Genomic DNA, 57,671 nt, shown 5'->3' on the forward strand with positions numbered 1-57,671 from the left:
TAAGTGTCAACCTATTTCAGGACGGGACTGTAAAAACGTTCGAAATAAGACGGACAGGCATTTATGATTTTATTTCAGCGTAGAGTGTTGCTAAGCTTTCTGAAAAATTAGATGTTAGCAATTATCAAGGCTCTTTTATCAGTAGTTTGAAGGCACATAACGCTAAGCTATTAAATGCAGCAATCCTATGGTTTGAGCAAAACAAATTTGTTCTTACAAAAAATGTAACGCATTATGCTGCCAAGCGATTATTACCTAGGTTTAAACAAGGACACTAAATGACTAAACCGACTGAGATATTAGAACCATCTAAACGTAAAACGTACAGCGCACCAGCACTTGAAAAAGGATTGGATATTTTGGAGCTACTGGCAAATCAAGCTGAAGGCATGAACATTAGTGAGATCACCAAAACGTTAAATAGATCAGTTGGTGAATTATTTAGAATGTTAGTTGTGTTGGAACAACGTGGTTATGTATCTCTTCAACTTGGCAGTGATAGGTACAGGTTAACGTTAAAAATGTTTGGATTGGCCCATCGTTTTCCTCCGATTAAACGTTTGACTAGTGTTTCAGCCCCTGTTTTACAACGTTTATCCTACGCCATAGAGCAGTCATGTCATTTGGTTATTTATTATGAAGGTAAAGGACATGTGGTTGTGCAACAGGACTCTCCTTCAGAAAGAGTATTTAGTGTTCGATTAGGCGCTGAAGCACCATTGATGAATACCTGCTCTGGTCATCTGTTGTTGGCATTTGCAGACCAAAGTACCCGCAGCCAAATGTTAAGTCGTATTCCAGCACATCACCCTAATGAAAACGGATTTAATATTGATAAGATGGTGAGGAAGGTACTGGGTCAGGGTTACGAAAGCATCCATAGTGCGCAAGCTCAGGGTATACAAGACATTGGATACCCTATTTTTGACTACCAGGATCAAGCGGTGGCAGCCTTAATTGTGCCCTTCTTTGAATACCTCGATGCATCACGTCAAACGAGTGCGGCCGACGCTCATCAATTAATTCAACAAGCAGCCCAGGAAATATCCATTGCTTTAGGGTTTGACGCTAGCTAGTTGAAATGAATGTCTACTGCGAACGGCCCAGAAGCACAACCTGAACACCACAAGAGATAGTTATTTAGACTGACTAAACGACTACATCTTGCAGTATCCATCTTGTACCTCTGGAACGCTCTTGCTACGACCCCATTCCAGGATGAACACTAGCTAAATCTTCAAGCACCGCTTAGTTACCCGAATCTTCTTAACGATATGCAAAGGACTTCTACATCGCTATTTTGTATGTAAAATTAATTTCTATATATAAAATTTATTGTACTTGTTATTGTTTTGTGAGAACATTTAGCTGATTTTGTAAATGCACGCGTTTGTTTTTTTGTTTACAACTATAGGTATCTTGGGTTGTTAGCAAAGCGGTCATTTGCATCACCGTTATTTATGTATTTTAGAGGCAACGCCATCACGGGCCGCCATTTAAATTAACTGGGTTGGGATTCAAATGACAATGCAAGTAGAAGCAAGTAATACACAACAAGAATCAGAACAGACCAGTAAATCTCATCATGCTTTAATTGGTCAGGGTATGTTGTTGCCATTTTTGTTTGTTGCGCTGCTATTCCCACTGTGGGGATTTGCCAACGACGTGACTAATCCACTTGTTAAAGCATTTAAAGATATTTTTTTAATTACCAATGCACAAAGTAGCATGGTGCAATTTTCCTTTTATTTGGGTTACGGGGTTATGGCCATCCCAGCGGCGATATTTATCCGCAAATATTCTTACAAATCCGGAATTTTGTTGGGTCTAGCCTTATATGCGGTGGGGGCACTGTTGTTTATTCCCGCCAGCGTGCAGCAAGAATTTAATTTCTTTTTAGCGGCGCTGTGTATTCTGACCTGTGGTTTAGCCTTACTCGAAACAACCGCAAACCCCTATATTTTGTCCATGGGTGATCCCGAAACGGCAACTCGTAGGCTTAATCTGGCCCAGGCATTTAACCCCATAGGTTCTATTACGGGAATGTTTGTGGCTTCCACGGTAATCTTAAACAAACTTCAGGTTGAGGAGTTTAGGGCGGCCGAACGTGCAGTTCACCCGGAGTATGCAGAAATGTTACCGAGTGTTGTCGATGGCAAATTGACAGCTGCCTTAAGTGAATTTGCCCAGAGTCAGCCAGCGGCACATCAAGCCATGCAATCCGCTGATTTAATAACAATCCGAGGTCCCTATATCGCTATTGCAGCGGTGGTTGTGGTGCTGTTTTTGGTCTTTTTGTTTAGTAAATTACCACGTACGATTTCACACGATCACCCATTAACCTTACACGAGCTGAAGGCGACCTTTAAACGATTGCTGATTAATCGATGTTACATTGAAGGGGTTGTGGCACAAGCATTTTATGTGGGTGCACAAATCATGTGTTGGACCTTCATCATCCACTATGGCATGACCTCGGTCGGCCTGACCGCAGCACAAGCTCAGGGTTACAATATAGTCGCGATGTCGTTATTTTTAGTCAGTCGTTTTGTGTGTACGTTTTTACTGGGTTTTATACGCCCGGGCCCGTTGTTGATGTTGTTGGCCTTAGGCGGCATCATTTTGTCCTTGGGCACCATATTTTTGGGTGGTATGTTAGGACTGTACTGCTTGGTCGGCATTTCGGTGTGTATGTCTTTAATGTTCCCTACAATCTACGGCATCGCTTTAAAAGACTTAGGGGATGATGCGAGTTTAGGCTCGGCGGGTTTAGTGATGGCAATAGTGGGGGGCGCACTGATGCCGCCACTACAGGCATCGATGATCGATGGCGCTTCTTTTATCGGCAATATCCCATCAGTACAAAGCTCATTTTTATTGCCGTTAATGTGTTTCGTGGTCATCAGTATTTACGGATATCGGGTGCAGCATGTCTACAAAGTTTGAGCAATCATGCCAAAAACAAGTTGGAGTCAGTGTGAATGCTTAAAACTCATTGTTTGACCCTTGAACTAAACGACGATGACGAATTAATTGCCTTGTATGAACAATATCATCAGCCAGGCTCAGTGTGGCCCGAGGTCTTAGTCAGTATTGCAGGTTCGGGTATCGAACACATGCAAATATACCGTCTTGGTACGCTATTGGTGATGGTGTTGCAGGTGAATGAAACGTTTAGTTTTGAGGCCAAAGCACTTAACGATAAAAATAACCCTAAAGTTCAGGAATGGGAACGACTGATGGAACGTTTTCAGAAAGTAGCCAGTCAGGATGGTGAAACAAGCAAATGGCAAGTAATGAAACCAATATTTGATCTTCAAAACCATTAGTGCATGAATATCTGGCTGAACAGTTGGGCATTTAGTTAGCCGGGAACTTTATCTACACAGCTGTTAAAGTAGTGCGCAATTTGTAACAATATAAAACATTTGTTTAAAGCGTTTTTACACACATCAAAGATGTCTGAAATTCTGCAATCAATGTCCATTTTTGAAGGGTTAAAATACTGATCTTCCCCTAAATTTGTAGACACTTTTTACTAAGAAACCGAAGTAAGGTAAAAAGTGTTATGAATAAAAAATATCCCGATGAATTTAAACAAGAAGCCGTTCGCCAAGTGGTTGAAAAAGGCTATTCCGTACCTGATGTTTCTAAGCGTTTAGGTATATCCGATAAGTCTCTCTATTACTGGATGAGTAAGGCGAAAGTACCTGCTAGTCAATCCGCAGAGCAAGCAGAAATACGCCAGCTTAAGGCAGAGGTCAAACGCCTGACAGAAGAGCGTAACATCCTAAAGGAGGCCGCCATGTACTTTGCAAGCGAGTCAAAGAAAAGTACACGTTCATAAAATCACGACTCCATGTTTACCGCGTTAACACCATGTGCAAGGTGTTAAATGTCCACCGCAGCGGTTTTTACGCTTGGTTGAAAGAGCCTCAATCTGATGCAGAAAAAGACAATGTACGATTGCTTGAACAGATTAAAGCCAGTTATGTTCAAAGTGGCGGTGTGTATGGCAGTCCACGCATCACACATGAGCTGCGCCGTTTGGGTGAAACATGCGGTGAAAACCGCGTTGCTAAGTTGATGAAGCAAGCCAAACTCAGAGCTAATATTGGCTATAAACGGCGCTACTTTAAGCCTTCTACGCCTCATATTGCAGCAGATAACCATCTACAGCAGCAATTTGTTGTGTGTGAGCCTGATACCGCTTGGGTTGGAGATATTACTTACATCAAGACTTATGAGGGATGGTTGTATCTGGCTGTCGTATTGGACTTGTTCTCACGCAAAGTAATTGGTTGGTCAATGCAGCCGACTATGACATCGGATATTGTGATTAAAGCGCTGCTCATGGCAGTATGGCAACGGCCCAAAGCAACACAGGTGATTGTTCACAGCGATCAAGGAAGCCAATATGCTAGCGGTGACTATCGAGACTTCCTGAAAGCGCATAATCTGACTCCGAGTATGAGTAGACGAGGACATTGTCTGGATAATGCTGTTGCAGAAAGTTTTTTCCACTCGCTCAAGACTGAACGTGTAAAGCGAAAAGTGTACGCAACCCGAAGTGAAGCCAAAGCAGATTTGTTTGATTACATAGAAGTGTTTTACAATCGAACGCGACTGCATAGCCATCTTGGACATGTGTCTCCAGATGAATATGAAATCATGTATTCACAGGCAAGCTAAGTGTCTACAAAACTGGGGGAAGATCATTATCAACACTTTCAACAAACAAACTTAGCTGCCCAGGCACGTTAACTTCTTCTGGCTTACCCTCAAACCTAGTAGGTATATACTTCATTATTTGCCCAAGTCGTTTATTTTCGCCATTTGTACAACAAAAATACAGTTCATTTGTCGCCCAATGTATGCCTTCGCCTCTTGCAAACAGTGCGGCACCTTTTGCATAGCCTTGCTTTCTCAAATCATCGTCTGGGCTTTGTGCATCAGTTAAGTTAATCCACTTTGTCTCATAACTTTACCCATTTGCATCGTGACAGTGTCCCAATTATGAGTATCAAACTTTGCATCTTGAATTATCGCAAGGGCTTGCAAATGGCCACCTGCATACGAGTCATTCGGTGTTTTCGGAATAAATCGATAGAGCAAACTGTCATTACGGTCCTCAGTTAGGTAGATGATATTAGTGTGCGGATCAACAGCCGCTGCCTCATGGTTGAATCGCCCCATTTCTAAAATAGGCTTTGCTTTTACTAAAGATGCTGTATTCGCCGGAACTTCAAAAACATAGCCGTGATTCCGTCCGATCTCGTCTGAAGCCTTTAACACAGATTCCTCACAAGTTAACCAGCTATTCCATGGAGTAATTCCACCCGGGCAGTTTCTGATGGTGCCAATTAGTGACATAAATTACCGCTCTAAGCGCTCTGTTTTTAAGTTATAAATAAGATGACTAGTACCACCTGGTAATGGCTGTTGATGGCGATTAATATCATAAGCCAAATCCAGGGTTACTTATTTGCATGGGCCAGGTTTTCTGGTGGGGATTCCGTTGGGGAAAGTTCATGATTGCAAACTAAAAAAAACTTTTTTCTTTTTAAAAAAAAAAGCCCATCCATCGGTTTGGTCGGGAAGTGTAACACGTTTTAAATAATTTCACCCAAACTTGAATTCCTCTATATGAAAACCCGGAAGGCAATCAAGTATAACTTGTGGTTTTTGAACACTTGCCGAACACCCAATGTTTTTGAAAGTAGTTGGTTAGAAAGACCCGTATTTTTAGCTAAAATATGTCGTGAAAGTCCAGAAAAAGCTAAAGCATCTAAACCTTGATTAAACGTTCTTCTTGAAACCATTTCCTTCTTCGTTTTATTAATTTGTTCGTTAAATCTAGGCACAACCTGCACATTATTCTTATTACATTATGTTTGTTAATGCTGTAACCGTTTGTTTTTGTATGCCTAATTTTTCAATACCCAGCTGAATGTTATCACCCGCATTCAGATAAACTGGCGGTTTTTGACCTAAACCCACCCCCGGTGGTGTGCCGGTTGAAATCACGTCACCCGGTTGTAGACTCATAAACTGACTTAAGTAACTCACAATAAAAGCGGGCTTAAATACCATAGTACGGCTGCTACCATTTTGATAACGTTTGCCATTGACTTCAAGCCACATATCTAAATTGGTTGGGTCGCCTACTTCATCGCTAGTGACTAACCATGGGCCGATAGGTCCAAAGGTATCGCAACCTTTGCCCTTGTCCCATTGACTGCCGCGCTCCAGCTGAAAACTGCGCTCAGATACGTCATTACATACACAATAACCTGCTATATATGCCGGAGCCTCTTGCTCTGTGACATAGCTGGCCTCTTTACCTATGACTAAGGCCAGTTCAACTTCCCAGTCCATCTTAGTGCTATTTTTAGGTTTGATGATATTGTCATCTGGCCCACATATGGCGCTGGTGGCCTTGGTAAATACTTCGGGCTCATCCGGTAGCGTCATACCTGATTCGGCGGCGTGATCGCTGTAATTAAGCCCTATACAAATGAACTTACCTACGCTGCCAATACAAGGCCCTATTCGAGTACCTTTTGGTGCCAAGGGCAGGGTGCTTAAATCTAATGCTTTTATTTTTTCTAAACTGGAGACATCAAGCATATCCCCAGCAATGTCATGCACAACACCTTCAAGACTGCGGATATCGCCGTTGTCGTCTAGTATCCCCGGTTTTTCATAGCCACTTTCGCCAAAACGTAATAATTTCATTGTTTAGTCCTGTAATGTGAATTTTAAATTTTTGAGCTAAAAGCTATACAGTGACTCCCAATGGATAAAGTCTTTATTCTTTTAAATCTCGTAGCTCGAAGGTATAAACTAGCAGCTTCCACTTTATTAGTTATTTAAGGTGACAAAGCCGCCATCAATTGGGAAGTTACTACCTGTTATAAACGCTGCCTCATCCGAGCATAGATAGGCAATCAAGGCTGCAATTTCGTCGGCGTGTCCCATGCGTCCCATTGGTTGGCTCTTTGACAGTTTTTCAAACATCTCAACGCGATTATCGGGATAATTTTTATCTAAAAAGTTGTCTACAAATGGGGTGTGTACTCGACCCGGAGCGATACAATTGCAGCGAATACCATCTTTTACATAATCTTTGGCAATGGAATAGGTCATGGTTAATACCGCTCCTTTACTCATTGAGTAGGCAAAACGATCTGCAATACCAACTGAAGAGGCAACCGAAGCAAGGTTTATAATCACGCCGTTTTTACGTTCTTTCATGGCTTTGATACAAGCTAATGTTGTGTTGTACACACCCTTAACATTGACATTGTATAGACGATCAAAATCCGCCTCGCTTGTCTGCTCAATATTGCCAATATGCGCGATACCCGCGTTGTTAATGAGCATATCTATGCAATGGGTATGCTGAATTTCAGCCAACACCTCATTAACCTGAGCATGGTTAGACACATCACAGGCATAGGTGCTGACAGTATCGCCATTGGCTAAAATTTTGTCGGCGGTCTGTTGTGCTGCCTCTAAAGTCAAATCCAAGGCAATAATATGCGCACCTTCTTGGGCCAAACGCAGGCAGACACTTTGGCCTATACCACTGCCTCCGCCAGTGACCAGTGCGGTTTTATTTCTTAATCTTAGACCCATAACTTACCTTTAAGTATTACGTTGCCCAATTGAGTTAAGTGGACAATTGATAAAAGTTGATCGCAGTTTTAGACCAAATTTGTGTTTGTTGTACTGAGCAAATAGAACACAAAAATGCTTCGGTTAAACTGACCCACTGTGAATAATCTGTGGCCAAATTTAATACTGGCCAATCGCTGCCCCACATCAAGCGAGATGCTGTAAAAGTAGTCAACAAATGCTGCATATATGGGATTAAACAATCGAAATCAGGATTATGTCCCGCTTCAGTCACTAAGCCTGATAACTTGCAATACACATTGTTAAGTTGAGCGAGGGCTTCAATATCTGCAGCCCATTGTTCAAATTGCTGTCCTGCAATATCAGGTTTTGCGGCATGATCTATGACTATTTTGAGCGTTGGATACCTTTGCGCCAATGTGAAAAGCGCTTTTAAATGTCTAGGTTTGACCAACGCATCGAAGCATAAGCCCAATTGCATCAGAGTAAAAAATGCCGTACTTAATTCTTCTTTAAGCATCCAATCATCATCATTAATATCTTGGATCATTGGACGGATCCCTTTGAAGTAAGGACTCCTCGACAGATTTGCTAAGTGATAGGGGGCTTCAATGCTTTGCATATCAACCCAGCCGACCACACCCGCTATAAAATCCGTAGTTTCCGCTAGCGATAGCATATATTTAGTTTCCGCTATATCTGGCGCCGCTTGCACTAATACGGTTCTGTCTATGCTTGATTTTTTCAGTAAAGGACGAAGGTCGTCCGCTGAAAAGTCTTTATATATTGCTCCCATATCTTCAGTGAGCCAATTGTAATAACCGAGATCACGTTTCCAGAAATGCTGATGGCTGTCAATTCGCATGTAGAACGTCACTCGCTTTTACTGCAGTTGGCGCAGGTGCGTCTTTATCCAGCAAGTCTGCGGCTTTGAGGCTTTGCCAAAAGTCATTGGGTATAGCTTGGTGAAATAAGTCGATGGTGTTTTGTATTCTGGAGATATTGCCTAATCCAGGTATGACAGATGCAACGCTTGGATGGGCAAGTGGAAATTGCAGAGCGGCAGCGGCCAATGTGACATGGTACTCATCACAGATCATCTCAATTTTAGCGACGCGGTCAATTATTTCAGCTGAAGCCGGCGCATAGTTATAATTCGCTGTGCCTTTGCCCCTTACTCCTGTCGCCAAAATACCTGAATTGTAGGGGCCTCCTATAATAATCGAACAATTGCGTGCTTGGCACTTCGGCAGAAACGTCTGCAAAGACTCTTGCTCAAGCAAGCTATAGCGCCCCGCTAGTAAGAAACAATCCCAGTCACCATAATCCATAGCTTGTTCGCAGACTTGATATTCATTAACGCCCAACCCTATGGCTTTTACTAAACCTTGACTGCGCAGCTCATTCATTGCCTTATAGCCACCCTTCATAGCAATAGGGAAGTGTTTGTCATTTTCTGAACCGTGGGTATCACTACCAATATCATGCATATACAGAATATCAATTCTATCTAAACCCAAACGCTGAAGACTGTCTTCAAAGGAGCGCATAATGCCGTCATAACTGTAGTCATACTGAATATCAAATGGCATAGGTGAGGCAAAACCGTGTCGCTCTTTGGCGTATCCTGCTGGTTTGAGTAACCGTCCAACTTTAGTTGAGAGTATGTAATCCTTGCCTTGCAGCGAACGTAATAAATCGCCAGTACGCCTTTCGCTCAAACCTTGGCCGTAATGAGGTGCGGTATCAAAGTGACGAAAGCCAGCTTGCCAAGCTGCATCTAACACTGCTGTTGATTCTTGATCACTGATACTGTAATACAGGTTGCCAAGAGGTGCACAGCCAAAACCTAAAGTATCGACTTCTAGTCCGGTACTGCCGATCTGTTTTTTACTTATCTTCTTGTCTATTAATGGGGGATTTTGCATCTGATTAATCCTTCACTAGAAACTGGGGTAAATCTGAAACAGTCGCGCAGCCTAATTGATTCATCACTTGTTCAAGTTGCATTTTTAAGCAATTGATAGTGTGCACGCCACCTTTATCACCTAATGCGCCTACACCATAAACAAAAGGACGGCCTAAAAACGTAAAGTCAGCACCACAAGCGAGTGCTGACGCTATATTGGTGCCTGAGCGTAAACCGCTGTCCATAAATATCTTAATATCTTTGGCATATTTAACGACCGCTTTTTGTAAAGGAGCAACCGGAGATTCACCTACATCCAGTTGCCGCGCTCCGTGATTCGACATCACCACCGCATCGGCACCTAGAGAGATAGCCGCAGCCACATCTTCTTGGTTAATTAGGCCTTTTATAATTAGAGGTCCTTGCCAAAAGTCGCGAATTGGTTTGAGTCCGTCGATATCCACACGGCCCATCACTGTTTTGTTCATAAAAGCGGCGAGTTGGTCTGTCGGCATGCCCTTAGGCATATAGGGTTTAAGCGTTTGCATTTCTGGTTTACCGGCGAGGGCAGTTTCGTATAACCAACGTGGACAGCCCAGCATTTGTAAAATATTAGTCAAGGTCATTTTAGGCGGCATCGCCAAACCATTTTTCATGTCTCTGGGTCTGTAACCAAAAGTCGGCACATCCACTGTGACCACTAATACTTTGTAACCAGCCTCTTTGATCCGCCTTAATAAATCTTCACGAATAACTGAATCGGTAGGATTATAAAGTTGATACCAGGCCTTACCTTCCGATATTTCTGCAATGGTTTCTAGACTGGTAGATGATACTGTACTGAGTACATAAGGAATGTTTAATTCGGCCGCTGCTTTGGCCAGAATCTCTGGTGCTTTAGGCCACATCAATCCTTGCAAACCTATAGGTGCAATACCAAAAGGCGCATCGTATCTATGCCCAAACAACTCCACTGACATATCTGATTTATCAAAAGGCTTTAACAACTGACTGCGCAGCTGTACCGCTTGAATATCATTAAGATTTCGCGCCAGACCAATTTCGTCATGACACCCTCCTTCAAGATAATCAAAAGCAAAACTTGGTATACGCTGGCGTGCGCGCTTTTTCAAAGAAACCGTGTCAGGAAACTTTGGGTCAAAATAATCATTCATTAAGAAGCTAGCTTATCTGTTTGTTTAAGACGTTCTTGCCATTCACTTCCGGTTGGATAAGTGAAGGCGGCGACACTTTTTTCGAACATTTCAATGCTGTAGCCAGGCTTGCTAGGGGCTACATAGGCTCCATCTTTAATCACACATGGATCAGTGAAATGCTCATGTAAATGGTCAACAAACTCTACCACGCGATCAGTTAAGTCGGCGGAAATATGCACATAATCAATCATCGATAGATGCTGCACATATTCACACAAACCCACACCACCGGCATGGGGGCAGACTGGTTTCCCATATTTAGCCGCCATCAAGTAAACTGCCAGTATTTCATTCAAACTAGCTAGTCTACAAGAATCTATCTGTACTATATCAATTGCATCGTTGGCGATAAATTGCTTAAACATTATTCTATTATGACAATGCTCACCTGTTGCGACCTTGATATCGCCAATATTCTGTTTAATTTTTTTATGCCCAAATATATCATCGGGGCTGGTGGGTTCTTCAATAAACCATGGTTTGACATGAGCAAGTTGGTTGGTCCACTCAATTGCTTCGTCCACCTCCCAGATTTGGTTGGCATCAATCATTAATTTCGTATCATTACCAATCACTTTTCTGGCAATTTCACAACGCCTTATGTCACTCTCTAAATCTTGGCCTACTTTTAATTTTACATGTTTGAAGCCTTGTTCAAGAGCCTCTTCACATAATTTAGCGAGTTTCTCATCGCTATAACCTAACCAGCCGGCCGACGTGGTATACGACGGGTAGCCATTGTGTTCTAAATATTGAATACGCTCTTGTTTGGTTTCATGATTCTTGGTGACCATCTCCAAGGCTTCTTGTTTTGTCAGTGCGTCGCTTAAATATCTAAAGTCGATACAGTTAACAAATTGCTCTGGGCTCATATCGGCTAATAGTCGCCACAGTGGTTTACCCTCGCTGCGAGCCCACATATCCCATACGGCATTGACCACGGCACCAATAGCCATATGAATCACTCCCTTTTCTGGGCCTAACCACCGAAGTTGACTGTCTGAACGCAAGCTATCATAAAAATTATTAATGTCTTTGGTGATATCGTTAAAGTCTTTACCTATAACCAAATGTTTAAGGGCTTCAATAGCTACGCAGCAAATGTCGTTGCCTCTGCCTATGGTAAAGACTAAACCGAAACCTTCGTTACCTTTTTCCGTTTCTAAACATAAATAAGCAGCTGAATAATCAGGATCTTTATTTGTGGCATCTGACCCATCTAATGATTTTGAAGTAGGAAAACGAATGTCGTGAGTTTCCAGTGAAATGATTTTGTTTGTTTTACTCATAACCGCTCTTATTTATATATAAAATTTAAACTCGCATATAAAATTAGCTGTTTGTTGTTAAAATGTCAACAGTTTACTGAGAAGTGTTTAATGGAATATGTAGGATGTTTTTATCTTGTAGCAGCCACTTGTTCTCTTTATGAATGTAACGCAGTATTATAGTCTTAAAGGTGCCCCTCATTTACATTCTTAGCATAAAAGGAGTTATTGATGACAAAACAGTTTGATAAAGAAGAACTGGGAAAACGTAAAACATACAGTGCCCCAGCTTTAGAAAAAGGCATGGATATCATGGAGTTATTAGCTGTTGAAGCTGAAGGTTTAAATATCGGCGAGATTACCAAAAAGCTCAATAAATCGGTATGAGAGCTATTCAGAATGTTAGTGGTGCTGCAGCAGCGGAGATATGTATCACTAGAGCAGGGCAGTGATAGGTACACCCTCACTCTAAAAATGTTTGGTTTAGCACATCGTTTCCCACCAGTAAAAAGGCTGACTAGTGAATCTGCCCCTGTGCTGCGTAGGTTGTCTTATGATATCGAACAATCCTGCCATCTTGTTATTTATTATGAAGGGAAAGGGCATGTAGTAGTCCAACAAAACTCGCCTTCTGAACGGGTATTTAGCGTGCGATTGGGTGCAGAAGCGCCTTTAATGAATACTTGCTCAGGGCATTTGTTATTGGCGTTTGCTGATGAATATACTCGTCAACAAATGTTAAGTCGTATCCCTGTACATCACCTTAATGAAGATGTTTTAGATATGGATAAAATGGTACGGAAGGTGTTGAGCCAGGGTTATGAAAGTATTCATAGTGCCCAAGCACAGGGCATTCAGGATATTGGCTATCCAGTTTTTGATTATCAAGACCAAGCGGTAGCTGCTTTGATTGTGCCTTACTTTAAATATTTAGATGGATCTCACCAAACAGTCGTGGAAGATTCCCATAGTATAATTAAACAAGCTGCTAGAGATATTTCTGTCGCATTAGGATACGACCCTGATTAAAATCCCATCATTATGTTTGTTCCTTATAAATCATTTAAAGTTTACCCATCATAATCCCATTCATATTTTTAATATCAATTGTTAATCATGTGTTTCTAGAAGTGTGGCGCAAGTCCATTTCGGAGTCCGTAATTTTTTTATGTGACGTATATAAAATATGATTCCATATGTGAAATATAGTTGCGATTGTAAAATAAATGTGAGATTCTTTAGTTGGTTTTGTAAATGTAAATATTTTTTTTGCTGGTGAAATATAATTTACCCGCTGATAATTGACATAACTAAGTGGATATAAACACATGAAACTAACAACTAGTACAAACCGCTATAATAAAAATAAAATTACTAAAGTTATTAATACAACAATCTCAACTGCGACACTCACAACCATGCTTTTTGCTAATGTAGGTTTCGCACAGGATCAAGAAGGTAAGGTTGAAATTATAAACGTTTCTGGCATCCGCATCCTTAAAGCTCAAGATTTGAAACGAGGCGCTGAGTTAGTCGTAGACGCCATTTCTGCGGATGATCTAGGTAAATTTTCAGATGCTGCAATTTCTGACGCAGTACAACGAATACCTGGTGTGCAAATTGAACGTAATGATGGAGGACAAGAGGGTGATAGAGTTTCAATTCGAGGGTTGGGCCCAACCTACGTCACTACTACCGTTAATGGCAAAACCGCGCTGTCTTCAGGTACCGAAGGTTTATCCAATTTACGCTCATTTAATCTAGAAGTTATTCCTACTAATATCATATCAAGCATTGTTGTAAAGAAAACCCCTACGGCAAGTGACCCAGAGTCAGGGCTTGCAGGCACTGTAGAGTTGATAACGAGAAAGCCTTTAGATGGAAGTCAGTATCGTGACAATAAAAACTATTTTGGCTCTTTAACTTTTTCAAGGTGATAAAGGCTCTATAGGTGATGAGGTTGGTAATCGTATTAGTGCTATATTCGGTGCAAAGTCTGCTGATGATACATTAGGGTTTTATTTCTATTACCTAGATTCGGAATCATTTCCTGGGCGGGATCAATTATTTCCTACTGTTATTTCTTCAGATATTCAAATAGACAATTCAGGGAATGGAATTGCAGATGAAACTGTTGAAGATGTATTCATCATTAATGCTATAGATTTCGAACCCATTCGTGAAAAACAATTTTGTGAGTCTTTGTCATTTGCGGTTCAATGGAAAGTTACTGACGACTTTACTATTAGTGCCGACACTATTTATACATCTTTTGATAATTCCTCTATTAGAAATCGTGTTGCGCCTATTTTTGGTCCTGCAATCACCAACTCAGTGTTTGACCCTAGTGACATTGTTATTGATGAAAATAATACTTTGCAATCAGTTGCTACTTGTGGTTCTTCAGATGATCAAAATATTAAAGTACAATTTATTCCGTTCCTTTTCGGGAACAAAACAGAGTCATCTGTTAGTGGCCTAAATTTTGATTATCAGGCATCACCTAATTTCAACGTTGTTGTAGATATCCACTACTCGGATGTGGATTACTTTCAATATTTAGACCTTCCGATACTGGTACAAGATATTCCTGCAAATCAGGTCAGTTTTAATTCAGATAATGGCTTATTCAGTGCCGATTTAGGTTCGATTGACAATGTTAATTATGTGCTACCACCGGGTCTTTCATTAGTCCGAGATTTTTTCATGGGCGGCAAACAGTGGGGAGGAAAAGCAGACTTTGAATGGATAATAGATGATGGCTTTTTTGAATCGGTCGAATTTGGTTTTAGATATTCCAAAGACGATATCGTCTCAACCCGTACAAGAATTTTAGATGTTGCAGGTGATTTAACAGCCGACGAGTTATTAAATATTAGGCAAGCAGGCATTGGTGCTAGCAACGTGGATTATAACTTTTATCCAGATGACAATGTTTTTAGTAGCTTCCCTTATGGTAATCTAGTTACTTTTTATGACAAGATTCCAGCTTTAGGTGAAAGCAACTTTCTGGGCGTTGCTCCAGCGGCGTCATTTGCATTTAAAGAAGATGTATTCGCTGCATATACTGAAGGTAACTTTTTTGGGAAGCTGTTTGGTTTGGAGTATTCTGCCAATGCAGGTTTACAGATAGTTAATGTGAAGTTTGAGGGGCAAGGTGCACGTGTGAACCCAGATAACTCAATAACCCCAACAACAACGGACAACAATTACTGGGAGTTTTTACCTAGTGGTAATATAAATTTTGATTTAAATGACGATTTTGCTCTTCGTTTGGGTGCAGCAAAGGTGATGTCTCAACCTAATCCTTCAGATTTAGTACCAAGGGAAGCTGCAAATGAGCCAAATAATCCTGGAGACATACCCAGTGGACAACGGGGTAATGCTGAATTAACCCCTACCATTTCATATATCTTCGATACGACCTTAGAATATTATAATGAGATGGAAGGCGCTTATGTAGTAAGTGTGTTCTATAAAGATGTAAATGATTTTATCTTTCCGATTACAACTCGGGAAACATTGCCTGGACAGGGTGATACTATTTTTGATGTTAGAACCCCTGCGAACTTTTCAGATGGAAATGTCATAGGGTTTGAGCTTGGTTTTAGTCAACCGTTCCTGTTTCTACCTGCACCATTTGATGGATTTGGTCTTCAAGCAAATTACACATATTCAGATAGTGAGTTTAACAAAGATGTAGGTGATAACGGTTTTGGTTTTCCTGGCTCCTCAAAAAATAACTTTAATTCTATTTTATATTTTGAAAAAAATAATTTTGGTGTTCGTTTAAGTTATATATACCGTGACGATTACTTTAGGAACTTGCCTGGTCAAGGTGCTCAAGCAGAAAATTCTAGCGCTGTATTCAATGAGGCCGACGAACGTTTGAATATGAATGTAAGTTACAATTTGACGGAGAATATCTCGATTTTTGTTGACGTGAATAATATTACAGAAGAAGGGCGTCGTGATTTCTTGTTAAATAAATCTACTTTTAATGGTGCATTTAATCGAGAGCGGACCCTTACTTTTGGCATAACTGGTCGTCTATAATTTTTTAATAGTCAATCGAATACCGTAACTTAGCATTGGTTACGGTATTTTTTTTGAAAATAATAGTCATTATTGACTATTTTAAATAAATTCGTATCTATGTAAAAGGTCATTTATGCCACAGTTATTGCCGCAATATTCTTCTCAAGATAAATCGATCCCATTATTGTCGACCAATATGCTCGTTCCTTTTATTTTGGTCGCAATGCTTTTCCCCTTGTGGGGGTTCGCCAATGATGTAACCAACCCACTAGTCAAAGCATTTAAAGATATTTTTCTTATCTCAAATGCACAAAGCAGTATGGTGCAATTTGCATTTTATTTAGGCTATGGAATTATGGCTATTCCTGCTAGCGTGCAACAGGAATTCAACTTTTTTTTAGCTGCCCTATGTATTTTAACCTGTGGATTAGCGTTATTAGAAACCACTGCCAATCCTTATATTTTATCTATGGGCGACCCAGCAACTGCAACCCGCCGTTTGAATTTGGCGCAGGCCTTTAATCCGATAGGTTCTTTAACAGGTATGTTTGTTGCCTCAACGCTAATTTTAAATAAGTTACAGGTAGAAGAGTTTCGAACTGCAGAACGTGTGGCTCATCCAGAGTACGCAGCTATGCTGCCGAGTACGGTAGACGACAAATTAACTACTGCGTTAAGTGAATTTTCCATTAGCGATCCAGTTGCGCACCAAGCTATGCAGGCTGCGGATTTGATAACCGTTCGTGGCCTTTATATTGCGATTGCTGTTGTTGTTGCTATTCTATTTTGTCTGTTTTTATTCGTTAAATTACCGCGCACTATCTCTCATGACAACCCACTGACATTAAGTGAATTAGGCGCAACTTTTAAACGTTTATTTAAAAATGGTCGCTGCATTGAAGGTGTTATCACTCAGGCTTTTTATGTGGGTGCACAAATTATGTGCTGGACCTTTGTTATTCATTACGGCATGACCTCTGTTGGTCTCACCGCGTCAGAATCCCAAGGTTATAACATGGTTGCTATGTCAATTTTCTTAGCGAGTCGCTTTATCTGTACCTTTTTGTTGGGCTTTTTCCGCCTCGGCCAGCTGCTAATGTTATTAGCATTGGGCGGCATTGCATTTTCTCTTGGTACTATATTTATTGGCGGCATGCTGGGACTGTATTGCTTAATTGCTATTTCGGCGTGTATGTCATTAATGTTTCCTACTATTTATGGTATAGCCTTAAAAGATTTGGGAGATGACGCAAGTTTAGGTTCCGCGGGTCTAGTTATGGCTATTGTAGGAGGGGCGTTGATGCCTCCTATGCAAGCGACTATGATTGATAATGAGTCGTTTTTTTATTCTATTCCTTCGGTGCAAACATCATTTTTGCTTCCCTTAATCTGTTTTGTTGTGATCAGCATTTATGGCTATCGTGCACACAAGATCTATCGCGCTTAGTTTGAATTGATAAGCTAATTGGAATTGAAGACTATATCTACGCAACGACATGTTTTAACCCTTGAATTAATTGATGACCAAGAGTTGATTCGCTTGTATGAGCAATACCATCAACCAGGAGGAGTCTGGCCAGAAGTGTTTGAAAGTATTCGCGATTCAGGTATTGAGAATATGCAGATTTATCGTCTTGGTACCCTGTTGGTGATGGTTCTAGACGTTCACGCCAGTTTTACTTTTGAGGTTAAAAGTAAAAATGATAAGGCTAACCCAAAAGTGCAAGAATGGGAGCTGTTAATGGAGAGTTTTCAAAGCGTCGAAGTGACCCCAGAAAAGTCTGGAAAGTCATGGATCAGATTTTTCATCTCCTTGATCATTGAATCTTGCTTGAAACATAAGTCCAATCTGAATGATGAGATTGAAATCTGACTAACGAATCTAAGATCTGAATAAATTACGGCCATTTAATAGCTCAAGGTCTTAGGATGTTAAGTTTAAATTAGGCTCCTTTTGGACATAGTGACTATCTGAGAGAAAATAATTATTAAACTATTCTGATGGTTACTAAGCAAACAACGGAATTTGATATTTTCCGCCTATTTAATTTCAGGCGAAAGCCGCGGTAAAAATGTTTGAAGTTCGTAAGAAGTAAATTTTTCAGTGTTACCTTTTGAAAGGTTTTTAGCTTGTGAAGGAGTTACGCTAAATGCTTGTACAATTGTTTTAATCGGTACATTTCTTAAATCCAACATTCTATGAATCTTTATCATTAGGTCTGAACGCTTCTCATCAAGCGACGCGTGTTCTGGTGATTTTGATACAGCATTGAGAATATTGTCATATCTTAAGGTCATTGGTGGATAGGTAATTCTATTGATGTTACATCGCCCTTCATTATAACAAAACGCTTCTAAAATTCACCCCAAGCAGGAATTTTGATAATTGCTGTTCAGCGAGAGAGCATTCTGGGGTTCTGCTTTTTCTGTTGAACGCAGTGACAAAGTATCGTAAAAATAACTGAGAAGTGACACAGTGTTCACGGCGTCTTCTGATGTCGGAATGCAATAAATAAAAGACTTAAACTAGACAATGAAGTTTGAAACTGTGGCATTAAAGTTAAAAACTATCGAGTTACGGCTTACGACCAGTTTGTGCCATAGCCGTCATTGCTGCTGTTTGTAATAACTTCAGCTTCACGCCCGAAGCAGACATGTCATCGGATGACCCCGCAGGTTCCTAGGTCATACTAAGTTGAAATATTTATTAAGTCTTTACTGTTAAAAGACCTTTATTGCTAAAATAGAATAAGTTTTTTCAGCTACGTAATGTTTTAGGCCGTTAAAACGACAAAACCCACGCCGAAGCATGGGTCTTGTCTTTATCTTGTGTCTCTGGTGGGCTGCTAATAAAGCAGTGATATGCCAAAGCCCTCAAGATTTAAATTAGTCATTGTTGACAATGGCGTCAACGTAAATGCTAAAAAAAGGAATTTAAATGCTACATGTTGCAATTGAAAGAAACCTCTCCACAGTAAGTCTATCTTGTTCATCTTTTGTATTCAGATGACTGAGTATCTTTTGGATCACAAATGGGTCTTCGATGCTGGCTGTAAAATTTACCGCAACACCGCATTGCTCACAAGTTTCAATGCTAAATCATCGATTTTTATACTACATATATATACAGTATAGAAATCCTAGCGCCAAATTACCTTTGCTAAGATCTTTATATGTATCGCGGCATTGTTGAATAAATAAAAATTTGAACTGTTTTATCAATAATAACCTGAACTGTTATCATAGCCATCCGAAAATTAGCCAATATCCATTAATATGCAATACATACATCAATAAATAGAGTTGTTGCAAAAAACGCAACAACTGGAAAATCATTGTTAGCACAGCATTGAACTTTCCCTAATCCTGTAAATGTTTTTTACTTAGAAAACGCTTAAAGGGTTTGACGTTTCTATGTTTCCTTCATGCTAGAAGCTCGTATTCGCTGAAGGCCTTCTGACTGAAGGCAATGAGCGTGATACAGACATATTGGAAATTGTCTGATAATCTGGATTAAGGTCAGTTTTCGCTCAATATCGTCTTTCAATCTTGAAAAGGAGCATAATGTTTCTGTTCAAGGTCATGTGCTAGCTGTATACGAATAACTCGCTCACAACATACTTAAATGTTTTCCGGTTTGCTTTCGATGCATCTAGCACGCCCAAGCTTCAAAACGAATACTCAGGACTTGCTCCAATGATTGCTAGCTATATTGCTTTCGAAAAGCTTAGGCATACATGCTGAACCTAAAGCTTAGGAGAGAGAAATGACTAGTAAACAAGGTTATGAGTTAAATATTGGTATTGATTGGGCAACCAATAAGCATGATGTATGTATTGAATTTCCCGACGGAAAGCGCAGTTTTGATATCATCAAGGCGTCTCCCGAATACATTGACGAATGGATAACGTCGCTCCACCAGAAATATCATGGCCAAATAGCCGTTGCGGTAGAGTTATGTAAAGGGCCAATTGTTTATGCTCTTCAAAAGTATGATTTTGTCACTATATTTTCTATCAATCCGGCGATGTTAGCGAGATATAGAACAGCATTTTCAACAAGCGGAGCAAAGGATGATCCTACCGATGCTGAACTTGCGTTGGACATCATGCTGCGTTATCCAGAAAACATTAAACCCTTACACACTCAAAGTGTCGAGATCCGAAAACTCGCATTTTTAGTGGAGCAACGAAGGCGGCTTGTTGACGATAAAAAACGCTACAGCAACCGTATTATAAATACGTTGAAACAACACTAACCTCAGGTGCTAGAGTGGTTTTCACACAGAGATACACAGTTGTTTTCTGACTTTCACATTCGCTGGCCGAGCCTGACTAAAATAAAAAGAACAAAAGAATCAACAGTAAGGGCGTTCTTTAATCAGAGAGGGGGAAACGCGGTATCGCTATTAGAACAACGTATATTGTCAATCAACAATGCTATCCCCTTGACTGAAGATGAGGCCGTCGTGCAGTCACATGAGCTCTTAATTACGGTTTTAGCTCAACAGTTTCAAACAGTCATTGTGGCGATTAAATCATTTGATAGCGCCATTTATGAGCTTTTTAACACTATGAGCGATGCTCCTATTTTTAAGTCACTACCAGCAACCTAGGACACCTTGTCTTGGTCCTAGGTTGCTGGTAGCGATGGGGGAGAATAGAGACCGATTTGAAAGTGCGGCTGAAGTACAAACCTATTCAGGGGTTGCGCCCGTCACTGAGCGCAGTGGCAAAAAATCATGGGTACATTGGCGGTGGCAGTGCTCAAAATTCTCACGACAATCATTCATTGAATGGTCGGAACAAGTCTGTCAGCCAGTCCTTCTGGGCTAGCTTGTATTACAATCAGCAGCGTGCAAAAGGAAAGTCTCATAATGCCGCAGTTAGTGCGCTCGCGTTTAAATGGTTCAGGATATTGTTTAAATGCTGTAAGAGCCATAAACCGTTCTGCGAGAGTACATATCTACTCACATTAAAAGAGAGAAAATCTCCTCTATTGATGACAAATTAGTTGACGCCCTGCCTCATGGCGTGAACCGGACCATCCCAGAATTTCATGTTTTCAGTTTTCCGCCACCCCACTCAGAATGAAAACCGTCCGAGGCACTCCACATGCTGAAGTGGGGTAACTGTTGTGGAAAATCCACTTAGAATGCCCAGAGCGGTACTGTCAAGTTAATAAGCTGGCTCAGAAACATACGATAATTTGGGCATGCAAAATACCAATATTTATCCCGGATATCGCTATCCACCCCAAATAATCAGTCACGCTGTGTGGCTTTATCACAGATTTACACTTAGCTTGTGTGACATCGAAAAATTGCTGTCAGCAAGAGGCATTACAGTCAGTTACGAAACTGGCCGCAAACTGGTGTGATAAATTCAGGCGAAGGTATTGCAGTCAAATCAGGAAAAACCGAGGGAAATTAGGTGACACCTAGTATCTTGATGAGGCATTTATCAAGAACAACGGTGTTCTGCATTGCCTTTGGAGGGCAGTTTATCAGGATGGTGATGAAGTTGACATTCTGGTTCACAAAAGTAAAGACAAAAAACGGACGAGACGATCCTTCCGAAAGCTAATCAAAGGCCAACAAGCCGCGTCAATCACGATAATCACCGATATATTGCGCCGTTATTCAGCAGCAAAGAAAGAGCTGATACCCAGTGTAGAACACTCAACCCATCAATACGAAAACAACCGATGCGAGTTATCCCATCAACCTGGTCGGCCACAGGAGAGGCAGCTCAAGAAATTTAAATCACAAGGTCAGGCTTAATGTTTTCTCTCCTGTCATGGCGTGGTTAATAATCTACTTCGGCTTGCTCGCCATTCCATGAAAGCGAGTAATTACAGAGTCTTCCGTGCCGAGCGTTCATTGAATGGGGTAGGGTGAGATGTGTCCAAAATTTGGCATAGGTAGTTAAAATTCCATTCAATTCATTCGATCTCGATAACTTGACAGTGCTGCAGACACTACTGATTGTGTAAAGTCGCTTTTTAAACAGAAACGACTACATTACAAATTAGGAAATATTTCTCCAATAGCCTATGAAGTGAAATTTATAAGGATCATATTATCAAAACAACTTCATATGACGATGGAGAGCTTCTTTAAAATGTGTAAATAATGCTTGTGCGGCGACTTCAGGCTTCCTATTTATGCACGCTTCTAAAATATCAATATGCTCCATCAAAGAAACTGTAACTAAAGTTGGAGTAAAATGGTGTTCTAGTTGTATAAGCCTAATATAATATTTTAATCGCTTAGCGGTTATTTCAACAAACTCGTTTTTCAAACTAGCAATCATAGTGCCGTGAAACTTCAACTCAAGAGCCTCAACTTCATTTAGAATGTCTGGAGTGATCCCTTTACTTTCCACTTTACCTATCAATTTCTGATGTTCTTGTAGTAATTTAGCGAAAAGTTCATCCTGTCCATATTGTGCAAAATGACGAGCAGCGGCACTTTCAATAATAGAGCGAAATTGGTATGTATTTCGAATAAACTCCAAATCAGGTTTTCTAAACTGAATGCCGGATCTGGGGTGAATAATTAACATATTTTCACTTTCGAGTACTCTAAGAGCATCACGTAATGGCTGAGTAGGGATATCCATTAATTTTGACAATTCACTTTGAGACATAAATGAACCAGGTAATAGTTTGCCTTCAAAAATCCATTGCAAAATTTTACTGTATGCTGCTTTATTTAGAGATACCGACGAGTTACCAGTATGTTTTGCCTCATCCGAATTTTTTGAAGTGTCAGGGTTACCATTCTGTTTTTTTTGCATTGTTATTTTTCCCCTCATTAAGCTTCAATTAGTCCTATTTATTCCGAGTTTTTACTAAGTTCAGTTAAACTATAGGCATCAAGTTGTGTGTTCATCAGGCCAATATTTCTTAAGTAATAGCAAGCTTTAATAGGTGGTTATACGGAATTGGAAAGACGCTTGAGAAGCACTATAAGCAACAGTGAAATATCAACAGCCCACTTAGAGGGCTATTTATATGACAGCTGAACTAAAAAGGCAAGGATTAACGTTCAATTGTACAATTAATAAGCTAAAGGATAATGTCAAAATTCCAATTATTAATAAAGTGTAAAATTTTTCTATAAGATGAGGTGATTCAACAATGAAGGATGGCATGAACTATACGCAAGTTATAATGATCTCCTTCATGATCCCAGCTGGGGAAAGGGGATCCTATTTTCGGTATGCTCTGTCACATCGAGTGCTTTGGCAATGGTGAGGAACGGTTTTGATTCGGTACCCAGGTTTGTGTCTTTTCAGTTCGGAGCAACATAAAACGTCACACCGCCATCAATTGGATTAAAAGTCCAGTGCAACGGCGGTTAGTATGATAAATATACTCTTGTTGAACATGTTTTTCGTTGTTTGCCATTTAATTAATTAATTAAATAATCCAATTCCAGCCGAGACTTCCTGGGCATGGACACTACTCGCCAAGTAATACTGGCATTAAGTGGTAGAGCTTTTTTCGCATTACTGGATGATTCAACCAGAACTTTTATCTCAGCATCAAATGCGGTGGGGTTATACAATGTGAGTGACAGTTTGCCGGCGTTACGCCTAACTTTTTCACATTCTATATTGTCAAAGAGACAGAAAAAACCACTATTGGCTGGATGTATAACCCTGGAATTTCCATGGTGGTCAGCATGAATGCCGTTTCAGGCCAACTGCTCGATCCGAAAAGAAAGCCTCCGACGCCATCGCGTCCTTCCCAGTCGCTCAAATTGACCCGCTCACACATCCAGCCAGGTTTAATATGTGAGCTCAATGGGCGGTCGGCCCGTGATAGTTACTGAGGGATACCATGGGCAATATCCTTAATCAGATCGAGAGCTACTTCATCACCAGTTAATCTCCATAACCTGAAGAGAGAATCGCCTGAAAAAGTGCAGATATCAGGTGCTCCATGTTTATTCTGAATATTGGCCTATACCGCCCCTGTACTGCGAGCATCATACTGACCAAGCGACGAGTCATCAGGAAATTCATAATCGTAGGAAACCACCCAGGTTGCGGCCTGGCGAACCGTATCCTTGGACGCATCTGCCCATGCAGGCTACCCGGTTTTTTCTAAAAGTGCCACATAGGATTCCACCAGAGCAAAAGCTGCCTCAGAATCAGGCGCAGATAAAATCTCTCCTAGACCACCGGTAGTGATGCCATGACGAACAAAGTCATTGTAATATTTTCTGGCAGAAGCCTTTGCTACCTGCAGATAGCTGTCATCATTAAAAAAATCGGCAGCAAGTACCAGTGCTCCAGGCACAATAGCGCCTGATGCTGAGCCGCCAATCAGCAGTTCACCGGTCTCAACATCGACCCATTGACCAAACTGGCCTGATTGTTCCCACAAGTGGACAAATGCATCGGCCAGATTCTTAATCGCAGCGCTCCAAGTCTGAGGGACTTCTTCGCCCTGTTTCTTGAGCAGGTCCAGTTGCTTGATGCCAAAATAAAGCAAATCGCCGCTTTTTCTTACCATGTGCAGATTATGACTGTACTGAACATCTACCCCGTCACTATAAAAGGTCTTGCCATCGTCAAGGCCCACAAAGAAACCAGAAGGAGCCTGAGTCTTTTCGAAGATCATTTTTAAGTTTTGCATTGCTCGAGATCGGGTTTCATCATCTCCCTGTGCCAGCATGGGCAACGTCATCATGCCGCCTCCTACCCAACCAATTTGCCAGAGAAAACAGAGCGGTTTGCTCGCGGTCTCAAATGTGGTGTGGAAGTTAGGGGCCAATTTATAATAACCATCTTCCTCTACCCAGTTGTCACGGTTATACTTTTCTTCGATAATCTTCCATCCTGCACTATATGGCAATTCACAATGAGACTCAGAGCGGTACAGAGAACACTTGCGAAAATCACAATAGCGGTCGAACAAAGTCTGTAACTGTGGTGTCTCAAAAACTGTTATGACAATTTTTAGGGTGATTTCGTCACCTTCAGACCAGGAAACACCTCGATCGTCACTTGGTGTTGGATATTTACAGTGTTGCTGACGGAATTCCCGCACGGACGGGGCCGTTAGGAGAAAGCGGCATGCACCCTCACCACAGAGTTCAACTGTAAGTCCATGATTGCCAAAGTGGGAGCCTTGTTCGGTAAACATGAGAAAGCCATTTTTTTAGCCGCTGAATGAAAGCCCATACAAGGAACCGAAGTATCACCGGTGGTTTGCTCTATGCGCTTGGACTCCTTGCTCAATTGTGGAACTTCAGTGGTGGTGGTTGGCATATCAAAGCGGAATTCTGACTTCTCCTTCCACATGGGTGGATAAGGGGTGTCATTGGTCTCAAAATCATTGCCATTGTAGACAGCACAAGGCAGGAGCGTGTAGTTATCATCCTGCCAGTCAGTGAATTCAAACGCAATACCTACCCCGGCAGAATCAACAGCTCCAGAACAAGTCCCATTTAGCAATGCCGCAAGACACAGGGGATTGCAAATGGGCTAAGGTTTCTTCTACAAGATGATTGTCATTGTAGCGACATATCACCGGAGTCATTTTCCCACCCAGCGTTACCAGGGCTTTCTGGAGCATAGGGTTTAACATTATTGACTTCCTTCTAGTACTGCTGGATTTTCTTTCTTGGCATCAATAGCCTGACGTATTTCTTGACAGCGCTTCTGAGTCAAGGGATATAAACAAATCGCAGCTATCGCAATAAAAAATCCCCTGGCTGAGAAAAAACTAGGGTCTTTAACCAGTAGCTGGTGGTCTCAGGAGTTTGAATATCAAGTTTGCTATCGAAACTAGATGCAATGATTAGGTAACCTTGCAATACCTAAAGCCATTTTATCTACGGTACTAAATACCGCACTGTAAAAGGCTTCTCGGCGGTGTCCAGTATTAAGTTCATCTAGGTCGCAGACATCTGCCAACATGGAGTTATTGATCATCGGCATGGTGTTGGTAAACGCACCAATCAAAATGGCGGAGATCAGGCAGGGCCACTGCATCGAAATGTCTCCCAAAAAGGGAAGATTCATGGTCAGGTAGGCGCCAGCATAATTTGTGAAGGTAAAACACAAACTTAGATAGGCGATAGTACTCACGGCCAACATTATCAAAAGGCACTTCTTTTTTCTTAAGGACTCTGATAACTTGGCGACAATGGGCATAGCCAGAGGGCAGGTCACATTAATAGCAGTGAAAATGATGGCCATATAGGCGGCGCCAAGCACCTGATCTCCCTTGCTAATGTGGTAGAGGAAAATATACATAAAGAAGATTCCGGTTATCGCCATGCAGAATTTGGATATGAAATTACTGACCACCACTAACCAGAAGGGTTTGTTGTTAAAAGTGAATTTTACCACATCAAAAAAACGTACCTTAGTTTCCTTTTTATGATCAGCCACATTTTCTTTGCAGAAGAGTACCGAGGGCAGTCCTGACAATAGAACGATAATTGCAATACAGGCACTGACTACAACCACTCCCTGCGTGCCTTTTAATGCCTGTGCCTGATCTCCTTCCAAAAGCATGCAGAATGTCAGTAGCCAGGGAGTCAGGAAACCGGCGGCTGAATAGATGATCTGTCGCCACTTAAACAGGTGGGTTCGCTCGTTATAGTCGGTTGTCATCTCATACCCCATGGTAATGTGAGGCACGTTGAACATAGTGTACCCGAGCCCATAAAGCAGGCTGACCATAACCGCTAGGTAAAAGAATACAGGCCAGATCCACTCGTCAGCATTAGGGCCAGCCGGCACGGAGGGTGCCAGACAAACATGGTCAACAAGGCAGAAATAATCAGACCAGCCAACATCCATAGTCTTCTACGGCCCCACAGCGTCCGAGTATTATCGGAGAGTTAACCTATGATAGGATCAGACACGGCATCGATGAGTCGAGGCAGTGCCACCGCCACCGCCATGCTAACCATAACAGCACTATAATGAAGACCATTGACGTAAATGACACTTATCAAGCTTACCGTTCCATAAATGATCATGTGATCGGTAAAACCTCCCATTCCCCATAAGAATCGCTGTCTGCTAGGAACCTTAGCGTGTGATTGGCTGACGCTAGCTGTATTATTATGTGACATTAATTACCTTGTAAGTATATTGCCTATCATCTGGTATCTGTTTCCAAAGGTCGGAGCGAACGAGCATGCCATCGACGCTTTCATTGAGCTTAATGTTTGTGCTCAATTCCGATTTAATCTCATCGGTATATGAGACGCTTTCAATGTCGGTGAGAGTTTCTGCCATCTAGAAATTTATTTAATCACCCTAGGTAGATATATATATCGCGCTACCCTTGAATATTCATAACCTGGGCAGGCATAAACTAAGAGGCCAAACATGTACTATCGTGAAATATCACGTTTTGATGAAATTGATTACGTCATTGCGGGCTTAATAAAAGGAATGATTAATACCTCTTATTAAGGCTTTAACTAAATTGTAATGTTACCGATTAACCAGATATTGATGGTTGAAGATCATTAATGGCTTCTTTTGATAGCGCTAACCCATGTCCGGGAAGGTCTGGTAAAGCAATATGACCTTCTTCAATCTGATAAGGTTTTTGTACAATTAAATCCCAATTCAACATTGAGTGCTCTGTGTATTCTACTTCAGGTAGGGCAGAAGCTATATGTGCACCAATTTCCATTGGCGTATTGCCAATGGAAATTGGTAGTCCCTTCTCAGCACAAAGCCAGCCAATTTTTAATGCCGCTGAAAAATCGCCATGAATATTAATAATATCTGCGGCATCGTTGGTTACCAAGCCTTTTTTACCACTTAAATCTAGGTATTCACCAGCATTAAGGAACGAGTTTTGTAATGCATCTTTTATTTCAATAAGCCCTTGCGTATCATATCGTAGAATTGGGTCTTCTACCCAATAAATAGGGAAGCCAGCATCGTTAAAGGCATTTATACGACGTATACATTCTTTAGGAGACCAAGCTTCATTCGCATCTATCATTAGTAGGCGGTCTTTACCTACAGTCTCTGAAACAATCTTTAATCGGTTAATATCTCTTGATAAATCAGGGTGTCCCACTTTCACTTTATAAGCACTGAACTGATGAACGGTTGCTGAAGAATAAAAATCAAACACTTCTTGGTCGGTCATGTGGAAACACACACCGCTACCATAAGCCTTTACTCTCTCTTTTGTTCCTCCTAAATATTTAAATAATGGCTGGTTAGAACGTTTTGCAGCTAAATCCCACAAGGCTTGATCTAATGCTTGACCTAGATGGTAGGGAAGAAAAAAAATATTACCTCCTCTGGGTCTAACAACCTGATGAATTAATGATTCAGGCGTTCTATCAATCATTGCGGGTAAGCACATATAATCCACTAAACTCTTAATAGAGCTTGCCGAAGGAAGAGGGCTGGTAAGAGACTGAAAAAAGCCTAGTCCAGACATGCCTTCACTATCAAATATTTCAAGTGCGCCTATCCATACTTTGCTTGAGGATATTTGAGAGTCGCCAATGATGCGATCCCTGGGATAGTCGAAACAATGGATTCGTATTTGCTTCACTGTTGATGTCATGCTGTTTTTCCTGTTAAATAAAGTACTCATTAAAAACCCCAAAGACCCATAGCCCGCTTTATTGACTGTTCTAAATGCTTGTCTAGTAAATTTAAGGCCAATATCTGGTCTCTGTTTTCTATTGCATTAATTAGATTGAGATGTTCTTTTATCGAACAACCTATCATTTCTGATGAAGCTAAATCGATACGGTCAAGCCGGGTAAGTCTTATCAGTTCTTCATTCGCTAAATATGTTTTTGTGATAATTTTATTGTCTAATGATTTAATAAATTTGGTATGTAGTTCAGAGTCTAACTTCCCTAACTTTTTATATAAGGCAGTATAATTTTTTAGTGTTTTTATATCGTGCAACAGCTGTTCATGTTCTGCGCGAAAGTAGCTGATTTCTTGATCAGATACCGTTCGAATATATGTTTTTATCCCTTCTCTTTCTAGAATAACTCTCAATTGATAGGTGTTTCTAGTCAGTGAAAAATCGCTATCGATTATTTGAATACCACTTCGTGGAATAACGTTAATGAACCCTTCTGACTCAAGTTTGCTAATGGCTACTCTAAGGGGACTTATTGCTAGATTCAACAGAGTTGAAATTTCACTTTGAGTATAGGTATTCCCTTTTATAATTTGACCTGAAAGAATGCCTTCTTTGAGAATATTATAGGCAGAATCGCTTAATGTAAGCTTCAACCCAGCTTCCTTTTCTTTAGTAGTCATATCAATTCCTTAAATCGTAACTGCATAAATCTTTTGCTTTTGTAAATCTAAACTACTGAAGTCATATAATTTTTCCTAGTAATATAGTTGTGCATTAAGCCTTTAAAAATATCAAAAGTCAACATTGCGATTTTAAAGAAGCCATTTGAAATATCAATTGACTATATTGATATTTTATATGATAGTATTTACCGAAGTTATAAAATGTTAACTTCGTTTGATATGTATTGGTTAGGTTTGTGTATAACGGCCGGTAATAAAATTAATCATTATATTATTTATAAAGGAAATACTGGTATGTTCTGGGGTTTAGAATCTGTTGATGTTGTAGCAATTGTTGTATATTTTGCATTTACGATTTGGATTGGTGTTCGTTCGGCAAAAAAAATCAATAATCAAGAGGATTTTTACCTTGGCGGTCGAAGTTTTGGAAAATTGGTTCAAACATTCGCCGCATTTGGGCAAGGCACCAGTTCAGAAAGCGTTGTAACAACTACTGCTGCCGCGAACAAAAGTGGTGCTGCTGGCGGATGGCTGATGACGGCCATGGGCGTGTTAGTTTTGCCGTTTTTATGGTTCATTCCTGTCATTATGCGTCGCCTGCGTCTCCTAAATATGGCTGAATTTTTTGTTGACCGATATCAATCACAGCTAATGGCTGCATTCTACTCCATCATTCAAGTGATTTTCTTTATGTTAATTGTGTCTATGGGATTTAAGGGCATGTCAGCAACCATTTCTGCTATTGCAATAAAACCTGTTGATCAGTTTTCGGCTGAGGAAATGTACGAATATGACAGGGCTGAGCGATTGATTGAGCTTAAACGCGTGCCTATAGAGTCCTTGGGCGCTAATGAGGTAAATGAGCTCCTTACTTTAAATACAGAGAATCCCAAACATGAATTTAGCTACGTGGACTCCGCTAAGTTAATGATAGTTATAGCAGTTATGGTTTTACTCTATGCAGTTATGGGAGGACTCGAAGCCGCATTTATAACCGACTTAGTACAAGGAGGATTTATTATTTTGCTGACAATAATTCTTGTCCCCTTTGCTTGGATTAAAATTGTTCAACAAACAGGGCATACGCCATTTGAGGCAATGCATACTGAGCTTCCTACATCCATGTTGGAGCTTTTCGGGTCGCCGCATCTTGCAGATTTTACTTGGTATTATGTGTTGTCATTTTCCATTGTTGGCGGTATAGCACTCATTGGTCAGGCAAACCAAATGACGGCATGTGGATCAGCCAAGGATGATACTGTCGCACGATTTGGCTTTTTTACTGGGATAGTTATGAAGCGGTTTAGCGCCGTTGTTTGGGTGTTTATAGGATTGATGACTGTTATTCTATATGGCGACAGCATTAAAAATCCGGAATTTATTTGGGGGCATGCAACAAGGGATCTGCTCGGTGGCCTTGGCTTAGGGCTGGTGGGTCTTATGATTGCCTCTCTTACTGCCGCACTGATGAGTACTGCTGATACGTTGATGCTCACGGCTTCCTCACTTGTGACCAATAACGTTTACAAGCTCTTTGTAACTGAGCGGGACGAAAAGCATTATCTCCTGGTCGGCAGAATATTCAGTGTTCTTTATATTGCAGGTGCTGTAACCATTGCTATATTTTCGGGAGGCCTTGTCGAATTGTTCATATATGCAGCGTTATTTAACGCTGTTGTCGCTGCATCTATTTGGATGGGCATAATATGGAGACGCGCTAACTTAATCGCTGCGTGGTCTTCAATGATAATAGCCTTCTGTCTGTTTATTTTACTACCTATTTTATTACCTATTTTCCCTGGTGTGCAATCAAGCGAAATGTTGAAACTTGAAACGAATCCGATTGTAGTTCAAAGCACATATACTGCAACTAAAGGGGACAAATTAAAGCGAGTCGCTGAAATAAAATACTGGCGTCTGCAGAATATGGCTAATCTTGCCGTGGGCCAAGAGCCTATACCCGTAGAAGTAGGGAAACCGTTCTCTGTTACTACTATAATTCCTGCCCAGCCGGTTTTTTGGGCTGAGCTAAGCAAGGATGTTAACGGTGAAATAGTAGGTAAGGGGCTCCTTAATGTTGAGTTAGTTGCTCTGCAAGCTATGGGGTTTGACCTAGGTGATAATCGAAACTCATTGAATAAGACGATAGCAGTATCGCTTAAGCTTATAATTCCATTTGGTATACTTATTTTGGTTGGTTTTCTGACTAAACCTCAAGATAAGCATCACTTGGATATATTTTACGCCAAACTCCGTACTCCAGTAGCACCGACGGCTGAAGCAGATGCCAAACAAATGCACCTTACCACTGTTAATCCATCTCGTTTTGATAAAGATAAACTATTTACCAACAGTGAATGGGAATTCCGCCGATGGAATAAAGATGATTGGGCAGGAATATTTTACTCTGTTATCACAATGATAACTATTGTAGGACTCCTTTGGGGAATGCTTATAATTGGTCGATGATTATAACCTTAACTTAGATACGTGAAAATCATGAAAATCACGGCATGTTTAATATTTTATGTTTAATAACAATTACTTAGGCACGATAAAGTTATGAAAGAAGAAGATTTTTTTGCTAATGTAGCTGATAGTGACGCTATAATTGAGGGTAAGGATTTATACGAGCCCCAACCACAAGAATTATTACACAAGATAATTCCAGAACATTCATTACCTGTTGAGAGCGAGCCTTACAGCACCATTCGTACACAAGAAGAGCTTGATATTGCACTAAAGGTACTACGAAAAAAAACACTGCCATTTTTGGAACAGCATTCTCCTACTTTGGAAAGTTTTCGGAAGCGACAGCCTATAGATGAATTTGATTGGCGTATTGAAACTGCTGATGATCAGGCAGATTTTGTTGGTAACGTATTACAAGGCAACGGAACATGGCAACCAGTTAGTATTCCTCATTATGGTCCCCCTCAAGGAAAAGCGACAACTTTTTATCGAACCGAGTTGGAAGTGTCAACGGATAATATCGCTACAGGCAGCACGTTCTTGTGTTTCAAAGCCGTGGATTACAAGGCTCATGTATATGTTAACGGGGCTTATGCAGGCAGCCATGAAGGATTTTTCTCGCCATTCGAATTTGACGTTAGTAAGTGGGTCAAGGAGGGGAGAAATTTAATTGTCATTCGTGTTGATAATGACGCGATATGTATGGGTAATGCACCATGGGGTAATCCTGAATGGGAAGGTGACAAACTTTATGCAGCAACAGGCCCTGGTTGGGATACACCAGAAGGTTGGCATCATTGTCCTCCTGGCATGGGCATATATCAAAATGTATACATGGAGCACAGACCTGTGTTCTTTATCCATGATGTATTTGTTCGTCCGTTACTTGATGAAAAAAAGCTGAAATTTGGATAGAAATTTTTAACACAACTCAAGTAAGTCGCTATCTTAAAGTTGACTTTCAAATTCATGGTCGAAATTTCAAAGAAGATAATATTGCCTCAGGCTTAATGGAACCAACCGTTAAACAAAAGCCTGGTTTGGGAGATATGATTAAACCTGATGATAATAAGATATTGCGGATGGAATGCGGATCGGGCGTTAACTATTTTAAATTTATTTTAGATTTGAAAGTTCCAAGGTTATGGAGACTTGAAGAACCATGGCTATACCAACTACAGGCTCGTTTGCAAGATACTGAAAACCGCGTGATCGATACGGCCGAACAGCATTTTGGAATGCGATCATTTATATCTGATGAAACCTCTGCACCTAAAGGGAGGCTTTACTTTAATAATGAACCTATTCGACTTCGTGGTGCCAATACTATGGGGCATTTGCAGCAATGTGTCATTACAAAAGACTGGGACCAGTTAATCGATGATATTTTATTAGCCAAGCTTTGTAATTTGAATTTCTTTCGTACAACCCAACGACCCGTTCAGCCTGAAATTTATGAACATTTTGACATGCTGGGTATACTATCTCAGGCTGATTACCCGCTATTCGGTAATTTACGCCGTAATCAATTTGATGAGTCCCACCGTCAGGTGCGTGAAATGGAGCGTTTACTTCGCAAGCATCCGTCTGTCGTTATTATCAGTTACATGAATGAACCATTTCCTAATGGTGCTTCTAAACCGCATCGAAACCTGGATTTTATAGAGCAGCGTGAATGGTATGCTATAGCTGATACGATTGTACGTCAGTCCAACCCTGACAGGGTTATTAAGGCGGTTGATGGTGATTATGATCCACCTTCGCCCGGTATTTCAGATCGTCATTGTTACAACCTTTGGTACGGTAACCATGGCATCGATTTTGGCAAGTTACACCGTGGTTATTGGCAAAGCAGTAAAAAAGATTGGGTGCATGGCTGCGGGGAATTTGGTGTTGAAGCACTCGATACTCCAAAGTTAATGAAGGAAAATTACCCTGGTAACTGGTTAAAAGCTGTTGATAATGAAGGGAATTGGACTCCTGAGTATGTTGGAGGCAACCAGACTTACAGGTTTCATCATCTTTGGTATGAGACACCAAGAGGAGGGATGGATTCTTGGGTTAAGAAAAGTCATGATTTTCAAAAATTATCATTGAGACATATTGGTGAAGCATTTCGCCGTGATAACCAGATGGTTACCTGCGCAGTTCATTTGTTTATAGATGCGTTTCCATCCAGTTGGATGAAAACTATTATTGATTCTGACCGCAAAGTTAAGGGGGGGTTTTTTGGCTTAAGAGAAGCATTTTCACCTGTCGCAGTCAGTATCCGTTTGGATAAATTTTCGTGGTATGTCGGCGAGTCAATCTCGGCCGAAGCTTGGGTTGCTAATGATACCAATCGATGTCTGAAAAATTGGTTGCTGCACTACAGCGTCAGTAACGAAAGCGGAAAACTATTATCTTCTGGAAGTAGTGAAACCATTATTGATTCATGTCAAGCATTATACCAAGGGGACATTTGTTATCATTTGTCTGAGCAGCTAAATAAGCGGGAAAAAGTCAAAATTACACTGACGCTTATTGATGAAGCAGGTCATGTTGTTCATCAGTGTGAACAAGATTTACTTGTCTTTCCTAAACCGGTTATCTCTGATCTACAGGTGTTCCATTTATTTCCAGAAGAATCTAAAAGTACGTCAGGGCTGTTGGAGTTTATGGGGGCGAAGTCATGCCATGCGATTGATAATGCGAATGTTATTCTCGCAGACGCTGATTCCTTTTTGCAATATGAACAAGAAGGGACTTTGTCTGCTGTTAAGCAGGGGGCACGACTAGTACTATTTTCATTGCCTGAAGGCGAGCATGATATTGCCGGTCATCTGGTTAAGGTTTTGCCCACTGGAATGGCAGAACGACACTTTGTTTCAAGAGATAGTAACCATGCTTGCGTCAGTGGTTTTAAAGAAGACGACCTTCGGTTTTGGTATAACCAAAAATTAGATAACATCAGCCCCTTTTATAATAGTTGTATTTTGCCTGAACCCTATATAAAACCGATTCTTTTAACAGGTACGGGTAATAGTGGTTTTGGTGGCACGCATGAATGGACTGATGCATTAGTGGCCGGTGATATTGCTTATGGTAACGGTGTTATAAGATTTTGCCAAATAGCAATGAGTGAGTGGATAGCAGAAAATGGTTCGGCAGGATTACTAGCGAAAGAGCTCTTATCTAGATGATCACAGGTTTAAATAAAAAGGATTTCCATAATCCGGGCCACTGAGTGAATTTGGAGCCACTACTTTTTAGTAGTGGCTTTTTTATTATCTAAATTATTAGAAAATAAAGTCTAAATAGATCAATAAAATATCATGCTACACCTGGGAGCTTTGCGCAATGCAAACAGCCAGGAAGTGAATGTTTTAGGTAAAGGGTATGACTCCATCGGTGGTTGAAGTAATGAATCGCTCAACTTAGAACTGCAGTAATGAGCTTAGAACAAAAAAAATGAGTTGAACATCGTTATTCTATATTTCATTCATTTTGTGATGTTATTAGTTTGCTATTGAGTTCCCGAAGGGCGAGTTTAGATGGCTTACTACCTTGTGATTTTTCCTTAATAGGCGATATTATTCGGCGAGTTTGCTATGAAAATGCATGGGATTATTTTCCGTTTACAAAAATCTAATAAAGATAAAATATGTGGAAAAACGATGAAGAATTGTTTGCTCTTATGAAAGTCAAACTCTATACACCAATGGTGGTATCTTTCGTATCTCGACCAAAAAAACGAAGGAAACAATCTATGCGAGATTATAAAATTTTGACCCATACAAGGTGGGATTGCAAATATCATATCGTATTCATTCCCAAGAAAAGGCGAAAGATTATATTTGGAACGTTGAGAAAAAATTTGGGAGAAATATTTCACGAATTGGCGCAGCTAAAAGTGGTGGTGATAGAAGAGGGACACATAATGAAGGATCACGTCCATATGTGTTTGAGCATACCTCCAAAGTTAGCGGTTACAAATGTAGTCGTTTATCTGAAAGGAAAAATTGCAATATCAATAGCTTGAATTTTTAAAGGTAAAAAAAGAATTTCGCAGGGGAAGCCTTTTGGGCTAGAGGGTATTTTATATCTACAGTAGGACTTGACGAAGAAATGGTTAGGGAATATATCCGAAATCAGGAAAAAATGACGTTGACAGAGATCAGCTGAAATTCGGAATTTAACGCGCCTTTGGCGCTTACTTTAGCCCTTTTAGGATGTCATCTAATAATCCCCCAGCTCATACGGTGGTACTTTAACGTTGTTGTCTAGTGACATAATAAATTTGGTAGGTAGCTCAGAGTCTAACTTTGTTAGTTTTTTATAAGAGCCGATGCAAGTTTTTATTATTTTTACATTGCTTAACAGCTTCTCATGTGATTCACGAAAGTGGCTGAATTCTGGATCAGATACCGTTCGAATGTATGTTTTTAGCCCTTATCTTTCTAGAATAACGCTAATAAACCCTTCTGACTCAAATTTATTAATGGTTACTCTGAGGGGGCTTATTGCAAGATTCAACAGTGTTGAAATTTCACTTTGAGTATTGGTATTCCCTTTTATAATTTGAACTGAAAGAATTCTTTCTTTGAAAATGTTACAGGCAAAATCACTTAATTTAGGCTTCAACCCAGCTTCCATTTCTATAGTAGTCATACCAATTCCTTAAATCGAAATAGCACAAATCTTTTGATTTCGTATATTTAAATTACGGAAGGCACATATTGGCCTTATTAGTAATAATAGCTACATATTAAGCGTTTAAGATATCAAAAATCAGGATTTTAATTTTATAGATGATAATTGAAATATCAATTGACTTGATTGATATTTTATTAGATAGTGTTTAACGAAGTTATAAAATGCAGTTGAAATTTGATAAACTAGAACAATATGGGGATATGCAAATGAAAATTAATAAAATAACTAAAACGATTAATAAAACTTTTACGGTTTTACCTGTTCTACTCTGTGGAGGCTTGTTGATTGAAGTTCAAGCAGTAGAGACTTTTGAAAACGTAGAGGCAGAATACCAAGCACAAAAAGTTACAAGCAATGAAGTTGAAATAATCAATGTTACTGGGATAAGAGGAAGTCTCTATAACGCTTCGGCGATAAAGCGTCGTTCAGCAACGGTTGTTGATGTGGTTACTGCTGAAGATTTGGGGCAATTCAGCGACGACAGTATCGCGGAAACCATACAACGTATCCCTGGTGTTCAAGTAGAGAGAAACTCTAACGGCATTGAAGGTGACCGTGTGTCAATCCGTGGTCTAGGCTCAAATTTTGTGACAACGAGCATAAATGGCCGTACACCTTTATCATTCGGTACAGAAGGCAAAGCGAATTTTAACCAATTTAATCTGAATGTGCTGCCAACAGAAATTGCTTCAGAAATCACTATCACTAAAACACCATCGGCAGAAATGATTGAATCTGGTATTGGTGGATCGCTTGAGGTTAAAACACTCAATGTTTTTTCGATCGACTTTAAAGGACATGCTAACTATACAGGTGTGTTAAATGTTGAAGGCGATCATACTACTCTAAATGGTGATACGGATCTAAGCACCAGTGGTGTCTTTGCATTCAAGAACGATGATGAAACATTTGGCGCCTACGCTTCGTTCTTTCAAACAGATTCATCATTGGCGGTAGATGAAATGATCGGTAGCCGATTTGTACGGCGCGATGTTAATTTTGATACCACAGGTGATGGCTTAGCCGACACTGTCGAGCAGGATATTTACACCCAATCGAATATTTCAGGAACCGCCATTCGAGGTGAAATCGAGCGTAGTGCTTTAGCTTTGGGAATACAATGGCAACCCCTTGAACAATTATCAGTAAAAGCTGAATATTTGAATTCAAAGTTTGACTCATACTCAGAGCGCGATAATTTCGAAGTGCGTTTTGACTATACTGGTGTTTTTCAGGCGGACGGCACAGGACCCGATGGCGCCACCATAAGTAATGGTCAAGTAGATTCTATCAATGGTTCAAGAATAATTGGAGGCAAAGGTGTATCAATTGGGGGTCAACAGTTTCTGTTCGACAATTTAGCTGACCAGTCAAACGCAGGACTTAACCTTGTTTGGACAGATGAACGTTGGTCCGCCTCTGTCGATATATCTGCTTCAGAGATGGACTTTTTTCAAGACATTGAATTCCCAATTTTTAACGTTGCTGAATCCGACATTGATCAGTCTGCGTTTCGATTTGACGCCTTTGGGGACGTTCCGATATTTACATTTGGCGACGATTTACCAACGCCGCCCTACACTGGCATATTCAGACGTTTCTTTGACACAGAAAGTGATCAACAAGCAATAAAAGCAGACTTTGAGTATTACCTTAATGACAACGTAAAGTTCAAAACGGGCATGCGCTCAACAAATATGGATCTAAAATTTACTGAGCGCAGCGGATTCTTTTTCAGAACTGAGGAAGAGTTGGCGGCTGTAAATGCTGCTATTCTAGCAGATGGTAGTGTTGGTGAAGATGTATTTCCTGACGAAACGGCTGGCGGCTTCAATAATAGTTTGGTTTCAAACTTTGACCTACTAAGAGATATTATTCCAGAAACATTGAGTGACCCATTGACAATAAACGACTCAACACTAATGGTTGCCGAAGAGGATACTCTCGCTCTATATGTTCAGCTCGATGTCGATGGCGAAATTTTCGGAGGATTACCATATAGCAGCAATGTTGGACTTCGTTGGGTAGATACGTCTACAGAAATATCAGCTAATGCGGGTGTTCGAGTAACTGATTTTAAAAACGATAATATCCTGAGTAGTGAATTTGTACCTGTCAGGAGCTCTAATACCTATTCAGAGCTACTTCCGAGCGTAAACATAAATTTGGAACTAAAGGATGACCTTCAACTTCGATTAGGTGTGTCCAAGGCGTTATCAAGACCTGAGTTAACACAATTAGCGCCAAGAGATACTATTACCTTTATTGATTCTAATGATCCTCTGTACGATTCTGATGCAAACCCTACTGCCAATGCGGGCAATGCAGATCTGAAACCATTTACGGCATGGCAGTACGACGCCACACTTGAATATTACTACGCTGATAATGCTTCAGTGGTAGTGAGTGCCTTTTACAAAGACGTCTCAGACTTTATCTTGACGACTTCAACCTTTGACACAACATTACCTGGCCAAGGAGATCAGTTATTTGATGTAACACAACCAGTCAATGTTGATAATGGTCAAGTAACCGGTATGGAGCTTGCGGTGAACCATGCATTTGAAACTTTTGAAGGATTTGGCGTTCAAGCGGCATATACTTTTATCGATAGTAACTTTGACGGAGATTATCAAGAGCTGGAACAGGGATTCCCAGGATCTTCAAAACATAGTTATAACGTGATGGGATACTACGAAGACGACGCCTTTAGTGTCCGATTCTCTTATACTTGGCGCGATAGTTACTTCCTAGCTCTAGGTGGTGGCAGTGACCGAGCGCTTTATCCTTCATCGCGCGAAGCACAACAGTCTCTGGATGCCAGTATGTCTTATACGTTTAGTGACCACTTCAGTGTTCGTTTATCTGGATCTAATTTAACAGATGAAAAACTTATTAATTACAGAGAAACAGAAGGTAACTTTCGTGATATCACCACACTGCCTCGACGGTTTACGCTTGGAGTAACAGCTAAGTTTTAGCGTATTGATAATACCGTTATTGACGTTGGGCTAATATGCAGTTAATAGAATGTAGCTGAATTTTTACTGTTACTCAGTTTTTGATGAGGAGAGAACTTTTGGTCTCTTCTTATTCTTTAAAATATTGAGATAATATTTCAGGTTTTTAATCTATGGCTATTGGCCATATTAGCTTTACAAAAGGTGAATGAAGTATGTCCCAAACACAACAATATTGTCTTATTTTGACTCTAAGAGACGATGCAGAGTTAATTCGGCAGTACGATGAATACCACCAAGCTGGTAATGTCTGGCCAGAAGTGATCAAGAACATTTGTGAGTCAGGTATTCTTGATATGCAAATATATAGGCATGGGGAAATACTGGTTCTTTTGATTACAGCCTCAGAATTATTTAGTTTTGAAAATATGGCATTACGTGATCGCAATAACCCAAAGGTTGTTGAATGGGAGCAGCTTATGAACCGGTTTCACGCAGTTGATGATATGACAACAACCCACAAAAAATGGAATGTTGCGAAGAATGTTTTTGACTTGAAGCAGCATCTGATTTCTAAAGGATAGAAGTCTCAGTGTTATATTTGGTATTCGCGGTACTCTTTAAACAATGTTGTTAACCCTTAAAACTCCCGCTAATTTTTAGCGCACATTAATATTAAGTTCATTAAGTTTTTTACTTTGAGTCTTTAGTTCGGACGGAAGAATTTAATCAACTCAGTATTAGGTGTAGTAGGAATAAAATGAAAACAGTCGAATTACTCCACACAATAGATTATTACATAATCGGTATTTACGTATTTTTGCTAATGGCTATTGGTTTAATCGTTTCGATGAGGCAGGATAAAAATGCCAGTTTGTTTGTTGGCGATAAAAGTATTGGCTATAAAAGTATTGGCATGTCTATTTGGGGAACCAATATAGGTCCATCATTCTTGATAGCTAGCTTCGGCGCAGCTTATAGCTCAGGTATGATAATTGCTAACTTTGAATGGTTTGCTTGTATCTTTCTTTTGTTGCTAGCCATGGTTTTTACCCCGTATTATTTAAGCTTAAATATCACCACAATCCCGCAATTTATACAACGCAGATTTGGCGATACTATGTACCGTTTATTAACGGCATATTCATTATTGACGATTGTTATTATTTGGTTAGGTGGTGGTCTTTATGTTGGCGGACTACTGTTTTCTCAATTTACTGGTTGGGATTTGTGGGTATCGGTATTGTTGCTTCTTTTTGTCGCGACTAGTTTTACTATTGTCGGTGGCATAGCCGCTGTCATAGTGACTGACGCATTTCAAACCGTGTTAATGATTGTGGGTATGTCAGCGTTGACACTCATCGGTCTTTATGAAATTGGCGGCATCGATGGCTTAATGGCAAAAAACACCCCCTGAGTACTGGCGCTTAATTGATACCGAATCTGAAAGTGTTCCTTGGGTAGCATTCGTACTCGGTTATCCTATTATGGGGGTTTGGTTTTGGTGTACCGATCAAACCATTGTACAACGCGTTTTTGCCGCTAAGGATTTACCTACCGCGCAAAAAGGAGTGCTACTTGCAGGCTTCCTTAAAATATTACCGCCGTTTATATTTATCCTACCAGGCATTATCTTTTTTGCTTTACAGCCTGGGCTTGAGAACACTGACGGTGCATTTATTGCTATGGTCAGTGAATACATGCCTGTTGGCTTTAGAGGATTAATGGTTGCGGTATTAATGGCGGCGTTGATTAGCACCTTAGATTCAGGATTAAATTCTTTTAGTACTATATTTACCCTTGATTTTTATCAGCCAGTATTTAAAAAAGGTAAAAAGTTATCGATTAAAGAAACCCGCATGGTTGGGCGTATTGTAACGTTAGCGGCGAGCTTTCTTGCCTTTTTTTGGGCAATAGCCATGGAGAATGTCGACACTAATTTATTTGAACTATTGCAGAGCTTAATTGCCTTTTTAGCGCCACCGTTAACGACATTATTCCTCGTCGGATTATTTTGGCGCAGAGTTACCACAACGGCAGCTACTTATAGCTTTATTCTTAGTTGTATTACGTGTATTGCCGTTGGTATATGTAGTACAACCGGGCAAACCTTTGGACTTTTTCAGCAGTGGCCACACTTTTTAATGCTGTCATTTTTATTATTTGTTTTTTCATGTTCAGTAATGACAGTGCTTTCATTAATGACAGATCACTCTCCACAAGAAGAAATGCTACCTTCATATAAAGAACTCTCTGGCAGTGGCACTGAGGAAAGTCGCTCAATTTGGAAAGCTTGGTTATTACTTTCTGTCGTTATGGTTGTTTTATACGGGTGCTTTGAATATTTGGCGAGTAAACCGGTAACCAATAACAGTGTTGTCGTAACAGAAAAATATCAAGCTAAGCAAGCTGTAGTATCAGTTTATCGAGGCACTACACCATTATTTGATGGCAAAGTTGAAGATAATGAATATCAAGATGCCAGCAGAATCTCAAACATAGCAGCTTGGACAGCGCAATTTTCTCCCGTGGTAGATAAAAAAGATTTATCTGGCAGTGTATGGATAAAGCATGACGGTACTCATCTCTATTTTGCTTTTGATATTACCGATGATGTTATTTATGGCATTGAAACAGAGCGCTGGTTACCCAGTGAAAATCCTAAAGCGCATGAACTTACCAGATCCGGATTTCCTTGGTTTGGCGATGGTGTTGAAGTATTAATTAACGCCGAAAATCATTGGAGTGAAAAGGACGGTGAATCAAATAAAGGTAACAGTAAAAGTTGGCAAATGGTGGCCAGTACGCATAAATCGAGATTAGGCGGTATTGGTGTCGCAGGATTATTAGAAGGTGAAGAGCGTTCAATGCTTTCTGCATGGAATACTTATCAAAAATGGATTATAAACAAAGACATGGAGGTCAAGGTACATATGAAAAGTGATGAACAAGGCTCTGGTTACACCATGGAGTGGCGAATTCGCCCTGAAGCATGCTTAGAAATTTCGCCCGGTGTGTTTTGGTCACCAGGCATTGCTGTTACCAAAATGGGCTTAAACATTGCCGTAACAGATCTTGACTTCCCTGAGGACGGCAAAGGAAACTGGGCCAATTTTCATCATGAAAATTGGTGGTCAGGTGAAAAAGATAAACGCACTTGGCTCAAACAATGGGGAACCATGATACTTCATAGTGGCTACAAAGTGGACGAATCAACGCCTACAACACTAATTAATGGGAAAGGGTAGGGCAATGAACGACTATTTTAATAATAATTATCCCAATGTATCAGACTTAAAACGTCAAGCTAAAAAACGCATGCCAAAGTTCGCCTTTGACTACCTTGAAGGTGGCTGTATGGATGAAATCTCTGTACAGCGAAACCGAAGTGATTTGGAAGCCATTCAGCTGAGAGGTGAATTTCTCAAACCTTTTTCAGGGAGTGATTTAAGCGTTAACCTTTTTGGCCATGAATATGCTGCGCCTTTTGGAATTGCTCCAATAGGTTTACAAGGCTTGATGTGGCCGAATGCACCAGAAATTTTAGCAAAAGCTGCCGCAGAAAAAAATATTCCTTATATATTAAGTACCGTATCTTCAAGTGGTTTAGAAGATATCAGCGAGGTTTCTGAAGGCAAAGCATGGTTTCAGTTATATAACCCAACTGATGACACTATTCGTAAAGATTTGCTCAGTCGGATTACCGCAGCGCAATATAAAGTATTAGTGGTTACGGTTGATGTACCAACGTTTGGTTTTAGACCCAGAGATATTAAAAATGGGCTAGCTATGCCACCTAAAATGACATTAAGCAATATGTTGCAAATGTTGTCATGCCCTCAATGGTTAATTGAAACCGCTTTGGCAGGTAAACCAGAAATGAAAACATTAAAACCTTATATGCCTAAAAACATGCCGACAGATCAATTAGCGGCCTTTATGAATAAAACCGTCATGGGGCGGGTCGATATGGAAGGATTAAAGCCGATAAGAGACCTATGGAAAGGCCCGTTAGTTATCAAAGGACTAATTAATGAACATGACGTCGAAGCAGCCATAACTTTAGGTGCAGATGCCGTGGTAATTTCTAACCATGGTGGCCGTCAACTAGATGCAGGTGAATCGCCATTAGAGCCTTTACAACGTATATCGAAAAAATATGGCGATAAGATAAAAATATTCATGGACAGTGGCTTACGCAGTGGTACTAACATCGCAGGGGCTTTAGCCTCAGGAGCTGACTTTACTTTTCTAGGTCGTCCTTTTGTTTATGGTGTTGGTGCACTGGGTAGTAAAGGTGGTATTCATACCATTAACTCACTGACTTTGCAGTTAACGCAAATAATGAATCAGCTCGGTTGTAATAAGGTTGCAGATTTACATAAACATCTCGTTAAATAAGTAAAATCATAATAACTAAGAAGTTTTTAATATGAAGAATAAACTTGACACCCGTCAACTGGGTAAAACCTCACTTAATGTTTCAACTCTAGGCTTTGGTGCTGCCTCAATGGGCAACCTTTATCAAGCCGTAACGGATAAAGAAGCACAAGCAACGTTAGCCGCGGCTATTGATTTAGGGTTGAACTTATTTGATACCTCCCCTCGTTATGGTGCTGGGCTGAGTGAACGTAGAGTTGGGGATGCACTGAGACCTTTAGCGAAAAATGAGTATATTTTATCAACCAAAGTTGGCCGAATGCTCAAGCCTGATGCAAAGGCTGATATTTATCAGTTGCGTCATGGTTTTCTCACGCCTATGCCTTTTGATGCCCATTTTGACTACACCTACGATGGGATAATTCGCTCATTTGAAGACAGCCTACAACGCTTAGGGTTAGCGGAGATTGATATTTTACTTGTTCATGACCTCGGCGCCTATACCCATGGAAACATGAATAAACATTATTTTCAACAATTTGAAAGCAGTGGTTATAAAGCCTTAGAAGAGTTAAGAAAGCATGGTTATATAAAAGCTGTAGGTTTAGGAGTAAACGAAGTAGAAATTTGTGAGCGAGTGATGAACATTGGTCAATTTGATTGCTTTTTATTAGCGGGAAGGTATTCATTGCTGGAGCAAGAACCACTTCATCAATTTCTCCCCAAATGCCAAGCGCACGGTGCATCTATTATACTCGGTGGCCCGTATAACTCAGGTATTTTAGCGACCGGTGTTCATGGCAAGAGTATTCCTTACTATGACTACGAGCCTGCACTCAAACATATTGTTGATAGAGTTGCGAAAATTGAAGCCGTTTGTGCACAATACCAAGTAACTTTAGCGGCAGCGGCTTTACAATTTCCTCTAGGTCATCCTGGTGTTGCATCGGTTATTCCGGGTTTAGGTAGTGCTAAACGTGTGCAACATACCATTGAATTATTTAATGAAGTTATTCCTAATGAATTTTGGCAATCATTGAAAGATGAAAACCTGCTAGATCAACAAGCGCCTTTACCAAATCAGAAGGTAAACCCTTCATGAGTGCTGCTAAATACTTAACTAGCACTGGTATATCAAAAGTAGACAGCCATCAACATTTTTGGAAATTGTCGCGTGGTCACTACAATTGGCTTAAGCCTGAATTAACTGTACTTTATAAAGACTTTCTTCCTAATCAACTAGAACGCGAACTATATGTAAATGAAGTCAGTCAAACCATATTATTACAAGCTGAAGAGTCTGAGGAAGAGATATATTTCATGTTAGGTATTGCTGAGGTCAATAAATTCGTTGCAGGTGTTGTTGGCTGGGTAGATATGGAAGCATCTAACGTATTAGAAAAACTTGCACACTTCGGTGAATCCAAGTACTTCAAAGGCATTCGTCCAATGTTACAAAACATTGATGATGTCAATTGGATATTAAAAGATGAATTGACCCCCATTTTTGAATTTATGATAAAAAACAATTAACCTTTGATGCATTAATTAAAGATATTCATATTTCTAACATTAATATTTTAGCGCAAAGACATCCTGACTTAAGCATTGTTATTAACCATTGTGCCAAACCAGATTTATCAAAAGCACCTACTGATTTTTGGAAAAACAGCCTTAACAATGTTGCCGCATGTGAAAATGTCTACATAAAACTCTCTGGTTTACTGACTGAAGCACCACAAGGCCCAGTAAATGTGGACGTTATTCAGCCATATTTTGACCATGTTATGGCTGTATTTGGCTCTGACAGAATAATGTGGGGTAGTGATTGGCCAGTGATAAAACTCAATGGTGATTACGACACTTGGGTATCGCTAACCCAGTCATTACTCAAAAACTATTCATTTGAAGATAAAGGTAAGATTTGGGCAGGTAATGCGCAGAAATTTTATCGTTTACCTGCTTATTAGTTAAGAATTCAGAATTCAGAATTCAGAAATTAGGAATTAATCATGGTAGTAGTGAATAAAATAAAAGTTGCACTAGTAACCGGCGGCGCTAGCGGCATAGGCAAAAGTATTTGTTTACGTCTTGCGCTGAAAAAAATAAAGGTTTTAGTGGTCGATCTTAATTTAGCAGCGGCACAAGAAACCGTTGAAGAAATTATCAATGAAGGTGGCAACGCTGAAGCTTATGCCGTAGATGTATCAAATAACGGCCAAGTGTTAGAATTACTTAAAAATATTAACGAAGAACATACCATTGATATTTTAATCAATAACGCGGGGGTCGCACATATAGGTAATATCGAACAGACTAGCGAGTCAGATCTCGACCGCCTCTACAACATTAATGTCAAAGGCGTTTACAACTGTATTTCTGGCACCATTGAGGCGATGAAAGCTCAAAACAGTGGCGTCATTATAAATATGGCATCTGTCGCATCTTCCGTTGGTATTGCGGACCGGTTTGCTTATTCTATGACAAAAGGCGCGGTATTAACCATGACCTATTCTGTTGCCAAAGATTACATTACTAACGGCATTCGTTGTAATTGCATTTCTCCTGGCAGAGTTCATACCCCCTTTGTAGATAACTTCTTAGAAAAAAACTATGCCGACAATAAAGACGAAATGTTTGAAAAGTTATCAAAAAGTCAACCTATTGGGCGCATGGGTGCCCCTGATGAAATTGCAGCATTGGTAGATTATCTATGCTCTGATGATGCGGCATTTATCACTGGTAGTAACTTCCCAATAGACGGCGGCTTCGTCACCTTAAATAACTAATCGAATTCAAAGAGATTATAAAATGAAATTACTTCGTTACGGCCCTTTAGGTAAAGAAAAACCGGGAATTATCGATGAAGAAGGCAATATTAGAAGCCTAAGTGACATCGTTAGTGATATTAGCGGGGCGACATTATCAAGCGATAATTTAAAGCGTCTACGAGCTTTAGATTTATCGAGCTTACCTATTGTGGATGCAAATGTTCGCTTAGGTGCATGTGTAGGTAATGTGGGTAAATTTCTTTGTATTGGCCTTAACTATGCCGATCATGCTGCTGAGTCAGGCATGACTATTCCAGATGAACCCGAAGTGTTTACCAAAGCCACTAGTGCTATTTCTGGCCCAAATGATGACATAATCAAACCACGAAATAGTGACAAACTTGATTGGGAAGTTGAACTTGCCATTGTTATTGGTAAGCACACCTCTTATGTAAGCGAAGAGGATGCCCATAAATACATTGCCGGTTATTGTGTATGTAATGATGTTTCTGAGCGAACATTTCAATTAGAAAAAGGCAGCCAGTGGGATAAAGGAAAAGGTTGTGACACCTTTGGCCCTATCGGTCCTTGGTTGGTCACTAGTGATGAAATTAAATATCCTAATAATTTATCGATGTGGTTAGAAGTCAACGGTAAAACCTTCCAAAATGGCAATACCAAAACCATGGTATTCAAACCTGAATATATTGTCAGTTATTTAAGCCAATTTATGAGCCTACAGCCAGGAGATATTATCTCTACAGGCACACCTCCTGGCGTTGGTTTAGGGCAAAACCCACCCTTATATTTAAATCCTGGTGATAAAATAAAATTAGGTATTGAAGGCCTCGGCAACCAACAACAAGTTGTAATATCTCATAGTTGAATTTAACTGGTATTTTAAATTTCGCCCTCTTATGGGCGAAGTACAATTAATTAAGAAGTCTTCATAGTTTGGACATTAAGAGATAATTGAATTCAGGCCGCATTTTAGTCGTCCTTTTTCCTTATCTCTTGTCGGGTTCGCACTTTGAGCATATTTTGACAAAAAATTGATGGTTTTTTGCCATGTTTTTTCAGGGTCAATATCACGCTTTGTGTTATTGACTCCATTAATTGATAAAACCAACCTTGAGTTTTTTTGCTACCATAAATGTTGATAACTCAATGCCTGCAAGTTGCTGAACACTCATACCTATTCGCCGTTTTACTAACAACGTCAATAAACTTTTCCACACCAAACCTTTCATCATGCTCGTTTTTCTGGTGTTAAATTTTTGAAGGTTGCAATAAGACTTCCATTCTTTAAACAGTAATTCTATTTGCCACCATAGACTGTACTGCTTTGTTACTATTATGGCGCTAAATTTTTCTCGACTTAAGTTCGTTGCCCAATAAGTCGGCTCACTTTTTCTTTTAGGCCAACTAGCAATCAATCGATAATTTGTTTTCCCTTCCACATCCATATCGACAATAACACTACGGCGAATATGCTTTAACGTCCTTTTGCTTCTTCGGTAATAACCGCTTTAATACTTTATCGTGACGACTAAAAGCAGCAACGACGATTGGATTATCTGTTGTTCTGACAAGATAAAAGCCACCTGCTGTATCAATAGATTCTAAATACGATAACTTGTAATATCCTCTATCTGCTAGAAACAATGTGTCGACTAACGATTTAGTATCGGGTAAAAAGTCATATTCAGCTTGGCTATCTAGACTCACTGATATTGCTTCGGGATAACCTTTAAGCACATTTTAACTCTCATGCACCTCTATTGCGGCAGAACTTATTTCAGTAAAGCGACCTTTAAAGGTCTCATTTAAACTATCATGGACGGCGAACGATCTTCCGTCTTGCAATACTATGCATTTAAAGTTGGACAGTGTGGCGTCTGTACCGAGTATTTGTTGTTGCCATTCATTTAACGCCACATCGAGCAATTATTTCATCAACAGGCTAAATTCAGGTTTACTCACCTGATTGTGAAACGGTTTATATTGAACATCAGTTTCCGTCAACTTCACAAAATATCGTTGTAAATCTGTGACAGTGCTTACCGATTTATCACCTAGAGCCGTTATTAACGACATGACTAATTCGAAGGGTTTTATTATGCGTTTACGGCTACAAAAATGGCTTGTTTTATCTATTTTGTTAATATTAAAATCGTTAAGCACTTTCGTTATTTTGTTTAACTCAGTATTGTGCTTATTCATGCTCTGCTTTTGGTATAGATAGTGGTTTGGCGATTACTATCAGATCAAATTCAGAGCATGAATTCAATTGTTTTATCCCTTGAGATCCAACCTATAAAGGTGCGTTAGCTAGATAGAAAAATACTGCTAATGTCAGATAGTCTTGAAAATAGTGGACATAATATTGATGATAATTGACATGAAAATTAAGATCGTTTTGTAGCAAAAGTGACTGTTAAACCAAATTCACCAAGCGGTTGCAATTTTGACGCTAAAATTTATTTTTCAACTCATTATAATTAAAGTGATTCAATTAGTGAGCTAAGCTGCTTTTTAGGGCAATTTCGTATTTTTGTTAAACTATTGATTAGTTGTTCTTTAATAATTAAATTATTAATTAAATCTTCACCAAAAATAGGTTCAATCGATAAAAAACTTTCAATGATTTCAGATACATCATCACTATGGATTTCAGCCATTGTGATAAAAAAACCAGCCATAGGATCAACTATTTCTTTGTTATTTTTTACTGATTCGCAAATAAACTCAAACCAACTAGCTAATGAAAAACATAGCAATTCAGTTGAACGACTAAGTTTAATATTGTCACGAATTATCGGTAACAGACGCATTTGTAATTTCTGAGAGCCATCCCAAGCGATTTGTGCCAATAAATGACGAATAGACGGATTTAAAAAACGTTGAATAATTTGGTTACCGTATGCTTTTATATCCAGTTCTTTTGGCGGAATAAATGAACCAATAATTTCATCAGTAGCAAGCTTGCAAATAAATTGATAGAAGCCTTTATCGCTTATGACATCAAATATAGTAACTAAACCGGCTAACGAACCTGTGTAGGCGAGTGTTGAATGCAAGCAGTTCAGTAATCTTAATTTAGCCTTTTCAAAGCCTTCTACGTCATCAGTAAATATGACTCCTACTTGTTCCCAATCAGGTCGTTCACCTTGCCAGTTATTATCTATAATCCATTGACTGAACTCTTCTCTTTGTATCGGCCAATTGTCTTGGGCACCAATGGCCTTTGATACAGATTCAATAGTATAACTTTCAGTTTTAGGAGTAATGCTATCAACCATTGTATTTGGAAAAAAGACATTAGCTTCAATCCATACTCTCAAGCTCCCATCAATTTGAGCGGCATAATCTAAAACCGCGCGTCTAAGTTTTTCACCATTTCCAGTAACATTATCACAGCTGAGTATATTAAAGGCATTAACACCATCTAGTTTTCTTTGTTTAAGTGACTCTACAATAAAGCCAATGGCGCTGACTGGCTTTGTTGGGTTGCTTAAGTCATGTTTGATATCTTCATGGTTTAAATCTAGAGAGCCGTCATTCGCTAAACAATATCCTTTTTCCGTAATCGTAAGGGTGACAAGTTTAGTGCTTACCGCAGACATACGAGCGATAACTTCATCAATTTGTTGGCTAGCAACTAAAATTTCTTTTATTGCCCCAATGACCTGATAGCTTATGTTTTTATCTAAAATAGCGAGAGTATATAAATTATCTTGCTCGGTTAGAACATCTCGTGCGGTAGCACTATGTAGTGAAACCCCACAAATCCCCCAATTTCCACCCGATAAATTCATCACATTTTCAGTGTAAACTGCTTGATGTGCTCGATGAAAAGCTCCAGGACCTAAGTGAACTATACCTATCTCGGTATTTTCTCTATCGTAATTTGGAATTGAAATTTTTGATTTATTTGCTATTGCCGCTAATGTTTTTTGAGATAATTTCATTGTATTCATTTCGGTTGTTTCTCTGTTGAATTTATCATGCGAGCTAAGTTTTCTTTTAACACTAATAATTGTTCAACGTGTAAAACGCCTCCTCTTATCGTTAATATTTGCGAAGCCGCTTTGGCTGCAAATTTTATCGAATCAATTGCTGAAAGGCCTGTTAATCGAGCACCAATATAGCCACCATTAAAGTTATCGCCTGCCCCGGTAGTATCAAGAACATTAGTTGATGGTGTAATCTCAACACGTTCAACGTCACCACGGGTAATTAATAAGCAATTTTGAGAGCCATTTTTAATCACTACCTCGTTGGCTGAAATGTTGAATAAGCGTCGAGTTGCATCGTCAACTGAAGTGGTGTTAAAGAGGATTTCCTCTTCCTCAAACCCAGGCAAATAGATATCGACATACATGAGTATTGCTTTAATAGCTTTAATTGCCGTCGCTTTGTCTGACCATAATTTAGGTCGATAATTAGGGTCAAAAATAACTTTTCCACCCTGATTTCTATAATTCACCAAAAACTGTGAGAATTTCGTTCGACACATTTCACTCATTATTGCCAGTGTGATGCCAGAAAAATATACATAATTGTGACTTGCAATTTGTTTTAACAATGGAATGAATAGTTCTTCATTATTAAATAAATAGTTGGCCGCAGAATCACTACGCCAATAGTCAAAAAAACGCTCACCAGTTGCATCGTTATTTATCATGTAAAGACCTGGTGATTTGTTTATTACTGTTTTTGGCTCAAGTAAATTAACGCCTCGTTGAACTGCGTCATGACGAACAATATTTGCCGATTTACCGTCTCCTAAACTGGTTATATAAGTTGTGTTTATACCTAGCCCAGCAAGTGTACACGCTGAGTTATAGGTATCGCCAGAAACGCCCAATGCAAAATTTTTATCACTTAAGGGAGAAAGCTCAAGCATAACCTCACCAATGATAGCTATATCCGTCATAAATCCCCTCTCAATTGATGCTTTAAAATAGACACCTAAACTTATAAGTTGTCTTAAGCTAACCATAATAAACGAAAACAAAGCGGCCTTACCAGTTTATTTTTTATTTTGTTTTTGTTTTTATTAGTGTTACTTAATATATATAGTTGAAAATAAACGGTTAAATTGTATTGTTTTCTTAGGTATTGATATTTTTTTAGCCATTAGTTGTGTGATTTAAGTGATTTATTTTGGACTTACCAATATTTTATCTGTTATGTTAGATCTACTTAATGCAGAGATTAAAAAATTGATAAAAGTTAAATTTTATCTTTAGTAATATATATTGGTCAGTGGGAATTCTGGGTTCATGATAAAAAAATTAGTATTACATCCTGATAGATTGTTTTCATCCGATGAAAATATCCGAAATGTTGCTCGGGTTTTGTATCAAAAGGTCAAAGACTTACCGATTATTAGTCCTCATGGTCATACAGACCCATCATGGTTTTCACAAAATACCGCGTTTGAAAATGCTACTGAGTTGCTAATCAAGCCTGATCATTATGTATTTCGTATGTTGTATAGTCAGGGCATCGCATTAGAAGATTTGGGTATTTCAACTACAGAGAATACCGAGGTTGAAACTGATAGCAGAAAAATTTGGCATATATTAGCCAAAAATTATTATCTCTACCGCGGTACTCCATCGAGAATGTGGCTCGACACGGTGTTCTTTGAAGTGTTTAACTTTGAAGTTGTGTTGTCAGAAGAAACGGCCGATCATTATTACGATACAATTAATGCGGCGCTAGCAACCGATGCTTTTAAGCCACGCGCCTTGTTTGACCGCTTTAAAATAGAATGCCTTTCTACCACTGAGTCACCTCTAAATGATCTTGCTGAGCATAAAGCTATTAATGACAGTGACTGGAATGGTCGAGTCATTTCTGGGTATCGGCCCGATCCTGTTGTGGATCCTGAGTATGAAGGCTTTGTTAGTGCTGTTAAACATTTTGGTGAAATAACCGATGAAGATACTTCAACATTTTCTGGTTACTTATCAGCCCATCGAAAAAGACGGACTTATTTTAAAGCAGCCGGCGTAACGTCAACAGATCATGGTCACCCAACTGCTCAAACGGCTTATCTAGTAAAAGCTGAAATAGAAGCTTTATATGCCATTGTTATTTCAGGTAAAGCATCACCAGAACAAGCTGAACTTTTTCGTGCTCATATGTTGACAGAAATGGCAGCCATGAGTATAGAAGATGGTTTAGTGATGCAAATACACCCAGGCGTTTATCGCAATCATAATCAAGGTGTTTTTAAGCAGTTTGGTCGCGATAAAGGCGCTGATATCCCTCTTCAAACGAGTTTCGTTGAACAGCTTAAACCGTTGCTTGATAAATATGGCACTAACCCTGAACTCACGCTCATTTTATTTACCTTAGATGAAACAGCTTATAGCCGTGAGCTAGCGCCTTTAGCAGGACATTACCCTTGTTTACGTTTAGGACCTCCTTGGTGGTTTCATGATAGCCCTGAGGGGATGCGTCGATTTCGTCAACAAACAACCGAAACTGCGGGTTTTTATAATACCGTTGGTTTTAATGATGATACTCGTGCTTTTTTATCTATTCCGGCTCGTCATGACGTAGCCAGAAGAATGGATTGTAACTGGCTTGCTGAATTAGTGTGTGATCATCGCTTAGAGCTTGACGAAGCAGAAGAACTTGCTGTTGAGTTAGCGTACACACTGGCAAAGAAAGCTTATAAATTATAATGCCTAGAATGAAGGCAAAAATAAAAAATGGAGATTAAATAATGCGTGAAGCTTGGAGATGGTTTGGTCCTAATGATCCTGTAACAATTGAGGACATCAGACAAACTGGAGCGACAGATATTGTTAGTGCTTTACACTCTGTACCTACGGGTGAAATTTGGCCTTTAGACAAAATTAGTACTCATAAGAAATTAATTGAACAAGATAACAAACCTCATTCATCTTTAGTGTGGTCAGTTGTGGAAAGCATACCTGTTCATGAAGATATAAAAATGGGTCGTGATAACCATCAACGCTATGTTGATAATTGGATAACATCAATGGAAAACTTAGCGAAATGTGGTATAAAAACAGTTTGTTATAATTTTATGCCCGTTATTGATTGGACGCGCACAGATTTAAAATATCAGCTTCCTAATGGTGGTTACGCCCTAAGGTTTGATCAGCAAAAGTTTGCAGCATTTGATTTGTTCATCTTACAACGTAGTAACGCTGAAGACGATTATTCAGTAAAAGAGTTAGCAGACGCAAAATTAACATTCGAAGCCATGTCGGATGAAGATAAAACACTGTTAACACAAAATATTATTGCTGGTTTACCGGGTAAGATGACTGATGCATACACCATAGATAACTTTCGGGATATGCTGGCAAACTATAAAGATATTAACAAAGATGTTTTAAGAAAAAATTTATTTTCCTTCTTGTCACAAGTATTACCAATAGCGGAACAATTTGGGGTTAAATTAGCAATACATCCTGATGACCCACCAAGAGACATGTTAGGTTTACCACGTATTATTTGTACCTCAGAAGACCTAGATATCCTTTTTACTTCGCTACCAAGCCCAGCTAATGGCATCACCTTATGTGTGGGAACTTATGGTAGTCGCCCAGATAATGATTTACCAGCCATGGCTAAGCGGTATGGCTCACGTATTCATTTTGCTCATTTAAGAGGAGTGAGTAGAGATGAAGATGAGCAACGTTCTTTTTATGAAGCCGAACATCTAGAAAGTGATGTCGATATGGTGAGCGTAATTTCAGCTTTATTGGCGGAAGAAAAATTGCGCAATGGAGCAGAAGGTAATGGTGAAATATTTATTCGCCCCGATCATGGTCACCAAATATTAGACGACCTTAATAAACAAGGTAATCCAGGGTATTCTTGTATTGGTCGCTTAAAAGGCTTAGCTGAAATACGCGGTGTCATTAAAGCATTAAAGGCTAATTTATGATAACCCTCAATCTACTAACAGGTATTTTAGAAGGTCAATAAATGAAATCTTTGTTCAGCCTTAGGGGAAAATAAACGCTTTTATCTATCTATACCTGTTACCAATCAAAGTGCAGGATTTCAGTGGGAATTAAAATGGCTTTAGGCAAGGAAAATAATTTAAGCATAGTCATTTTATGCTTAAATTATTAGAGGCTCCCCTAAGAATAATCCAACTGGACAGTCCACATTGTGGGATATTAATCAACTGGATAGGCCACTTTGTGGGGTATTGGTAAATTAGCCTGTCCAGTTTCGGGCAGTAACATTCGTACTTAAGATGTTCAAGTTGAGATTAAAGAAAAGCTTTATATAAATTAGGTAATATTTAGCCATGTGTTCATATAAATAAGGAAATAAATTAGCTACATACTTGATGAATAGCAGCATTGATAAAACTTTGAACATATACAATATAATTATTATTCTCTCTTCTCATTATCAAACTGGTCATTCCAATTGCACTCGATGTCTATATAATTTAAAATTACTGAATTACTGACTGATTAATTAGATTTGATAGAAACTTCAACTCATTTAACTCAATTAGTTTAGTCGTTTGAAAAATCAATGTTGAAAGGAAAACTTATGAAGTTATCATCAGGTAGGGAACCACGGCTTTATCAACAAATAGCTGGGAAATTGGTTACTTTAATTGAATCTGGTGAATATACCGTTGGTATGCGTTTACCCGCTGAGCGAGAACTTGCGGCAATGTTTAAAGTCAGTCGGCCAACAATCCGGGAAGCGGTTATCGCTCTCGAATTAGAGTGTATTATAGAAGTTCGTATGGGCTCTGGTGTTTATGTTATTGAAAATAGTAAGGATAAAATCCGGTTTTCTGATAAAGATGTTGGTCCATTTGAATTAACCGAAGCACGAGTATTAATTGAAGGTGAAGCTGCAGCACTTGCTGCAACAATGATCACTGATGAGGAGTTAGTATCGCTCGCTGAAAGTTTAGATGAAATGGCGTGCGAAAATAATAATGATATGGATACGCACGAAGCTGCAGATAAAAAATTCCATATGATCATTGCACAGGCAACCAATAATAGCGCTATTACTTCTGTTATCGAAGAACTTTGGGATGAGCGCGAACGATCTCCCTTAACTAAACGTATGTATGAAAAAGTACGAAATAGTGGAGTAAAACCTTGTGTTGACGAACATCGAAAAGTCTACGAAGCGTTAAAAGCCCATGATGCTCAAGCTGCTCGTAATTTGATGCGTGCACATCTACTGCGCGTAATAGATGGTATTTTAGAAGCTACAGAAATTGAAGCGGTTGAAGCGGCTCGAAATCAAACGCTTAAGAGTCGTGAAAGGTTTAGTAAAGCGCGTAAACTTAGCTAAACAACCATTATTTGCATAGTATTAGTCACTACGAAGGCTATTTTCTTGTTGAAAATAGGCTTTTTATATTAAGTGATAGTGTTAGAAGTCTTTAGAAATACTCACTGTGAAATTTTTCCCCATATTACTAAATCCAACAGCTTCTTCATATTTGATGACCTAATGATATTCCTGCTTTTAATTTTGGTCGACGACGTAATTTAATTTTAGGTTCAAAAGTATCCATTTTATTATAAGTAACGTGCCCTGAGATGTTGAGTTTATCGGTAGGGTGATAGGCAAAAGATAATTCAGCTGCTCTAGCTTCAACTTTTGAACGGTTAACATTAATAAAAGCGATAGGATCAAAATGGATTAAATCAGTAAAAGTATTCTTATAAACACTTGCAATAGTTGTTAGTTTCTTATTGAGTAAATGATGATTTAAGGTGACATCATAGTTTTACTTAACTCAGGTTTTAGTAAAGAGTTGCCAACAAAAGGATGACCTACAGCGAAAAAACTGGGTAATTTTAACCCTTCACTATATTGCTGAAGAAGTTCTTTTTCTGTGAAAGCAGAGTTTCTATTTGAAGTAACATCAAGTACCTTATTTACCGATTCGATTGTCGAGAAGCTACCTTTGACAGCCTAATTTAATAGGTATCCGTTCGGCAAAGCACATCTAACATACGAAACAGTAAGCTTTCCTAAAATTAGTTAGAAAACAGCATGTGAAATTAGCCACACAAAAAAATAGACCATCTAGCGGTCATTAAAAAGGGTACCTGCAGCTATAGTTAATGCGGCAATGTACCCTTTTTATAACGACACACCAGTGTCTATTTAATTTTTTAAGCTTAAATTATTGTCAGGAAAGCACAATATAATCTATATTAAGACCTTTATTATCGTCATCTCTTTGAAGTGTTAGTGTAGCACCAGCGGGTATATCAATATCTACTGCTTGCGTTTCAACGTATGAACCATACCAGGTCCCATTTGATACAAAATTAAAATTTGTTGTATGAACACCATTCACATAGACACTATACTTACCGCTTTTCGTTGAAGCATATTTAACAATTAATGATGTTGTCTGGTGCGTTTTTATATGCTTTTTGTGTCATCCAACCCGGTTTTATTTTTGATTTTGGAATATCGATTAAGTGGTCTTTTTTACCTAAAGCCATGCCTTTACCAAAGTCCGTTATGCGTTTACACGAGCCATGTTGTTCAAAGAATACATCAACGCCTCTTTTTATCATTTCAACCCATAAAAAGTAGGCACCAAAGAAAGCATCTCCGACGACTATGCTGCCTTTTTGAAAGGTATCTAATACCTGACGCAATAAGCTCTGCTCATCAGAGCCTTTACCTTTAAACGGCCCCACTGCGGCATTTAGAATAACACCAGTATGCAGACAACTGACGGCAAGCAGCCTGCATATTGGAAAGCCCAACCCTGCCTTTTGTGCGCCTTGTTGAGGGAAGACTGTTTGACTACTTTTTGTGTCGGGCATCGTCAATGAGGCTAACGCTGCGCCCAAACCAACGCCACTTTTGGGGTACTGTTCTATGAATTAACTCACCTGTCTTGTTAACCAGTTGGGTTAATAGAGACGGCGATAACCTTTTTTGGGCTTTACAGTAGACGGCTGTGTTTGCACTGGTGTTGTCCACGAAGTGCGCCTGAATGAGTATGTCGTTTAC

The 57,671-nt window shown here is 39.6% G+C and carries 47 protein-coding genes and 4 pseudogenes (1 of these 51 only partly in view); 29 read left to right on the top strand and 22 right to left on the bottom strand.

Annotated features, from left to right (window positions below):
* The first annotated feature begins 278 nt into the window (after positions 1–278).
* The 4 genes from C427_RS09455 (at position 279) to C427_RS09475 (ending at position 4,692) form a co-directional block, all read left to right on the top strand.
* A complete protein-coding gene (locus tag C427_RS09455) occupies positions 279–1,076 on the top strand; it encodes an IclR family transcriptional regulator (RefSeq protein WP_007638427.1) in 798 nt (265 codons plus the stop codon).
* A gap of 451 nt (positions 1,077–1,527) precedes the next feature.
* Complete coding sequence (gene fucP, locus C427_RS09460) at positions 1,528–2,946, top strand: L-fucose:H+ symporter permease (protein WP_007638429.1); 1,419 nt, start codon at positions 1,528–1,530, stop codon at positions 2,944–2,946.
* 35 nt (positions 2,947–2,981) lie between these two features.
* Complete coding sequence (locus C427_RS09465; RefSeq protein ID WP_007638431.1) at positions 2,982–3,329, top strand: L-rhamnose mutarotase; 348 nt, start codon at positions 2,982–2,984, stop codon at positions 3,327–3,329.
* A gap of 239 nt (positions 3,330–3,568) precedes the next feature.
* Positions 3,569–4,692 (top strand): IS3 family transposase gene (locus C427_RS09475; protein ID WP_085949629.1). Its coding sequence is split into 2 segments (ribosomal slippage): positions 3,569–3,797 and positions 3,797–4,692, totalling 1,125 coding nucleotides; the frame shifts between segments, so codons are not numbered across the junction.
* 4 nt (positions 4,693–4,696) lie between these two features.
* Here the strand turns inward: C427_RS09475 and C427_RS27390 are convergent.
* The 8 genes from C427_RS27390 to C427_RS09515 all read right to left on the bottom strand — a co-directional run bounded on the left by C427_RS27390 (position 4,697) and on the right by C427_RS09515 (position 12,056).
* Complete coding sequence (locus C427_RS27390; protein ID WP_015430745.1) at positions 4,697–4,930, bottom strand: hypothetical protein; 234 nt, start codon at positions 4,928–4,930, stop codon at positions 4,697–4,699.
* A gap of 26 nt (positions 4,931–4,956) precedes the next feature.
* Positions 4,957–5,373: an alkaline phosphatase PhoX gene (locus C427_RS27395; RefSeq protein ID WP_015430746.1), complete on the bottom strand. Its 417-nt coding sequence runs from the start codon at positions 5,371–5,373 to the stop codon at positions 4,957–4,959.
* A 510-nt stretch (positions 5,374–5,883) separates the two neighbouring features.
* Complete coding sequence (locus tag C427_RS09490; protein WP_007638434.1) at positions 5,884–6,738, bottom strand: fumarylacetoacetate hydrolase family protein; 855 nt, start codon at positions 6,736–6,738, stop codon at positions 5,884–5,886.
* A gap of 126 nt (positions 6,739–6,864) precedes the next feature.
* On the bottom strand, positions 6,865–7,641 hold the full coding sequence (locus C427_RS09495; protein WP_007638435.1) for an SDR family NAD(P)-dependent oxidoreductase: 777 nt from the start codon (positions 7,639–7,641) through the stop codon (positions 6,865–6,867).
* Positions 7,642–7,675: 34 nt separating this feature from the next.
* The gene (locus C427_RS09500) at positions 7,676–8,506 is read right to left on the bottom strand and encodes an amidohydrolase family protein (protein ID WP_007638437.1); all 831 of its coding nucleotides are present in this window, start codon (positions 8,504–8,506) and stop codon (positions 7,676–7,678) included.
* The gene (locus C427_RS09505; protein WP_007638439.1) at positions 8,496–9,569 is read right to left on the bottom strand and encodes an aldo/keto reductase; all 1,074 of its coding nucleotides are present in this window, start codon (positions 9,567–9,569) and stop codon (positions 8,496–8,498) included. The genes C427_RS09500 and C427_RS09505 overlap by 11 nt, the downstream gene beginning before the upstream one ends.
* 4 nt (positions 9,570–9,573) lie before the next feature.
* Positions 9,574–10,725, bottom strand: a complete 1,152-nt coding sequence (locus C427_RS09510) for an alpha-hydroxy acid oxidase (RefSeq protein WP_007638445.1) — start codon at positions 10,723–10,725, stop codon at positions 9,574–9,576.
* The gene (locus tag C427_RS09515; protein ID WP_007638446.1) at positions 10,725–12,056 is read right to left on the bottom strand and encodes an L-fuconate dehydratase; all 1,332 of its coding nucleotides are present in this window, start codon (positions 12,054–12,056) and stop codon (positions 10,725–10,727) included. Before C427_RS09515 ends, C427_RS09510 begins: the two co-directional genes overlap by 1 nt.
* A gap of 210 nt (positions 12,057–12,266) precedes the next feature.
* On the opposite strand from C427_RS09515, the gene C427_RS26355 reads away from it, so the two are divergent.
* The 6 genes from C427_RS26355 (at position 12,267) to C427_RS09540 (ending at position 17,946) form a co-directional block, all read left to right on the top strand.
* Positions 12,267–12,422, top strand: coding sequence for a hypothetical protein (locus C427_RS26355; protein WP_007638447.1), 156 nt, complete (start codon positions 12,267–12,269; stop codon positions 12,420–12,422).
* Positions 12,423–12,434: 12 nt separating this feature from the next.
* The gene (locus C427_RS09520; RefSeq protein WP_007638448.1) at positions 12,435–13,064 is read left to right on the top strand and encodes an IclR family transcriptional regulator; all 630 of its coding nucleotides are present in this window, start codon (positions 12,435–12,437) and stop codon (positions 13,062–13,064) included.
* 299 nt (positions 13,065–13,363) lie between these two features.
* Positions 13,364–13,972 carry a TonB-dependent receptor plug domain-containing protein gene (locus tag C427_RS09525; protein ID WP_007638449.1) on the top strand — a complete coding sequence of 203 codons (609 nt, stop codon included), beginning with the start codon at positions 13,364–13,366 and terminating at the stop codon, positions 13,970–13,972.
* A gap of 43 nt (positions 13,973–14,015) precedes the next feature.
* Positions 14,016–16,091 carry a TonB-dependent receptor gene (locus C427_RS09530; RefSeq protein ID WP_081589017.1) on the top strand — a complete coding sequence of 692 codons (2,076 nt, stop codon included), beginning with the start codon at positions 14,016–14,018 and terminating at the stop codon, positions 16,089–16,091.
* 115 nt (positions 16,092–16,206) lie between these two features.
* On the top strand, positions 16,207–17,520 hold the full coding sequence (gene fucP, locus C427_RS09535) for an L-fucose:H+ symporter permease (protein ID WP_007638454.1): 1,314 nt from the start codon (positions 16,207–16,209) through the stop codon (positions 17,518–17,520).
* A gap of 24 nt (positions 17,521–17,544) precedes the next feature.
* Positions 17,545–17,946, top strand: coding sequence for an L-rhamnose mutarotase (locus C427_RS09540; protein WP_226991158.1), 402 nt, complete (start codon positions 17,545–17,547; stop codon positions 17,944–17,946).
* 167 nt (positions 17,947–18,113) lie between these two features.
* On the opposite strand, the gene C427_RS09545 is transcribed toward C427_RS09540, so the two are convergent.
* Positions 18,114–18,371 (bottom strand): hypothetical protein, encoded by a 258-nt coding sequence (locus C427_RS09545; protein ID WP_034899446.1) that lies wholly within the window; start codon positions 18,369–18,371, stop codon positions 18,114–18,116.
* 1,468 nt (positions 18,372–19,839) lie between these two features.
* Here C427_RS09545 and C427_RS09550 point away from each other — a divergent pair.
* A pseudogene (locus tag C427_RS09550) lies at positions 19,840–21,086 on the top strand (IS110 family transposase).
* A 201-nt stretch (positions 21,087–21,287) separates the two neighbouring features.
* Positions 21,288–21,995: pseudogene (locus C427_RS28995) on the top strand (IS6 family transposase).
* Positions 21,996–22,156: 161 nt separating this feature from the next.
* Here C427_RS28995 and C427_RS09555 read toward each other — a convergent pair.
* The 7 genes from C427_RS09555 to C427_RS09585 form a co-directional block, all read right to left on the bottom strand.
* The gene (locus C427_RS09555; RefSeq protein ID WP_007638464.1) at positions 22,157–22,873 is read right to left on the bottom strand and encodes a GntR family transcriptional regulator; all 717 of its coding nucleotides are present in this window, start codon (positions 22,871–22,873) and stop codon (positions 22,157–22,159) included.
* A 1,300-nt stretch (positions 22,874–24,173) separates the two neighbouring features.
* A complete protein-coding gene (locus C427_RS27400) occupies positions 24,174–25,136 on the bottom strand; it encodes a hypothetical protein (RefSeq protein ID WP_226991159.1) in 963 nt (320 codons plus the stop codon).
* A gap of 11 nt (positions 25,137–25,147) precedes the next feature.
* Positions 25,148–25,543 (bottom strand): hypothetical protein, encoded by a 396-nt coding sequence (locus C427_RS27405; protein ID WP_226991160.1) that lies wholly within the window; start codon positions 25,541–25,543, stop codon positions 25,148–25,150.
* Between the two features lie 333 nt (positions 25,544–25,876).
* On the bottom strand, positions 25,877–26,839 hold the full coding sequence (locus C427_RS09570) for an MFS transporter (RefSeq protein WP_407636123.1): 963 nt from the start codon (positions 26,837–26,839) through the stop codon (positions 25,877–25,879).
* Positions 26,840–26,940: 101 nt separating this feature from the next.
* Complete coding sequence (locus C427_RS09575) at positions 26,941–27,177, bottom strand: hypothetical protein (RefSeq protein ID WP_034899452.1); 237 nt, start codon at positions 27,175–27,177, stop codon at positions 26,941–26,943.
* A gap of 374 nt (positions 27,178–27,551) precedes the next feature.
* Positions 27,552–28,646, bottom strand: a complete 1,095-nt coding sequence (locus tag C427_RS09580; protein ID WP_015430750.1) for a mandelate racemase/muconate lactonizing enzyme family protein — start codon at positions 28,644–28,646, stop codon at positions 27,552–27,554.
* Positions 28,647–28,675: 29 nt separating this feature from the next.
* Entirely contained in the window at positions 28,676–29,362 is a 687-nt protein-coding gene (locus C427_RS09585) for a GntR family transcriptional regulator (protein ID WP_007638490.1), read from the bottom strand.
* Positions 29,363–29,449: 87 nt separating this feature from the next.
* Between C427_RS09585 and C427_RS09590 the strand changes: the two genes are divergently transcribed.
* The 4 genes and pseudogenes from C427_RS09590 to tnpA all read left to right on the top strand — a co-directional run bounded on the left by C427_RS09590 (position 29,450) and on the right by tnpA (position 36,001).
* Positions 29,450–31,834 carry a sodium:solute symporter family protein gene (locus tag C427_RS09590; protein WP_148285904.1) on the top strand — a complete coding sequence of 795 codons (2,385 nt, stop codon included), beginning with the start codon at positions 29,450–29,452 and terminating at the stop codon, positions 31,832–31,834.
* Between the two features lie 93 nt (positions 31,835–31,927).
* The gene (locus tag C427_RS09595) at positions 31,928–32,752 is read left to right on the top strand and encodes a sugar-binding domain-containing protein (protein WP_015430752.1); all 825 of its coding nucleotides are present in this window, start codon (positions 31,928–31,930) and stop codon (positions 32,750–32,752) included.
* 2 nt (positions 32,753–32,754) lie between these two features.
* On the top strand, positions 32,755–35,019 hold the full coding sequence (locus tag C427_RS09600) for a glycoside hydrolase family 2 TIM barrel-domain containing protein (RefSeq protein WP_322786675.1): 2,265 nt from the start codon (positions 32,755–32,757) through the stop codon (positions 35,017–35,019).
* Between the two features lie 566 nt (positions 35,020–35,585).
* Positions 35,586–36,001 (top strand): annotated as a pseudogene (tnpA, locus tag C427_RS09605) (IS200/IS605 family transposase).
* A 267-nt stretch (positions 36,002–36,268) separates the two neighbouring features.
* Here tnpA and C427_RS27410 read toward each other — a convergent pair.
* On the bottom strand, positions 36,269–36,487 hold the full coding sequence (locus C427_RS27410; RefSeq protein ID WP_007638502.1) for a winged helix-turn-helix transcriptional regulator: 219 nt from the start codon (positions 36,485–36,487) through the stop codon (positions 36,269–36,271).
* Positions 36,488–36,693: 206 nt separating this feature from the next.
* Here C427_RS27410 and C427_RS09615 point away from each other — a divergent pair, with 206 nt between their 5' ends.
* The 10 genes from C427_RS09615 (at position 36,694) to C427_RS09650 (ending at position 47,529) form a co-directional block, all read left to right on the top strand.
* Positions 36,694–39,513, top strand: a complete 2,820-nt coding sequence (locus C427_RS09615; RefSeq protein WP_007638504.1) for a TonB-dependent receptor — start codon at positions 36,694–36,696, stop codon at positions 39,511–39,513.
* Between the two features lie 194 nt (positions 39,514–39,707).
* Positions 39,708–40,076 carry an L-rhamnose mutarotase gene (locus C427_RS09620; protein WP_007638506.1) on the top strand — a complete coding sequence of 123 codons (369 nt, stop codon included), beginning with the start codon at positions 39,708–39,710 and terminating at the stop codon, positions 40,074–40,076.
* Positions 40,077–40,252: 176 nt separating this feature from the next.
* The gene (locus tag C427_RS28195; RefSeq protein WP_015430754.1) at positions 40,253–40,909 is read left to right on the top strand and encodes a sodium:solute symporter family transporter; all 657 of its coding nucleotides are present in this window, start codon (positions 40,253–40,255) and stop codon (positions 40,907–40,909) included.
* A 70-nt stretch (positions 40,910–40,979) separates the two neighbouring features.
* Positions 40,980–42,740, top strand: a complete 1,761-nt coding sequence (locus C427_RS28200) for a sodium:solute symporter family transporter (protein WP_015430755.1) — start codon at positions 40,980–40,982, stop codon at positions 42,738–42,740.
* Between the two features lie 4 nt (positions 42,741–42,744).
* A complete protein-coding gene (locus C427_RS09630; RefSeq protein WP_007638514.1) occupies positions 42,745–43,893 on the top strand; it encodes an alpha-hydroxy acid oxidase in 1,149 nt (382 codons plus the stop codon).
* 31 nt (positions 43,894–43,924) lie between these two features.
* A complete protein-coding gene (locus C427_RS09635) occupies positions 43,925–44,974 on the top strand; it encodes an aldo/keto reductase (protein ID WP_007638516.1) in 1,050 nt (349 codons plus the stop codon).
* Positions 44,971–45,405: an amidohydrolase family protein gene (locus C427_RS24075; RefSeq protein WP_015430756.1), complete on the top strand. Its 435-nt coding sequence runs from the start codon at positions 44,971–44,973 to the stop codon at positions 45,403–45,405. The genes C427_RS09635 and C427_RS24075 overlap by 4 nt, the downstream gene beginning before the upstream one ends.
* A gap of 44 nt (positions 45,406–45,449) precedes the next feature.
* Positions 45,450–45,842 carry an amidohydrolase family protein gene (locus tag C427_RS24850; RefSeq protein WP_269079247.1) on the top strand — a complete coding sequence of 131 codons (393 nt, stop codon included), beginning with the start codon at positions 45,450–45,452 and terminating at the stop codon, positions 45,840–45,842.
* A 42-nt stretch (positions 45,843–45,884) separates the two neighbouring features.
* Positions 45,885–46,661, top strand: coding sequence for an SDR family NAD(P)-dependent oxidoreductase (locus C427_RS09645; RefSeq protein WP_007638520.1), 777 nt, complete (start codon positions 45,885–45,887; stop codon positions 46,659–46,661).
* Positions 46,662–46,683: 22 nt separating this feature from the next.
* On the top strand, positions 46,684–47,529 hold the full coding sequence (locus C427_RS09650) for a fumarylacetoacetate hydrolase family protein (protein ID WP_007638523.1): 846 nt from the start codon (positions 46,684–46,686) through the stop codon (positions 47,527–47,529).
* A gap of 75 nt (positions 47,530–47,604) precedes the next feature.
* On the opposite strand, the pseudogene C427_RS09655 reads toward C427_RS09650, so the two are convergent.
* The 3 genes and pseudogenes from C427_RS09655 to C427_RS09665 all read right to left on the bottom strand — a co-directional run bounded on the left by C427_RS09655 (position 47,605) and on the right by C427_RS09665 (position 51,663).
* A pseudogene (locus C427_RS09655) lies at positions 47,605–48,866 on the bottom strand (IS4 family transposase).
* Positions 48,867–49,144: 278 nt separating this feature from the next.
* Positions 49,145–50,623 carry a mannitol dehydrogenase family protein gene (locus C427_RS09660; protein ID WP_015430762.1) on the bottom strand — a complete coding sequence of 493 codons (1,479 nt, stop codon included), beginning with the start codon at positions 50,621–50,623 and terminating at the stop codon, positions 49,145–49,147.
* Positions 50,620–51,663, bottom strand: a complete 1,044-nt coding sequence (locus tag C427_RS09665) for a sugar kinase (protein ID WP_007638529.1) — start codon at positions 51,661–51,663, stop codon at positions 50,620–50,622. The genes C427_RS09660 and C427_RS09665 overlap by 4 nt, the downstream gene beginning before the upstream one ends.
* Positions 51,664–51,931: 268 nt before the next feature.
* On the opposite strand from C427_RS09665, the gene uxaC reads away from it, so the two are divergent.
* The 3 genes from uxaC to C427_RS09680 all read left to right on the top strand — a co-directional run bounded on the left by uxaC (position 51,932) and on the right by C427_RS09680 (position 55,979).
* Positions 51,932–53,347 carry a glucuronate isomerase gene (uxaC, locus tag C427_RS09670; protein ID WP_007638531.1) on the top strand — a complete coding sequence of 472 codons (1,416 nt, stop codon included), beginning with the start codon at positions 51,932–51,934 and terminating at the stop codon, positions 53,345–53,347.
* Between the two features lie 41 nt (positions 53,348–53,388).
* Positions 53,389–54,585, top strand: coding sequence for a mannonate dehydratase (gene uxuA, locus C427_RS09675; protein ID WP_007638534.1), 1,197 nt, complete (start codon positions 53,389–53,391; stop codon positions 54,583–54,585).
* A 626-nt stretch (positions 54,586–55,211) separates the two neighbouring features.
* Positions 55,212–55,979: a FadR/GntR family transcriptional regulator gene (locus tag C427_RS09680; protein ID WP_007638535.1), complete on the top strand. Its 768-nt coding sequence runs from the start codon at positions 55,212–55,214 to the stop codon at positions 55,977–55,979.
* Between the two features lie 1,058 nt (positions 55,980–57,037).
* On the opposite strand, the gene C427_RS24085 is transcribed toward C427_RS09680, so the two are convergent.
* Both C427_RS24085 and C427_RS25905 read right to left on the bottom strand, forming a co-directional pair.
* Positions 57,038–57,481 (bottom strand): hypothetical protein, encoded by a 444-nt coding sequence (locus C427_RS24085; RefSeq protein ID WP_015430763.1) that lies wholly within the window; start codon positions 57,479–57,481, stop codon positions 57,038–57,040.
* Positions 57,462–57,671 carry the end of a hypothetical protein gene (locus tag C427_RS25905; protein ID WP_015430764.1) on the bottom strand. 228 nt of this gene lie beyond the right edge of the window, so 210 of the gene's 438 nt are visible here — the last part of the coding sequence; its start codon lies beyond the right edge, outside the window; the stop codon is at positions 57,462–57,464. Before C427_RS25905 ends, C427_RS24085 begins: the two co-directional genes overlap by 20 nt.

Origin of the sequence: Paraglaciecola psychrophila 170 (genome assembly GCF_000347635.1) — a bacterium.
Lineage (GTDB): Bacteria > Pseudomonadota > Gammaproteobacteria > Enterobacterales > Alteromonadaceae > Paraglaciecola > Paraglaciecola psychrophila.

Bases quoted from the DNA above. Each gene is read 5' to 3' on its own strand.
- C427_RS28195 (WP_015430754.1), top strand. From the start codon at position 40,253: ATGAAAACAGTCGAATTACTCCACACAATAGATTATTACATAATCGGT.
- C427_RS09595 (WP_015430752.1), top strand. From the start codon at position 31,928: ATGAAAGAAGAAGATTTTTTTGCTAATGTAGCTGATAGTGACGCTATA.
- C427_RS09500 (WP_007638437.1), bottom strand. From the start codon at position 8,506: ATGCGAATTGACAGCCATCAGCATTTCTGGAAACGTGATCTCGGTTAT.
- C427_RS09580 (WP_015430750.1), bottom strand. From the start codon at position 28,646: ATGACATCAACAGTGAAGCAAATACGAATCCATTGTTTCGACTATCCC.
- C427_RS09510 (WP_007638445.1), bottom strand. From the start codon at position 10,725: ATGAATGATTATTTTGACCCAAAGTTTCCTGACACGGTTTCTTTGAAA.
- C427_RS26355 (WP_007638447.1), top strand. From the start codon at position 12,267: ATGACAAAACAGTTTGATAAAGAAGAACTGGGAAAACGTAAAACATAC.
- fucP (WP_007638429.1), top strand. From the start codon at position 1,528: ATGCAAGTAGAAGCAAGTAATACACAACAAGAATCAGAACAGACCAGT.
- C427_RS09635 (WP_007638516.1), top strand. From the start codon at position 43,925: ATGAAGAATAAACTTGACACCCGTCAACTGGGTAAAACCTCACTTAAT.
- uxaC (WP_007638531.1), top strand. From the start codon at position 51,932: ATGATAAAAAAATTAGTATTACATCCTGATAGATTGTTTTCATCCGAT.
- C427_RS09660 (WP_015430762.1), bottom strand. From the start codon at position 50,623: ATGAATACAATGAAATTATCTCAAAAAACATTAGCGGCAATAGCAAAT.
- C427_RS09615 (WP_007638504.1), top strand. From the start codon at position 36,694: ATGCAGTTGAAATTTGATAAACTAGAACAATATGGGGATATGCAAATG.
- C427_RS09515 (WP_007638446.1), bottom strand. From the start codon at position 12,056: ATGAGTAAAACAAACAAAATCATTTCACTGGAAACTCACGACATTCGT.
- C427_RS09545 (WP_034899446.1), bottom strand. From the start codon at position 18,371: ATGACCTTAAGATATGACAATATTCTCAATGCTGTATCAAAATCACCA.
- C427_RS24075 (WP_015430756.1), top strand. From the start codon at position 44,971: ATGAGTGCTGCTAAATACTTAACTAGCACTGGTATATCAAAAGTAGAC.
- C427_RS27410 (WP_007638502.1), bottom strand. From the start codon at position 36,487: ATGACTACTATAGAAATGGAAGCTGGGTTGAAGCCTAAATTAAGTGAT.
- C427_RS27395 (WP_015430746.1), bottom strand. From the start codon at position 5,373: ATGTCACTAATTGGCACCATCAGAAACTGCCCGGGTGGAATTACTCCA.
- C427_RS09680 (WP_007638535.1), top strand. From the start codon at position 55,212: ATGAAGTTATCATCAGGTAGGGAACCACGGCTTTATCAACAAATAGCT.
- C427_RS09555 (WP_007638464.1), bottom strand. From the start codon at position 22,873: ATGCAAAAAAAACAGAATGGTAACCCTGACACTTCAAAAAATTCGGAT.
- C427_RS09525 (WP_007638449.1), top strand. From the start codon at position 13,364: ATGAAACTAACAACTAGTACAAACCGCTATAATAAAAATAAAATTACT.
- C427_RS09465 (WP_007638431.1), top strand. From the start codon at position 2,982: ATGCTTAAAACTCATTGTTTGACCCTTGAACTAAACGACGATGACGAA.
- C427_RS09620 (WP_007638506.1), top strand. From the start codon at position 39,708: ATGTCCCAAACACAACAATATTGTCTTATTTTGACTCTAAGAGACGAT.
- C427_RS09645 (WP_007638520.1), top strand. From the start codon at position 45,885: ATGGTAGTAGTGAATAAAATAAAAGTTGCACTAGTAACCGGCGGCGCT.
- C427_RS09585 (WP_007638490.1), bottom strand. From the start codon at position 29,362: ATGACTACTAAAGAAAAGGAAGCTGGGTTGAAGCTTACATTAAGCGAT.
- C427_RS09520 (WP_007638448.1), top strand. From the start codon at position 12,435: ATGTTAGTGGTGCTGCAGCAGCGGAGATATGTATCACTAGAGCAGGGC.
- C427_RS09650 (WP_007638523.1), top strand. From the start codon at position 46,684: ATGAAATTACTTCGTTACGGCCCTTTAGGTAAAGAAAAACCGGGAATT.
- C427_RS09505 (WP_007638439.1), bottom strand. From the start codon at position 9,569: ATGCAAAATCCCCCATTAATAGACAAGAAGATAAGTAAAAAACAGATC.
- C427_RS09455 (WP_007638427.1), top strand. From the start codon at position 279: ATGACTAAACCGACTGAGATATTAGAACCATCTAAACGTAAAACGTAC.
- C427_RS09490 (WP_007638434.1), bottom strand. From the start codon at position 6,738: ATGAAATTATTACGTTTTGGCGAAAGTGGCTATGAAAAACCGGGGATA.
- C427_RS09575 (WP_034899452.1), bottom strand. From the start codon at position 27,177: ATGTCACATAATAATACAGCTAGCGTCAGCCAATCACACGCTAAGGTT.
- C427_RS09495 (WP_007638435.1), bottom strand. From the start codon at position 7,641: ATGGGTCTAAGATTAAGAAATAAAACCGCACTGGTCACTGGCGGAGGC.
- C427_RS09630 (WP_007638514.1), top strand. From the start codon at position 42,745: ATGAACGACTATTTTAATAATAATTATCCCAATGTATCAGACTTAAAA.
- C427_RS24085 (WP_015430763.1), bottom strand. From the start codon at position 57,481: ATGCCCGACACAAAAAGTAGTCAAACAGTCTTCCCTCAACAAGGCGCA.
- fucP (WP_007638454.1), top strand. From the start codon at position 16,207: ATGCCACAGTTATTGCCGCAATATTCTTCTCAAGATAAATCGATCCCA.
- C427_RS28200 (WP_015430755.1), top strand. From the start codon at position 40,980: ATGGGGGTTTGGTTTTGGTGTACCGATCAAACCATTGTACAACGCGTT.
- uxuA (WP_007638534.1), top strand. From the start codon at position 53,389: ATGCGTGAAGCTTGGAGATGGTTTGGTCCTAATGATCCTGTAACAATT.